Source organism: Polaribacter sp. PL03 (genome assembly GCF_033875165.1).
GTDB lineage: Bacteria > Bacteroidota > Bacteroidia > Flavobacteriales > Flavobacteriaceae > Polaribacter.
The window spans coordinates 576,714-634,384 of the sequence record NZ_JAWZSV010000002.1 but is presented as its reverse complement, the minus strand read 5'-3'; the positions used below and the strand labels follow the sequence as shown (position 1 = coordinate 634,384).

Annotated in this window: 60 protein-coding genes and 1 tRNA gene (2 of these 61 cut by a window edge); 35 read left to right on the top strand and 26 right to left on the bottom strand. The window is 28.3% G+C overall.

The genetic code is table 11. The features are described 5' to 3' along the window. The 4 genes from rpsA to SHK09_RS06115 all read left to right on the top strand — a co-directional run. A protein-coding gene (gene rpsA, locus SHK09_RS06130; protein ID WP_319809893.1) for a 30S ribosomal protein S1 crosses the window boundary here: on the top strand, nucleotides 1-812 show its end. The gene continues 1,009 nt to the left of window position 1, outside the view; 812 of the gene's 1,821 nt are visible here — the last part of the coding sequence; the start codon falls outside the window, past its left edge; it ends in the stop codon at nucleotides 810-812. 296 nt (nucleotides 813-1,108) lie between these two features. After that, nucleotides 1,109-2,497, top strand: coding sequence for a phosphoglucosamine mutase (gene glmM / locus SHK09_RS06125; protein WP_319809892.1), 1,389 nt, complete (start codon nucleotides 1,109-1,111; stop codon nucleotides 2,495-2,497). Nucleotides 2,498-2,512: 15 nt separating this feature from the next. After that, nucleotides 2,513-3,361, top strand: coding sequence for a hypothetical protein (locus SHK09_RS06120; protein ID WP_413774272.1), 849 nt, complete (start codon nucleotides 2,513-2,515; stop codon nucleotides 3,359-3,361). Between the two features lie 11 nt (nucleotides 3,362-3,372). After that, nucleotides 3,373-4,839 carry an aminotransferase class V-fold PLP-dependent enzyme gene (locus SHK09_RS06115; RefSeq protein ID WP_319809891.1) on the top strand — a complete coding sequence of 489 codons (1,467 nt, stop codon included), beginning with the start codon at nucleotides 3,373-3,375 and terminating at the stop codon, nucleotides 4,837-4,839. On the opposite strand, the gene SHK09_RS06110 is transcribed toward SHK09_RS06115, so the two are convergent. Continuing rightward, a complete protein-coding gene (locus tag SHK09_RS06110; RefSeq protein ID WP_319809890.1) occupies nucleotides 4,840-5,730 on the bottom strand; it encodes a lysophospholipid acyltransferase family protein in 891 nt (296 codons plus the stop codon). A gap of 84 nt (nucleotides 5,731-5,814) precedes the next feature. On the opposite strand from SHK09_RS06110, the gene SHK09_RS06105 reads away from it, so the two are divergent. Beyond that, complete coding sequence (locus SHK09_RS06105; RefSeq protein WP_319809889.1) at nucleotides 5,815-6,471, top strand: rhomboid family intramembrane serine protease; 657 nt, start codon at nucleotides 5,815-5,817, stop codon at nucleotides 6,469-6,471. 10 nt (nucleotides 6,472-6,481) lie between these two features. Continuing rightward, entirely contained in the window at nucleotides 6,482-7,186 is a 705-nt protein-coding gene (locus SHK09_RS06100) for a hypothetical protein (protein WP_319809888.1), read from the top strand. A gap of 114 nt (nucleotides 7,187-7,300) precedes the next feature. Here SHK09_RS06100 and SHK09_RS06095 read toward each other — a convergent pair. Then, a tRNA-Gly gene (locus tag SHK09_RS06095) sits at nucleotides 7,301-7,373 on the bottom strand. Between the two features lie 212 nt (nucleotides 7,374-7,585). Here SHK09_RS06095 and SHK09_RS06090 point away from each other — a divergent pair. Next, a complete protein-coding gene (locus SHK09_RS06090) occupies nucleotides 7,586-8,461 on the top strand; it encodes an MBL fold metallo-hydrolase (protein ID WP_319809887.1) in 876 nt (291 codons plus the stop codon). Nucleotides 8,462-8,500: 39 nt separating this feature from the next. Here the strand turns inward: SHK09_RS06090 and SHK09_RS06085 are convergent, their stop codons facing one another. The 4 genes from SHK09_RS06085 to SHK09_RS06070 all read right to left on the bottom strand — a co-directional run bounded on the left by SHK09_RS06085 (nucleotide 8,501) and on the right by SHK09_RS06070 (nucleotide 10,298). Further along, entirely contained in the window at nucleotides 8,501-8,689 is a 189-nt protein-coding gene (locus tag SHK09_RS06085; protein WP_319809886.1) for a DUF5777 family beta-barrel protein, read from the bottom strand. A gap of 62 nt (nucleotides 8,690-8,751) precedes the next feature. After that, entirely contained in the window at nucleotides 8,752-9,309 is a 558-nt protein-coding gene (locus tag SHK09_RS06080; RefSeq protein ID WP_319809885.1) for an alpha/beta hydrolase, read from the bottom strand. Nucleotides 9,310-9,370: 61 nt separating this feature from the next. After that, nucleotides 9,371-9,922, bottom strand: a complete 552-nt coding sequence (locus SHK09_RS06075) for an acyl-CoA thioesterase (RefSeq protein ID WP_319809884.1) — start codon at nucleotides 9,920-9,922, stop codon at nucleotides 9,371-9,373. Beyond that, a complete protein-coding gene (locus tag SHK09_RS06070) occupies nucleotides 9,915-10,298 on the bottom strand; it encodes a 6-phosphogluconate dehydrogenase (RefSeq protein WP_319809883.1) in 384 nt (127 codons plus the stop codon). The genes SHK09_RS06075 and SHK09_RS06070 overlap by 8 nt, the downstream gene beginning before the upstream one ends. 510 nt (nucleotides 10,299-10,808) lie before the next feature. Here SHK09_RS06070 and SHK09_RS06065 point away from each other — a divergent pair. Beyond that, a complete protein-coding gene (locus tag SHK09_RS06065; protein ID WP_319809882.1) occupies nucleotides 10,809-11,984 on the top strand; it encodes a GlmU family protein in 1,176 nt (391 codons plus the stop codon). 83 nt (nucleotides 11,985-12,067) lie between these two features. On the opposite strand, the gene SHK09_RS06060 is transcribed toward SHK09_RS06065, so the two are convergent. The 5 genes from SHK09_RS06060 to SHK09_RS06040 all read right to left on the bottom strand — a co-directional run bounded on the left by SHK09_RS06060 (nucleotide 12,068) and on the right by SHK09_RS06040 (nucleotide 16,009). Continuing rightward, entirely contained in the window at nucleotides 12,068-12,802 is a 735-nt protein-coding gene (locus SHK09_RS06060) for a head GIN domain-containing protein (RefSeq protein ID WP_319809881.1), read from the bottom strand. 30 nt (nucleotides 12,803-12,832) lie between these two features. After that, entirely contained in the window at nucleotides 12,833-13,915 is a 1,083-nt protein-coding gene (locus SHK09_RS06055; RefSeq protein ID WP_319809880.1) for a hypothetical protein, read from the bottom strand. Then, nucleotides 13,899-14,423, bottom strand: a complete 525-nt coding sequence (locus SHK09_RS06050) for a hypothetical protein (RefSeq protein WP_319809879.1) — start codon at nucleotides 14,421-14,423, stop codon at nucleotides 13,899-13,901. Before SHK09_RS06050 ends, SHK09_RS06055 begins: the two co-directional genes overlap by 17 nt. Continuing rightward, nucleotides 14,413-14,979: an RNA polymerase sigma factor gene (locus SHK09_RS06045; RefSeq protein ID WP_319809878.1), complete on the bottom strand. Its 567-nt coding sequence runs from the start codon at nucleotides 14,977-14,979 to the stop codon at nucleotides 14,413-14,415. Before SHK09_RS06045 ends, SHK09_RS06050 begins: the two co-directional genes overlap by 11 nt. A gap of 181 nt (nucleotides 14,980-15,160) precedes the next feature. Continuing rightward, a complete protein-coding gene (locus SHK09_RS06040; RefSeq protein WP_319809877.1) occupies nucleotides 15,161-16,009 on the bottom strand; it encodes a DUF2911 domain-containing protein in 849 nt (282 codons plus the stop codon). Nucleotides 16,010-16,120: 111 nt separating this feature from the next. On the opposite strand from SHK09_RS06040, the gene SHK09_RS06035 reads away from it, so the two are divergent. Then, nucleotides 16,121-16,786: an MIP family channel protein gene (locus SHK09_RS06035; RefSeq protein WP_319809876.1), complete on the top strand. Its 666-nt coding sequence runs from the start codon at nucleotides 16,121-16,123 to the stop codon at nucleotides 16,784-16,786. 34 nt (nucleotides 16,787-16,820) lie between these two features. Continuing rightward, nucleotides 16,821-17,582, top strand: coding sequence for an NAD(P)H-binding protein (locus SHK09_RS06030; RefSeq protein ID WP_319809875.1), 762 nt, complete (start codon nucleotides 16,821-16,823; stop codon nucleotides 17,580-17,582). 31 nt (nucleotides 17,583-17,613) lie between these two features. On the opposite strand, the gene gldG is transcribed toward SHK09_RS06030, so the two are convergent. The 5 genes from gldG to SHK09_RS06005 are packed head-to-tail and all read right to left on the bottom strand — an operon-like array spanning nucleotide 17,614 to nucleotide 21,742. Next, a complete protein-coding gene (gene gldG / locus SHK09_RS06025) occupies nucleotides 17,614-19,263 on the bottom strand; it encodes a gliding motility-associated ABC transporter substrate-binding protein GldG (protein ID WP_319809874.1) in 1,650 nt (549 codons plus the stop codon). Then, the gene (gene gldF / locus SHK09_RS06020; protein ID WP_319809873.1) at nucleotides 19,256-19,972 is read right to left on the bottom strand and encodes a gliding motility-associated ABC transporter permease subunit GldF; all 717 of its coding nucleotides are present in this window, start codon (nucleotides 19,970-19,972) and stop codon (nucleotides 19,256-19,258) included. The genes gldG and gldF overlap by 8 nt, the downstream gene beginning before the upstream one ends. Nucleotides 19,973-20,026: 54 nt before the next feature. Next, complete coding sequence (locus SHK09_RS06015) at nucleotides 20,027-20,557, bottom strand: GNAT family N-acetyltransferase (protein ID WP_319809872.1); 531 nt, start codon at nucleotides 20,555-20,557, stop codon at nucleotides 20,027-20,029. 24 nt (nucleotides 20,558-20,581) lie between these two features. Then, nucleotides 20,582-20,878: an antibiotic biosynthesis monooxygenase family protein gene (locus SHK09_RS06010; protein WP_319809871.1), complete on the bottom strand. Its 297-nt coding sequence runs from the start codon at nucleotides 20,876-20,878 to the stop codon at nucleotides 20,582-20,584. A gap of 3 nt (nucleotides 20,879-20,881) precedes the next feature. Beyond that, the gene (locus SHK09_RS06005; RefSeq protein ID WP_319809870.1) at nucleotides 20,882-21,742 is read right to left on the bottom strand and encodes an SAM-dependent chlorinase/fluorinase; all 861 of its coding nucleotides are present in this window, start codon (nucleotides 21,740-21,742) and stop codon (nucleotides 20,882-20,884) included. Nucleotides 21,743-21,871: 129 nt separating this feature from the next. On the opposite strand from SHK09_RS06005, the gene SHK09_RS06000 reads away from it, so the two are divergent. From SHK09_RS06000 to SHK09_RS05965, 8 genes are all read left to right on the top strand, one after another. Continuing rightward, nucleotides 21,872-22,825: a PhoH family protein gene (locus SHK09_RS06000; protein ID WP_319809869.1), complete on the top strand. Its 954-nt coding sequence runs from the start codon at nucleotides 21,872-21,874 to the stop codon at nucleotides 22,823-22,825. After that, a complete protein-coding gene (locus SHK09_RS05995; RefSeq protein WP_319809868.1) occupies nucleotides 22,822-23,442 on the top strand; it encodes a hypothetical protein in 621 nt (206 codons plus the stop codon). Before SHK09_RS06000 ends, SHK09_RS05995 begins: the two co-directional genes overlap by 4 nt. Nucleotides 23,443-23,488: 46 nt before the next feature. Next, the gene (locus tag SHK09_RS05990; RefSeq protein WP_319809867.1) at nucleotides 23,489-24,436 is read left to right on the top strand and encodes a phosphoribosylaminoimidazolesuccinocarboxamide synthase; all 948 of its coding nucleotides are present in this window, start codon (nucleotides 23,489-23,491) and stop codon (nucleotides 24,434-24,436) included. A 13-nt stretch (nucleotides 24,437-24,449) separates the two neighbouring features. Next, the gene (gene fabV / locus SHK09_RS05985) at nucleotides 24,450-25,637 is read left to right on the top strand and encodes an enoyl-ACP reductase FabV (protein ID WP_319809866.1); all 1,188 of its coding nucleotides are present in this window, start codon (nucleotides 24,450-24,452) and stop codon (nucleotides 25,635-25,637) included. A 114-nt stretch (nucleotides 25,638-25,751) separates the two neighbouring features. After that, nucleotides 25,752-26,231 carry a hypothetical protein gene (locus SHK09_RS05980; protein ID WP_319809865.1) on the top strand — a complete coding sequence of 160 codons (480 nt, stop codon included), beginning with the start codon at nucleotides 25,752-25,754 and terminating at the stop codon, nucleotides 26,229-26,231. Nucleotides 26,232-26,274: 43 nt separating this feature from the next. After that, nucleotides 26,275-26,646 (top strand): glyoxalase, encoded by a 372-nt coding sequence (locus SHK09_RS05975; RefSeq protein WP_319809864.1) that lies wholly within the window; start codon nucleotides 26,275-26,277, stop codon nucleotides 26,644-26,646. Nucleotides 26,647-26,783: 137 nt separating this feature from the next. Next, nucleotides 26,784-27,653: an alpha/beta hydrolase gene (locus SHK09_RS05970; RefSeq protein ID WP_319809908.1), complete on the top strand. Its 870-nt coding sequence runs from the start codon at nucleotides 26,784-26,786 to the stop codon at nucleotides 27,651-27,653. A gap of 110 nt (nucleotides 27,654-27,763) precedes the next feature. Continuing rightward, complete coding sequence (locus SHK09_RS05965; protein ID WP_319809863.1) at nucleotides 27,764-28,354, top strand: phospholipid scramblase-related protein; 591 nt, start codon at nucleotides 27,764-27,766, stop codon at nucleotides 28,352-28,354. Between the two features lie 86 nt (nucleotides 28,355-28,440). On the opposite strand, the gene SHK09_RS05960 is transcribed toward SHK09_RS05965, so the two are convergent. Together SHK09_RS05960 and SHK09_RS05955 are read right to left on the bottom strand one after the other, a co-directional pair. After that, nucleotides 28,441-29,238 (bottom strand): TerC family protein, encoded by a 798-nt coding sequence (locus SHK09_RS05960; RefSeq protein WP_319809862.1) that lies wholly within the window; start codon nucleotides 29,236-29,238, stop codon nucleotides 28,441-28,443. A gap of 99 nt (nucleotides 29,239-29,337) precedes the next feature. Beyond that, entirely contained in the window at nucleotides 29,338-30,120 is a 783-nt protein-coding gene (locus tag SHK09_RS05955; protein WP_319809861.1) for a sulfite exporter TauE/SafE family protein, read from the bottom strand. Between the two features lie 54 nt (nucleotides 30,121-30,174). Here SHK09_RS05955 and acs point away from each other — a divergent pair, with 54 nt between their 5' ends. Beyond that, the gene (acs, locus tag SHK09_RS05950; protein WP_319809860.1) at nucleotides 30,175-32,082 is read left to right on the top strand and encodes an acetate--CoA ligase; all 1,908 of its coding nucleotides are present in this window, start codon (nucleotides 30,175-30,177) and stop codon (nucleotides 32,080-32,082) included. Nucleotides 32,083-32,143: 61 nt separating this feature from the next. On the opposite strand, the gene SHK09_RS05945 is transcribed toward acs, so the two are convergent. The 4 genes from SHK09_RS05945 to SHK09_RS05930 all read right to left on the bottom strand — a co-directional run bounded on the left by SHK09_RS05945 (nucleotide 32,144) and on the right by SHK09_RS05930 (nucleotide 35,482). Continuing rightward, a complete protein-coding gene (locus SHK09_RS05945; protein ID WP_319809859.1) occupies nucleotides 32,144-32,995 on the bottom strand; it encodes a hypothetical protein in 852 nt (283 codons plus the stop codon). A 110-nt stretch (nucleotides 32,996-33,105) separates the two neighbouring features. Continuing rightward, nucleotides 33,106-34,557, bottom strand: coding sequence for a carboxypeptidase-like regulatory domain-containing protein (locus SHK09_RS05940; RefSeq protein WP_319809858.1), 1,452 nt, complete (start codon nucleotides 34,555-34,557; stop codon nucleotides 33,106-33,108). Nucleotides 34,558-34,562: 5 nt separating this feature from the next. Beyond that, nucleotides 34,563-35,264, bottom strand: a complete 702-nt coding sequence (locus SHK09_RS05935) for a GLPGLI family protein (protein ID WP_319809857.1) — start codon at nucleotides 35,262-35,264, stop codon at nucleotides 34,563-34,565. Between the two features lie 56 nt (nucleotides 35,265-35,320). Continuing rightward, nucleotides 35,321-35,482 (bottom strand): hypothetical protein, encoded by a 162-nt coding sequence (locus SHK09_RS05930; RefSeq protein WP_319809856.1) that lies wholly within the window; start codon nucleotides 35,480-35,482, stop codon nucleotides 35,321-35,323. A 307-nt stretch (nucleotides 35,483-35,789) separates the two neighbouring features. On the opposite strand from SHK09_RS05930, the gene SHK09_RS05925 reads away from it, so the two are divergent. The 3 genes from SHK09_RS05925 (at nucleotide 35,790) to SHK09_RS05915 (ending at nucleotide 39,208) form a co-directional block, all read left to right on the top strand. After that, nucleotides 35,790-37,556, top strand: coding sequence for an ABC transporter ATP-binding protein (locus SHK09_RS05925; RefSeq protein ID WP_319809855.1), 1,767 nt, complete (start codon nucleotides 35,790-35,792; stop codon nucleotides 37,554-37,556). Nucleotides 37,557-37,636: 80 nt separating this feature from the next. Then, a complete protein-coding gene (locus SHK09_RS05920; RefSeq protein WP_319809854.1) occupies nucleotides 37,637-38,401 on the top strand; it encodes a DUF6503 family protein in 765 nt (254 codons plus the stop codon). A 45-nt stretch (nucleotides 38,402-38,446) separates the two neighbouring features. Next, the gene (locus SHK09_RS05915; protein ID WP_319809853.1) at nucleotides 38,447-39,208 is read left to right on the top strand and encodes a DUF6503 family protein; all 762 of its coding nucleotides are present in this window, start codon (nucleotides 38,447-38,449) and stop codon (nucleotides 39,206-39,208) included. A 68-nt stretch (nucleotides 39,209-39,276) separates the two neighbouring features. On the opposite strand, the gene SHK09_RS05910 is transcribed toward SHK09_RS05915, so the two are convergent. Together SHK09_RS05910 and SHK09_RS05905 are read right to left on the bottom strand one after the other, a co-directional pair. After that, nucleotides 39,277-39,840 carry an NUDIX hydrolase gene (locus SHK09_RS05910; RefSeq protein ID WP_319809852.1) on the bottom strand — a complete coding sequence of 188 codons (564 nt, stop codon included), beginning with the start codon at nucleotides 39,838-39,840 and terminating at the stop codon, nucleotides 39,277-39,279. Nucleotides 39,841-39,991: 151 nt separating this feature from the next. Then, nucleotides 39,992-41,080 (bottom strand): M42 family metallopeptidase, encoded by a 1,089-nt coding sequence (locus SHK09_RS05905; protein ID WP_319809851.1) that lies wholly within the window; start codon nucleotides 41,078-41,080, stop codon nucleotides 39,992-39,994. Between the two features lie 181 nt (nucleotides 41,081-41,261). Here SHK09_RS05905 and SHK09_RS05900 point away from each other — a divergent pair, with 181 nt between their 5' ends. Together SHK09_RS05900 and SHK09_RS05895 are read left to right on the top strand one after the other, a co-directional pair. Beyond that, nucleotides 41,262-42,152: an ABC transporter ATP-binding protein gene (locus tag SHK09_RS05900; RefSeq protein ID WP_319809850.1), complete on the top strand. Its 891-nt coding sequence runs from the start codon at nucleotides 41,262-41,264 to the stop codon at nucleotides 42,150-42,152. 101 nt (nucleotides 42,153-42,253) lie between these two features. Further along, the gene (locus tag SHK09_RS05895; RefSeq protein ID WP_319809849.1) at nucleotides 42,254-45,910 is read left to right on the top strand and encodes an ABC transporter permease/M1 family aminopeptidase; all 3,657 of its coding nucleotides are present in this window, start codon (nucleotides 42,254-42,256) and stop codon (nucleotides 45,908-45,910) included. A 399-nt stretch (nucleotides 45,911-46,309) separates the two neighbouring features. Here the strand turns inward: SHK09_RS05895 and SHK09_RS05890 are convergent, their stop codons facing one another. Further along, nucleotides 46,310-46,699, bottom strand: a complete 390-nt coding sequence (locus SHK09_RS05890; RefSeq protein WP_319809848.1) for a DoxX family membrane protein — start codon at nucleotides 46,697-46,699, stop codon at nucleotides 46,310-46,312. A 169-nt stretch (nucleotides 46,700-46,868) separates the two neighbouring features. On the opposite strand from SHK09_RS05890, the gene SHK09_RS05885 reads away from it, so the two are divergent. The 7 genes from SHK09_RS05885 to SHK09_RS05855 all read left to right on the top strand — a co-directional run bounded on the left by SHK09_RS05885 (nucleotide 46,869) and on the right by SHK09_RS05855 (nucleotide 52,449). Then, nucleotides 46,869-47,384 (top strand): DUF6913 domain-containing protein, encoded by a 516-nt coding sequence (locus SHK09_RS05885; protein WP_319809847.1) that lies wholly within the window; start codon nucleotides 46,869-46,871, stop codon nucleotides 47,382-47,384. Nucleotides 47,385-47,489: 105 nt separating this feature from the next. Beyond that, nucleotides 47,490-48,365, top strand: a complete 876-nt coding sequence (dapA, locus tag SHK09_RS05880) for a 4-hydroxy-tetrahydrodipicolinate synthase (protein WP_319809846.1) — start codon at nucleotides 47,490-47,492, stop codon at nucleotides 48,363-48,365. Nucleotides 48,366-48,392: 27 nt separating this feature from the next. Then, on the top strand, nucleotides 48,393-48,902 hold the full coding sequence (locus SHK09_RS05875) for a ferritin (RefSeq protein ID WP_319809845.1): 510 nt from the start codon (nucleotides 48,393-48,395) through the stop codon (nucleotides 48,900-48,902). A 124-nt stretch (nucleotides 48,903-49,026) separates the two neighbouring features. Further along, nucleotides 49,027-49,887: an outer membrane protein assembly factor BamD gene (locus SHK09_RS05870; RefSeq protein WP_319809844.1), complete on the top strand. Its 861-nt coding sequence runs from the start codon at nucleotides 49,027-49,029 to the stop codon at nucleotides 49,885-49,887. Nucleotides 49,888-49,900: 13 nt separating this feature from the next. Further along, a complete protein-coding gene (locus tag SHK09_RS05865; RefSeq protein WP_319809907.1) occupies nucleotides 49,901-50,221 on the top strand; it encodes a DNA-directed RNA polymerase subunit omega in 321 nt (106 codons plus the stop codon). Continuing rightward, entirely contained in the window at nucleotides 50,221-51,432 is a 1,212-nt protein-coding gene (coaBC, locus tag SHK09_RS05860) for a bifunctional phosphopantothenoylcysteine decarboxylase/phosphopantothenate--cysteine ligase CoaBC (RefSeq protein ID WP_319809843.1), read from the top strand. The genes SHK09_RS05865 and coaBC overlap by 1 nt, the downstream gene beginning before the upstream one ends. Before the next feature lie 126 nt (nucleotides 51,433-51,558). Beyond that, on the top strand, nucleotides 51,559-52,449 hold the full coding sequence (locus SHK09_RS05855; protein ID WP_319809842.1) for a DUF4835 family protein: 891 nt from the start codon (nucleotides 51,559-51,561) through the stop codon (nucleotides 52,447-52,449). Nucleotides 52,450-52,556: 107 nt separating this feature from the next. Here the strand turns inward: SHK09_RS05855 and SHK09_RS05850 are convergent, their stop codons facing one another. Further along, complete coding sequence (locus SHK09_RS05850) at nucleotides 52,557-52,685, bottom strand: hypothetical protein (RefSeq protein ID WP_319809841.1); 129 nt, start codon at nucleotides 52,683-52,685, stop codon at nucleotides 52,557-52,559. Between the two features lie 456 nt (nucleotides 52,686-53,141). Here SHK09_RS05850 and SHK09_RS05845 point away from each other — a divergent pair, with 456 nt between their 5' ends. The 4 genes from SHK09_RS05845 to recN all read left to right on the top strand — a co-directional run. Continuing rightward, nucleotides 53,142-53,378: a hypothetical protein gene (locus SHK09_RS05845; protein ID WP_319809840.1), complete on the top strand. Its 237-nt coding sequence runs from the start codon at nucleotides 53,142-53,144 to the stop codon at nucleotides 53,376-53,378. An 81-nt stretch (nucleotides 53,379-53,459) separates the two neighbouring features. Further along, nucleotides 53,460-54,245 carry a GLPGLI family protein gene (locus tag SHK09_RS05840; RefSeq protein ID WP_319809839.1) on the top strand — a complete coding sequence of 262 codons (786 nt, stop codon included), beginning with the start codon at nucleotides 53,460-53,462 and terminating at the stop codon, nucleotides 54,243-54,245. Next, nucleotides 54,232-56,892: a TonB-dependent receptor gene (locus SHK09_RS05835; RefSeq protein WP_319809838.1), complete on the top strand. Its 2,661-nt coding sequence runs from the start codon at nucleotides 54,232-54,234 to the stop codon at nucleotides 56,890-56,892. Before SHK09_RS05840 ends, SHK09_RS05835 begins: the two co-directional genes overlap by 14 nt. Nucleotides 56,893-57,003: 111 nt before the next feature. Further along, nucleotides 57,004-57,671: the start of a DNA repair protein RecN gene (gene recN / locus SHK09_RS05830; RefSeq protein ID WP_319809837.1), read on the top strand. Its footprint extends 994 nt past the window's final position; 668 of the gene's 1,662 nt are visible here — the first part of the coding sequence; the start codon lies at nucleotides 57,004-57,006; its stop codon lies beyond the right edge, outside the window.

The window sequence follows — 57,671 nt, the reverse complement described above, 5'->3', positions numbered from 1 at the left end:
TTGTAGAAGTTGAACAAGGAGTAGAAGGGTTAATTCACGTTTCTGAAATGTCTTGGTCTACTCATTTACGTTCTGCACAAGATTTCGTAAAAGTTGGAGATAAAGTAGAAGCGCAAGTTTTAACTTTAGATAGAGAAGACAGAAAAATGTCTCTTGGTATCAAACAATTACACCCAGATCCTTGGACAGATATTACAACTAAATACCCTGTAGGTTCTACTCACACTGGTACTGTAAGAAATTACACTAACTTTGGTGTTTTTGTAGAATTAGAAGAAGGAATTGACGGTTTAGTATATATTTCTGATTTATCTTGGACTAAGAAAATCAAGCATCCATCAGATTTTGTAACTGTTGGAGACAAGTTAGAAGTTCAAGTATTAGAATTAGATGTAGAGAACAGAAAGTTAAACTTAGGTCATAAGCAAACACAAGATAACCCTTGGGATGCTCATGAAGCTACGTATGCAATCGGTTCTACACATGAAGGTACTGTAAAAGAAAAGAATGATAAAGGAGCAGTAGTTTCTTTCGCTGATGGCGTAGAAGGTTTTGCACCAACAAGATTCTTAGAAAAAGAAGACGGTTCTAAATTAGAAAAAGGAGATACAATTAAGTTTATTGTATTAGAATTTTCTAAAGAATACAGAAGAGTTGTTGTTTCTCATACTTCATTATTTAGAGAAGAAGAAAAGAGAAATATTAAAACAGCTGCTAAAAAATCTGCAGATGCAGAGAAAACTACACTTGGAGACATTGGTGGTTTAGCTGCTCTTAAAGAAAAAATGGAAGCTGGAAACAAAAAGAAGTAATTCTTTTACAACAAGCCGATATTTTATAATATCTAAAAGTCGATGCAATTTGCATCGGCTTTTTTTTGGTCTTAATTTAATGAAAATTAAATTTATTAGGACGTTTCCTAAAAAGGTCGGGCTTTACATTAAATCTTTTTTTCTTCGTTCCTCAAAAAAAAAGGATATCATTTCAATCCCTAACGCAATTTTTTGCAATAAAAAGCCTCCTTAAAATCTTCTACTTGTTAATTTGTTTTAGATAACCATTTAATAGAATTACCTTTGTATAGTGAATTAAAAAAGACAATAACAGAATGACATTAATAAAATCAATATCAGGAATTAGAGGTACAATTGGAGGTAAAACTGCCGATAATTTAACACCTATAGACGCTGTAAAATTTGCATCTGCTTATGGTGCATTTATAATAGCAAGAAATGCTGATAAGAAAAATATAAAAGTAGTAATTGGTAGAGACGCTCGTATTTCTGGAAAAATGATTTCTAGTTTAGTAGCAAATACATTAGTAGGTTTAGGAATAGATGTAATCGATTTAGGTTTATCTACTACACCAACAGTAGAAGTTGCTGTACCATTAGAAAATGCAGATGGTGGTATTATTTTAACAGCATCTCATAATCCTAAACAATGGAACGCTTTAAAATTATTAAACGAAAAAGGAGAATTCTTAAACGGAGCAGAAGGAGAGAAAATTCTTGATCTTGCAGAAAATGAAGATTTCGAATTTGCAGATGTAGATGATTTAGGGTCTTATACTAAAGACAACTCTTATCTAGAAAAACACATTCAAGAAGTTTTAAATCTTGAATTAGTAGATATAGAAGCTATTAAGAAAGCTAATTTTAAAGTTGTTGTAGATGGTGTAAATTCTACAGGAGGAATCTTTATTCCAGCTTTGTTAAAAGAATTGGGTGTTGATTGTGTAGAATTATACTGCACACCAAACGGACAGTTTCCTCATAACCCAGAACCTTTAGCAGAACACTTAACAGATATATCTAACTTAGTTGTAAAAGAAAAAGCAGATTTCGGAATTGTAGTTGACCCAGATGTAGATAGATTGGCTTTGGTTTCTGAAGACGGTTCTATGTTTGGTGAAGAATATACTTTAGTAGCTTGTGCAGATTATGTTTTAGGGAAATTAGGTGGCGGAAACACAGTTTCTAATTTATCATCTTCTAGAGCATTAAGAGATGTTACAGAAAAACATGGCGGAACTTATACTGCATCTGCAGTTGGTGAAGTAAATGTTGTAATTAAAATGAAAGAAACCAATACTGTAATTGGTGGAGAAGGAAATGGAGGAATCATTTATCCTGCTTCTCATTACGGTAGAGATTCTCTAGTTGGTGTTGCTTTATTTTTATCGCATTTAGCTAACAAAAAAATATCTTGTAAAGAATTAAGAGATTCTTACCCAAGTTATTTTATGAGTAAAAATAAGATTCAATTAACACCAGAAATAGATGTTGATAAGATTTTAGAAACAATGGCAGCTAAATATGCTAACGAGGATGTAAATGTTATTGATGGTGTAAAAATTGACTTTGCTGATGAATGGATTCATTTAAGAAAATCTAATACAGAGCCAATTATTAGAATTTATACCGAAGCTAAATCTCAGGATGCTGCAGATGAATTAGCTATTAGATTTATCAAAGAAATTAAAGAAATTATTTAAAAATAAAAAGAAGTTTTGAAAACAAATATTATAATTTTATTAGTGCTGTTTTTTAGTTTTTCAACTGTTGTTGCACAAGATAATGATGTAGTTCCTCAAAAGAAAAAAGTTATTAATAAAGGTAAATTTTTTGTGTATTGGGGTTGGAATTGGGCAAGTTATTCTAATTCAGATATTCGATTTAAAGGAAATGATTACGACTTTACGTTATCTAAAGTAAGAGCACAAGATAGACAGACAAAATTTTCTGTGAACGATTATTTTAATCCTGCTAATATTACAATTCCGCAAACAAATTACAGAATTGGTTATTTCTTCAAAGAAAATTATACAGTTTCTATTGGAGTAGATCATATGAAATATGTAATGATTGCAGATCAAAGTGTTACAATTAATGGAGAAATTAACATTGGTAACGCAAAATACGATGGTATTTATAATAATGATGCTATTGTATTAGCAGAAGATTTCTTAAAATTCGAACACACAGATGGTTTAAATTATTTGAATGTCGAAGTAAAACGTTTCGACAATATAGATCATTGGTTTGGTCTTAGTTTAGATAATTTACAAATTAATTTAACAGAAGGTTTTGGTGCAGGAATTTTGTACCCAAGAACAGATACTTCTTTATTAGGTAAAGAAAGACATGATAATTTTCATTTATCTGGTTGGGGTGTTTCTGCAGGAGCAGGTTTAAATATTGCATTTTTAAAACATTTTTATATTCAGGCAGATTATAAAATTGGGTATATTAACATGCCAGATATTAAAACTTCATTAAGTTCTGCTGATTCGGCATCGCAAAGTTTTTATTTTTTCCAAAATAATATTGTAATTGGAGGTAAGTTTAGAATTTTTTAAATAAAATAATAATGAGTTTAGAAAAGTATTTTAATCAGTTTAGAGAAAACATTGTAGGTATAAATCAAAAATTTGAATCTCCTTATGGAGAACAAGATTTAATTTACACAGACTGGACTGCGAGTGGAAGATTATATCATCCTATTGAAGAAAAAATGCTTCATAAATTTGGGCCTTTTGTGGCTAATACACATACAGAAACATCTACTTCTGGTGCTGCCATGACATTGGCGTACCATGAAGCAAGAAAAATAATTAAACGTCATGTTAATGCAAATGATAATGATGTTTTAATAACTTCTGGTTCTGGTATGACAGGTGTTGTTAATAAATTTCAAAGAATTTTAGGTTTAAAACTTTCAGAAAATTTAAAAAACTATACAGATATTCCAGAGGAGATAAGACCAATTGTTTTTGTTTCTCATATGGAACATCATTCTAACCAAACTTCTTGGTTAGAAACTATAGCAGATGTAGAAGTTGTGCCTTGTAATAATGAAGGTTTAGTTTGTTTAGAGAGTTTTGAAAAATGTATAAAAAAACACGAACACAGAAAAATTAAAATAGCTTCTATTACTTCTTGTTCTAATGTAACTGGTATAAAAACAGATTATCATAAAGTAGCTAAGTTAATTCATAGTTACAATGGTTTGTGTTTTGTAGATTTTGCATGTTGTGCACCTTATGTAGATATAGATATGCATCCAGCAGATGAAGATGAATATTTAGATGCAATCTTTTTCTCTCCTCACAAGTTTTTAGGAGGACCAGGAACTTCGGGTGTTTTAGTTTTTAATAAAAAATTATATAAGAATACGATACCAGATAATCCTGGAGGTGGAACAGTAAGTTATACAAACCCTTGGGGACAGCATGATTATTTTGATGATGTAGAAACTAGAGAAGATGGTGGTACACCTGCATTTTTACAGACAATTAGAATTGCACTTTCTATTCAGTTGAAAGAGCAAATGGGAACTAAAAATATTAAAAGTAGAGAAAATGAAATTAATAAAGTAATTTTTAAAACTTTAGAAAATTTAGAAGGAGTTAAAATATTAGCACCAGATCATAAAGAACGATTAAGTATTTTTTCTTTCTATTTTGAAAAATATCACTTTAATTTAGTTGTAAAATTATTAAATGATAGATTCGGAATTCAAACAAGAGGTGGTTGTTCTTGTGCAGGAACTTACGGACATTTTTTATTAAACGTAGATCAAGAAACTTCTAATAGAATTAAAGATGAAATTTTACACGGTTGCAACACTCAAAAACCAGGTTGGGTTCGTTTATCTGTACATCCAACAATAACAGATAAAGAAGTAGAGTTTGTGTGTAATTCTTTAAAAGAATTATCTATAAATATAGAAAATTGGTCTAAAGATTATGAATATCATCCTATTAAAAATGATTTTACTCATAAAACAGTTAAACCAATAGAGCACGATTTAGTTAAAGAATGGTTTAGTTTGTAATTATTTAAACTCTGCAGGTACTTTATCTCTATGTTTAAATCTTTTGTGAGACCATAAATAAAACTCTGGTTGTTCTAAAATATTTTTTTCTGTTAACTCTGTATATAAATCAGTTATTTGATAATTTTCAAAATCTTTTGGATTTTCTGTTATCAATTGAAACGTTGTTTTATAATAACCACGTTTTACTTTTTTAGTTACATAATTTATTACAACTAAATCGAATTTTTTGGCTAACATTTCTGCACCAGTATGTACCGGTACTTTTATGTTAAAAAACGCTCTCCAATAATAAGTTTTATGAGGTTGAGGAGATTGATCACTTAATAAAATATATGCACCTTGTTCTTTATTAGAAAAACGTTGTTGCATTCCTCTTACCATTTCAGAAGTTTTAAAGCCATTTATACCAAACTTCTGTCTAGATTCTCTAACTGCTTTTTCAAAGTATTTGTTATTTAGCTTTGTATAAGCACCGTAAATATCCATATCTAAAACTTTAGGTAAACTAGTAGACCATTCCCAATTTGCTTGGTGTGCACCTACTAAAGCAATGCTTTTACCTTCTTTTGCATATTTATTTACTAATTCAGGATTTTCATAAGTATATCTTTTTAAAATCTCTTTTTCAGAAATAGAAAATGCTTTTACACTTTCCATCATTAGATCCATTAAATGTTTAAAAAATTTTTTTCTAATTATAAGAAGTTCTTTTTCTGGTTTTTCTGGAAAAGCTAGTTTTAAATTATCTAAAACTACTTGTTTACGATAACCTACAACGTAATATATCAGAAAGTAAAAAAAATCTGATTTCATATATAAGATTCTCATAGGAAGCTTCGATAGAAGCCAAATAAAAGGATAGGTAATCGCAAAGACAATAAATTGCATAATTTGATTTTAGTTTTGCAAATATCGTATATAAATTTAAAACGAAAAGATATATTAGTAATCGGTTTTCATTATGTTTGTTATATGATAGAGAATATAAATAGAGCCGTTTTGTTAATTATTATAGCCAATGTTTTGGTTTCTATGAAAGGTTTTAACGATTATGCTTTTTTAGATAAGTATAAATTTCAAGTTGGTCGAATATTATCAGGAGAAAAAATAAGAACACTTACGTCTGGTTTTTTACATGTAGATTGGACGCATTTAGGGTTTAATATGTACGCTTTGTATTTATTTGGAAAAACGGTAACACATTTTTCTGGAACATCGAACTTTCTAATTATTTACTTTGTTAGTTTACTAGCAGGAAGTTTATATTCACTTAAATTTCATAAAGACGAACCATATTATAGTGCTGTAGGTGCCTCTGGTGCAGTTTCTGGTATTATTTATTCATCTATATTATTAGACCCAGACATGAGTTTGTATTTGTTCTTTATTCCAATACCTATTCCTGGTTATCTATTTGGTGTAGGGTATTTATTATATTCCATTTACGGAATGAAAAAACAATTAGGCAACGTTGGCCATTCTGCACATTTAGGTGGTGCAATTGGTGGTTTTGCAATTACTTTAATGCTTAATCCATCATTATTTACAACCAACAAATTTATGGTTCTTATATTGGCAGTGCCTATTGTACTTTTATTGTTGTTTGGAGATAAATTAAAATCTCTTTAATTTCTTATAGATGATTAGTAAACAAGAACAACTTATAAATCGTGGTTTTTTATCTGATAAAATTTGTTCTAAAGTTTATAACTTTTCGTTTGATAGAAAAATAATGTTGTTAAAAAGTGTAATTGCTTCAGAAAGAACGCTAGGAGCAAGATTGCTAAAAGAAAATAAAACAATTATAACTGTTAATTATCTTATTGAAGCTTTAAAAGTTGAAAAGAAACTGTATTCTAAAATAGAAATTTGTAATACATTAATATTACTAGACAAACTCTCTGTACTTCCTTTAATAAATTGTTTAGGAACTATAGGCAATAATCAGCATAGAAAAGTACCTGAAAATAACTTCTTAAAAGACAGTTATCCATTGCCAAGAGATATTGCTAGCCGAACGTTAATAAGAATAGGTTATAATTTAATGCCAGATTTACTAAAAGGTATTAAAACAGCAGATAAACGGGTTTTAAGTGAGTTAATTGATACCATTGGACATGTTAATTTTAAATTTAAAAAAGAAAGTGTTTTTGAAGCTTTAAAAACATGCTATAAAAATAACAATACAGACGATTTAATAAAATGGAAGCTTATTAGAGCTTGTAGTGGTATCGAAGAAAGTGAATGTTTTCTTATTAAATTGAAGGTAGAATTAAATAATAACAGACTTAAGGAAGAGATCGAAAGAAGTTTACAATTAATTTTAAAAAGAAAGAAGAAATAAGAATAAGGTGGTCTATTTAGTGTAAACTAAAGAAGAAGATTTCAGTTTATATTTGATGTTTTTATTAAGTTGAAAGCAAAAAAAAAGACTTCATAAAAATTATGAAGTCTTTTGAGCGAAAGACCAGGTTCGAACTGGCGACATTCAGCTTGGAAGGCTGACGCTCTACCAACTGAGCTACTTTCGCGTTGTATAGAGCTGCAAATATAGAATGTTTTTTAACATCTGCAATGTTTTTTTTAAGAAAAAAGAAACATTTTTTTAATAGCTTTCATAATGAAAGAGTTAGCTTAAAAATAATTTAATCTTTTTTATTTTTTTATCAAATTATGTAAGAAAATTAAACTTTTACCACTAAGATAATGTCTTATTTTACAATTTTAACCAAACAAAGAATACATGAAAAACCTAAAAACCACTTTTTTCTTTTTAATGATCTCTATTTCTTTCTATTCTCAAAGAAATGAAATTAAAATTATACCCACCAAATTAGCAGACAATCTTTATATGTTAAAAGGACAAGGTGGTAATATTGGTCTTTTTGTAGGTGAAGACGGTATTTTTATGATTGATGATCAGTTTGCACCTTTATCCCCTAAAATATTAGAGGCAATAAAAATAATTACACCAAAACCAATTAAATATTTAGTAAACTCTCATTGGCATGGAGATCACACTGGTGGAAATGAAAACTTTCAAAAAGAAGGAGCTTTAATTCTAGCACATGAAAATGTAAGAAAACGTATGAATATGCCTCAAACAATAAGAGGTAAAACTAAAAAGGCGTCTTCTAAAGAAGCGTTGCCTGTAATAACTTTTTCAGATAATATGATGCTTCATATTAATAATGAAGATGTTTTGGTTAGTCACGTTCATAATGCTCATACAGATGGTGATGCTATTATTTATTTTATGTCGAATAATATTATACATATGGGAGACACTTATTTTCAAGGCAAGTTTCCTTATATAGATTTAAATTCTGGTGGAAGTATTAATGGCGTAATTTCTGCAGCAGAAAAAGTAATTTTAATTTCAGACAATGAAACTATAATAATACCTGGTCATGGAAACGTATCTAATAAAACAGAATTAATTGCTTACAAAAATATGTTAATCGATTTAAGAGCTAAAATTAAGCAAGCTATTAAAGAAGGAAAAACATTAGAAAATGTAACCAATAACAAAAAAATAACAGAAGGTTATAGTTCTTTTAGTGGTTGGATAAATGAAGAAAAAATTAGAATAGCAATTTATAAAAGCCTTAAAAAATAATTTATTGTTCTAATTAAAAAGAGACTGAATTAGTTTTATCTAAAACTTACTAAAGTCTCTTGTTTTTAGTATGAAAATAAACGTTGTTTTAAAACTAAAATGGAAATTACCATATTTAGCACTAAAGCTATTAGTAGTTTGTCTTATAAAAGTATCTTCTACAAAGTTACGTGTATTTGTAACGTGAAGTTGTAGCAGTAGGACTAATAGTTCTATGTCTAACTCCAAAAAATTAATTTCTTAATATTTTAGAGATAAAGAAATGTATAAAACGTTGGGTAATTATATTATTAGAAGTTTATTTTTTTTATTAATTGTTCTAAAATAAGTTGTCCTTCTGTCCAATTTTCTAGGTTAGATTCTGAATTTATATGTCCTTTAGAACCAATATTAATAAAATCACTTTTCCAATTTTCTGCAAAATATTTAGCTCGATTTATATTAATATAAGGGTCGTTATTACTTGTTACTACAATTGAAGGAAAGGGAAGTTCTGTTGTTGGCATAGGAGCGAAACTTCGAACAACATCTGGCGTATGATCTGGTGAATCTACATCTGCAGGAGCCACTAATAAAGCACCTATTACATTCGAGTTATTGTGTAAGTTAGTCCAATGAAGAACTAAAGAAACAGAAAGACTATGAGCGACTATAATTATAGGGCAATCTAAACGTAATATTTCTTCATTTAACTTCTTTAGCCAAATGTTTAATTTTGGTGCATCCCAATTTTCTTGAATCACCTTTACAGAATTACTATAATTTAAAAGCCAAAACGATTGCCAATGTTTCTCTCCAGAACCACCTAGCCCTGGAATAATTAATATTTTTGTTTTTTTATCTTCCATTAAACGATGACGATGTCATTAAAAAAATCGTTGTTATATCTAAAAAAAATAAGAAATAAACTTACTCTTTCATTTCAATTTTAGAATTACTTTGTTCTAAAAGTTCTAAATAGTCTTCAATTTTAAAAACTTTACTACTAAAACGAGAAGTTCTGTTTTTTCCTTCACTTTGTCTAACAATAGATCTTGCATATCTTCTAATTTCGTCTTTACATGTTAGAATAATTCCAGGAACTGGTGTGCTTTTTCCGTCGTCGTCTTTAGCAACCATTGTAAAATAAGAAGAGTTACAATGTTTGGTTTCTCCGGTTCTAATGTTTTCTGAATCTACTCGTAAACCAACAACCATAGAAGTTCTACCTGTATAATTTACAGACGCTTTTAAAGTTAAAAGTTCACCAACTTCAATAGGATTTAGAAAGTCTACTTTATTTACAGATGCAGTTACGCAATAGTTACTAGAATGTTTAGAAGCACATGCAAATGCAATTTGATCCATTAAGTTTAAAATATGCCCTCCATGAATTTTACCACTAAAATTAGAATGTGCAGGCAACATTAACTCTGTAATTGTTAATTGCGATTCTTTAATACTTTTAAATTTTTTAATCATTTGTATAATTTTTACTTCTAAAATGTGGTGAATCTTCTTGTGTTACTTTTGTAACAAAGTATTTTGTATCTCCTAGCCAAAAGAATGTAGAATAGCGTTCTTTATAAGTTAGTTTTACATATCTACCTTGGTATTTTTGTAAATTTTTTATGACTTCTTCATCTTTCTCTTCTACTGAGAATGTGAAAATTTGAGCTCCGGAAATTCCTTGACTAATTTCACCTTCCCAAGTTTTTACTACAACACCCTTTCTACTAATTTTTATTAGTTCACCAGATCTAACACCTGTACTATAATTTATAAAATAAATAAAAAGGTAATATAAGGTGGTTAGTATAATTAAAGAACCAACTAAAACTCCAATAATTTTCTTCATTCTTCAAAAATACAAATCTAATTTTTAGTAAATACAGCTGTATTCTGAATTTGTTTTTGATTTTTAACCTTGTATTTTCCCTTTTGAGTCGTTTTTTGTTTTGTAAAGCACATATTATCAGTTAATTTATAGCTTTTTTTCGATGCTAGTATTTACTATTGATATTTAATAATTCGTAAATAATATTTGAAATTATTATGAATATTATATCTGTTATCAATCATTTTAACATCTAAGAAGTAATTTCAATTAACCAAATTGTTACATAAAGCTGCATTTTTAAAATTTTATTATTAGTAATTTCTTTGAAGTTATTAATATTAGTGTCTAATTCTGAAGGAAGAAATGTAGATACAACTAAATCTCCATAACATTCCGGAAATACATGTATTCGATGTCAATTTTTAGAAGTAATCTTTTTTTAATGATAAAAGCCGGTTGTATTTATTACAATCGGTTTTTTTTGTGCTCATTTTAGAGTAAATTTGTAGCTCTTCAAAAAAAAACGAAATGAATTATATTTTATTTGATAGTGATGTTAGAAATACACTATTACCTTTTACATATACAAGACCCGTTGCAGATATTAGAATAGGTATTTTAACCATTAGAGAAAAATGGGAAAAGCATCTTGGTTTAACTACTACAACAGTTACAGAAGAGTATTTAGAAGAGAAGTTTCCTATGGTAGAAATGGAAGAAAATATTCTTATAAATGCTTCTTTTTGTCCTACGGAATCTTTGGTAGATAAAGTAAAAGGACTTTCTGAAAATGAAGCTATTTTTAAAGGTGAAGATGTAATTGCATTTTATACCACAGATAGTCAAGAAGAGGTTAATTTCGATGCATATACGCAAATTGAATTTGAAGAAGAGTTAATACAAATAAAAAATACTTGGGATATCTTTACTTATAACGGTAAAGCAATTCAACAAGATTTCGATTTAATTACAGAAGGAAGAACCTCTGAACCAATACCAGAAGGGATTCAGGTTTTAAATAAAGAAAATATTTTTATAGAAGAAGGCGCAGAAGTGGTTTTTTCAACTCTAAATGCTTCTGAAGGACCAATTTATATTGGTAAAGATGCTTTAATTATGGAAAGTTCTTCTATTAGAGGACCTTTTGCAATGTGCGAACATGCTGTTGTTAAAATGGGAGCAAAAATATATAAAGACACTACTATTGGCCCATATTCTAAAATAGGAGGAGAAGTTAGTAATGCTGTTATTTTTGGTTATTCGAGTAAAGGACACGACGGTTATTTAGGTAATTCTGTTATTGGTGAATGGTGTAACTTAGGCGCAGATACAAATAATTCGAACCTAAAAAATAATTATGCAGAAGTAAAATTGTGGGATTACGAAACGGGTCGTTTTGCAAAAACCGGATTACAGTTTTGTGGATTAATGATGGGAGACCATTCTAAATGCGGAATAAACACCATGTTTAATACAGGAACTGTAGTTGGTGTAAGTGCAAACCTTTTTGGAAGCGGATTTCCAAGAAATTTTATACCTTCTTTTAGTTGGGGTGGAGCAGCAGGTTTTACTACATTTCAAATGAAGAAAGTAACAGAAGTTGCAACTGCAGTTATGAAACGTAGAAGTTTACCTTTTGGTGAAATAGATCAAAAGATTTTAGATTATGTTTTTGAAGAAACAAAACAGTATCGTAACTATTAAATATCTAAATTTTAAAAATAAGTAAAGAAAAACCGTAAAATGAAATTCATTTTACGGTTTTTAAATTTAATAGGTATTATTTTTTAATTTCTGTCTATAATGCTACCAGAACCAACAGATTTGCTATCTACATGTTTTGGGTTTCCTTTGTAATAAATACTTCCAGAACCAACCAATTTAGCTTTAATTTTATTTTTTACTGTAGTTTTTACACTTCCAGAACCTGCAATTGTTGCATTTACTTCATCTGCGTTTAAATTATAAGCTCTTATGCTTCCAGAACCTGCTATAGAACAACTTAATTCATTTGTGTTTCCTTGTAATTCAATATTACCAGAGCCACCAATTTTTGTGCTAACAGTGTCCGTATCAATTTTTAAATTGATATTTCCAGAACCACCTAAACTAACATTTAAATCATTTGCTTTTATAACTTCTTCACTAGAAATATTACCAGAACCACCTAAAGCAACACTTTCAATTTTATTAAAAGTTACAGTTACAGTTACTCTCTTTGTAGTTCTAATGTTTGTGTTTTTTTGATACTTTATTTTTAAGATTCCACCGCTAATTTCAGTTTCTATAAAAGGAATAATATTTTCTTCTCCTTCAATAGTAATTTTACCTTCTTTTCCTTTTACAAGAACCACATCGAAAGAGCCACCAGCAGCAATACCTCGATAATTATCTGTAGTTCTATTTACAGTAACTATATTTCCGTTTCCTTTAATTCTTTTGCTTCCTCCGAACCAATCTTGTGCATTAACAGAAAAGGTAAGTGTAAAAATTAAAGCAGTTAATAATATTTTTTTAGTCATCATTTTAGTTTTTAGGTTGATTTTTGTTGTTTAGTTTTCTTCAATTCTAACACTACCGTATTGAGAATTTACATTTAATATTGAGTTTGTTTTTCCTTTGCCATACGTACCTTCGTAGTATTTTTTTGTAGATTTTGTAATACTTTTAAAGATTTCTACTTTGTCTTCATCTCTTTTAAAGCTACTGTATTGTAAGTCGATTTCAAAATTGAAAGAGTTTCCTTCTTCAACACCAATTTTAATACCAGTATATTGACTTGTAATATCAACTTTACTAAAACCTTTAATTAGTTTTTTAACTGTTAGAGAACCATAATCTGTATCTATAATTAATTCTTTTCTAACAGTACCAAAACGTAATGTTACATAATCTGAATTTCCATTAATACGCTCAGAATCGTTTACCGTTATAGAGCCGTAATCTAAATTAAAATCAATTTCACCAGCTTTATCAAATTTTATAGTAGAGTAGTCTGCATTTAATTTTATGTTTTCAGAATTATCAATAGTTAATTTAGAATAATCAATATTTATACTTCCACTTTTCATAGAAGAGATAGAAGAAGAAGAGCAATAGTCTAAATTAATTTCATTATTTACTGCAGATAATTTTCCAATAGAAATCTTACCATAATCGCAGTTAATTATTGCTTTACCAGTTAGATTGCCTAAGTAAATACTACCGTAATCGTTATTTAAATCTACAGAATTTGTTTTAGGCATTTTAACAATATAATTTATTTTGTAGTTGGTGTTTTTACTTTTCCCCCACCAAGAAGACCAACTACTTTTCTTTTCGTTAAAAATAGTTTGCGCTTCAACTAAAGAATTACTAGCATTAAATTCAATTTTAATAGAGTTTAATTTAGATTCAACTTCATCTAAATCATCACCTTTTACACTAATTATTACTTCAATTTCTACACGATTCTTGTCCCATGTTGTAATATTAAAATCGCCATATCTATTATTTAAAGCAACTTTAGCATTAGAATTTACATTGTATACTTTCTTTATTGTTTTAGTTTTTTCATGTTTTTTATCACCAGTATTCGCATTTGTAAAAAATGGAATAAAGAGTAATAAAAACGCAATTCTATATATAGGTTTCATTTTGTATGTTGTTAGGGTTCTTAATTTGATCTATTTGTTTTAAAGTATTGTCTAAAATTTCTAAACGTCTTTGATAATTTTTAATCATAGCACTTATTATTCTTTTATGCTCGCCATTTTTATTTAGTTCTTCTACAAAAATTTTGTAATTATCTTCTAATTCTTCTAGTTCGTTTAAAGCATTTTCTATAATGTTTTCTGTTTCTAAACTTCTGTATTTCTCTAAGGTCTTAGTTTCTTCTGTAATTGTTGAAACAAAGTAGTTTTGTACTTCTTGCATCTTAGGGGAAACATCTGCTAAATCTAATTGTCTTTTTTGATGATTGCTACCCAACCAAAAGCCTAAGACTAGAACAACAGAGGCAGCAACACTTAGCCATTTCCAAGAAGTTTTTTGCTTTTGTTTAGGTTCATTTAATTTGCGTTCGAAACGTTCTAAATGACCTATGTTAGGTTCTTTAAAATCGAATTCATTTTCAGAAAAGAAATGTTGTAATTTATCTTCCATAAACTTGTGTTTGTATATTATCTGCAAGTAAAACTTGCTTTAACTTCTTTTTTGCTCTAGAAACCGTTGTTCTAACATTTTCATTTGTATAGTCTAAAATTTGAGAAATTTCTTCGTAATCATAGCCTTCAATTAAATGAAGGTTTAAAACAATTCTATAATTTTCTTTTAAACTCTGTAAACATTTTAAAACATTACTTGCTTTTAAACCCGTATAATTTATTGTTTCTTCTTCAATATTATCTGTAGGAATTACTTCCATTTTAACTTCTTGGTATCTATTGTTTTTCTTTAACTGAGTTAAACTTTTATTAATAACTATTCTCTTTAACCAAGCGCCAAAAGTAACTTCACCTTTATACATTTTCATTTTGGTAAAAACCGTTAAAAAGGCTTCTTGCATTAGATCTTCTGCTTCAAACTCATCTTTTAGAATACGGTAAGCTACATTGTACATTGCTTTATAATAGCATTTGTACAATTCTAGCTGAGCATTTTTATCTTGCTTTTTGCAGCGTTCTAAAAGGTTGGTTATATGTGGTTGGTTTGTTTCCAATAAAATGTTTCTATTCTAAAGACAAAATTGTTTTTAATTTGTGACAGTTTAAAAGAAATAAAAGTAAACTTTTTTAAATGAAGCTTTATAAAGTAGTTGTTTTGTAGAAATAGATAAATTTATAACCAAAAAAATCTCAAGCTTTCACTTGAGATTTTTAATGTTTTTATAAAAATAGAGACTACATTGCTCCCCATTCTTTTAAAGAAGCTTTGTTCATTTTTATGTAACCAGCATTCTTTGCAATTTCAGCATATTTTAAAGAAGCTTTTGCAGCAGCAATAGCACTTTTAGTTTTACCAGCTTTTGCATGAATTAAAGATTGCTTACGTAAAAACCAAAATTTAGGAGCGTTAGCAGTCATTTCTACTGCTTTATCTATCCAAATTTGTGCTTTATTAATATCTTTTCCTCCTTCTAAGTAATAAGTAGCAGAAGCATAATAATCGTTAGCAGACGGTCCACTCATTATTTTTTCGATATTATTAGAAACCATTTCTTCTGTTGGTGTTTCGAATTTTAAACCAACATATGTGTTTTCCCACATAATTCCTAAAACTGCAGAATTATTTGTTAAATCATCAAAAGTAATTGTAAACGTTTCAATATTCATTGGAATATTTTGTGCGGCAACATTTACCTTCGCAGCAACTTTAGATTCGTCCCATTTAGCAGGATTTCCCCAGTTTGTTGCATCAGTATATAAAATGATATCCCAAGTTTTTTCCCCTGGAATTGTATACAAAGCATACGTTCCTTTTTTTAACTTGTTTCCTGCAACCATAAAGTCTGTAGAGAAAGTTAATTTTGTATTTGAGTTTGCACCAGTTCTCCACACTTTTCCAAAATCTTCTAAACCACCAAATATTTTTCTACCTCTCATGCTTGGTCTAGAGTATTCTAAAGTAACATCTGTTAAGCCAACTTTTTGTACTGTTTTTTGAGACGGACTAGGCGCTGGTGTTTCAATTTGTGCATTTGTAGCAAGTGTTGTAGCAAGTACAAATAAGCTTAATATAATTTTTTTCATGATTGGTATATTGTTGTTTATAATTCTATCAAAATTACAATAACTAAAAACGCCAAATGTTAACAATATCTTAAAATAAAGCAATGTATCTTTGTTATTTACTATAATAAAATGAAGAAATACATATCAGAATTTATAGGAACTTTTTCTATGGTTTTCTGCGGAACAGGAGCAATGACGGTAAATGAAGTTACCGGTGGCGAAGTAACACATGTTGGTATTGCAATTACTTGGGGTTTAATTGTTATGGCAATGATTTATGCTTTTGGTGAAACTTCAGGAGCACACTTTAACCCTGCAGTTACCATTGCGTTTGCTTATGCAAAAAAGTTTTCTTGGAAAGAAGTACCAAAATATATAATAGCACAAGTTTTAGGTGCTTTTGCAGCTAGTTTAATTTTATGGTTTCTTTTTCCTGCAAGTGAAAATCTAGGTGCTACTATACCAACAGTAGATGTTTGGCGTGCTTTTGTATTAGAGTTATTACTTACTTTTTTCTTAATGTTAGTAATTATAAACGTGTCTACAGGAAGTAAAGAAATGGGAATTATAGCAGGAATTGCAGTTGGTGCGGTTGTTTTATTAGAAGCAATGTTTGCAGGTCCTATTACAAATGCATCTATGAATCCTGCACGTTCTATTGCACCTAATATAGTTTCTGGAAACTTAGAAGGACTTTGGTTGTATATTTTAGCACCCATTTTAGGAGCACTTTTAGCGGTAGTTTCTTGCAAATTGATAAAGGAGGATAATTGTTGTGATACCGCAACTTGTTAAAATTAGTACGTAGCTATTTAATTTATTTAGAGATATGAAAAATGTTAGTATTTTAGGTTGTGGCTGGTTAGGAAAACCATTGGCAATGTCATTTATAGAAGATGGTTTCTCTGTAAAGGGATCTACAACTTCAGAAGAAAAAATAGATGCTTTAGAAGCAGAAGGAATTGAAACTTATTTGGTAAATATTTCTGAGTTCGAAGAGTTTGATGCTTTTTTAGATACAGATATTTTAATTATTGCAATTACCTCTAAAGATATAGATGGTTTCGAAAGCCTAATTGCACAGATTCAAGAATCTACGGTGCAAAAAGTGATTTTTATAAGTTCTACTTCTGTTTATGGACGTTTAAATAAAGTAATGACAGAGGAAGATGCTGTTTTAAAAAATGCACTTACAGAGATAGAAAACCTATTTAGAGAAAATACTTTTTTCGAAACTACTATAATTCGTTTTGCTGGTTTATTTGGTGGTGACAGACATCCTTCTAATTGGTTTAAAAACGGACGAAAAATACCACAACCTAAAGGTTTTGTAAACATGATTCATAGAGAAGATTGTATCGAAATTATTCACGAAGTTATTGCAAAGAATTGTTGGAATACCGTTTTTAATGCGTGCTCTAATCATCATCCTACAAGAAGAGAGTTTTATACAATAGCAAAATTAAGTAGAGATTTCGAAACGCCTGTATTTGAAGACGAAGAGGTTTATGAATGGAAAATAATATCTTCAGATAAATTACAACGTGTTTTAAATTATACTTTTATTCACGACGATTTACTAGAGTTTTAGAATTATAAATGTTTCTAACTCGCTACTTTTACTATACTAATTTAGTATACTTTCTTTTTCTTAGATAATTAAAAACAAAGCCAAAAGTAAATAAAAGTATTAAAGGTAAACCTACGTTTAGAAATTGCCAAAAAGAACGTTCTTTAAAAGCTTTTTGTTTGTCTAACATTTTTATTTGTAAAGACTTGTTTCTTAAGTTCATTAAACCAGAATCATCTAATAAATAATCAACTGCATTTAATAAGAAATCCTTATTTCCAAACTGTTGATTGGTCCATTTATCTCGGGCTAAATCGTAAGGTTGTTCTTTTAATATTTGATTTTTTCCAACATCTCCATCAGAAATAATGATCATTTTATTTTTTGATGATTGTTCTTTATATAATACTGTTTCAAATGGTTTTACACGATTTTTATAAGCAGAATTAAACTTCCCTTCCAATAAAACTGCAAATAACTGATTTCCGTTATTATAATTTTCTTCAATAACTTCTTCTGCAATAGATTGTAACGCTATAATTTTAGGCGTTCCAACTTTTTGCGTTAATAAAGAACTAACTAATAAAGGTGTTTTTTTAATGTTATTCTTTAAAGTATCTATTTGATTTGCAAACTGTAATCTTACAGGAGATACATTCTTTGTAATCGAATGATTAGGATTCCCACCAACTAAAGGATGATAAAACCAATCTAAGTTTTTAAATTGTGGTTGGTTAGCAACTTGCCCCGTTGCTACAGGAATTTGTGCTGCATAAAGGTCTTTAATTAAACTAGTATTTATTCTTATACCATAAGTAAATAATAAATCGGTAAGATTTAAATCTCTAGGATACGCTAACATTTTTCCTGTTTTGCCTAAACTATCTTGGTCTGCTTGCACATTATCTAGCATCCATAATGTTTTACCCCCGTTTGTAATAAATTGATCTAGAACAAACTTTTCTTTATCGGTAAACTTCTCTGTTGGTTTTGTAATAATTGCCAAATCTAAGTGAGACAAATCATCTAAAGTTTGTGCAGCATCTTTTGAAACAGCATCTAAAGTGAATTTTGCCAATTTATATTTTTTTGCAATTTCGCTTAATAAACTATATTGGTAAATGTCTTTTAATTCTCCATTACCAGTAAGTATTGCAACTTTTTTAAGCTGTTTTTGGTTCACAGAATTTATAGCGTTCGAAAAACTATATTCTAAATTTTCAATTGCTTTTTGTAATTGTTCTTCTTGAGATGCAACAATAGATGTTGGTAGTAAAGAGATTATTGTTGTTTTGTTTCCGTAGTTTATTTCTGCCCAAGGAAAAATAATTGCTTCAGACAATTTACCATCTTCTTCAACGGTTAATTGACTAGGCATCATTCCTCTTTTAATTAATGCTTCTCGTTGATTATCTGGGTTTTCAAAATTGATTTTTATTTTAGAGTTTTTTGATGCTAACTCTTCTAAATATTGACGTGTTTCTACTTGTAACCTTTTAAATTCTGAAGGAAAATCGCCTTCTAAATAGATGTTTATAAAAAGATTTTTATCAACCTTAGAAATAATGTTTATTGTAGTTTTAGAAAGTGTGTAACGTTTGTCTTCTGTTAAATCGAAACGTTTATAAAAAGATTCATTTACAAAGTTTAGTACAACCAAACCAATAATTAAAATAGCGCTATTTTTTATTTTCTTATTCATTTTCTAAACGTGTTTTAGTTATGAATAAAAAGAAAACAGTTACACTAATAAAGTAAATAAGATCTCTAGTATCTATAACACCGCGAGAAATGCTTTTAAAATGCTCGTTTATTCCTAGTTTTTTAATAGTTAAATTATTGTCTAATGAGTTTGAAATAGCATCAAAACCGTAGAACAGAATAAAGGTTATAAATACGCCTAAAATAAAAGCAATAATTTGGTTTTTAGAAATTGTAGAGGTAAAAAGACCAATGGCTGTATAAGTTGCAGCCAAAAAGATTAACCCAATATAAGAGCCAATTGTAGTACCAAAATCTAAATTACCAATTACACTACCTAGTTGGTAAACAGTATAAACATAAATAAGTGTTGGTATTAATGCAACAGTTACTAATAGGAGCGAAGCCCAAAATTTTCCTAAAACTATTTGCCAATTAGAAATTGGTTTTGTTTTTAGAAGTTCTATGGTTCCGTTACTAAATTCATCTGCAAAACTTTTCATGGTTATTGCAGGTATTAAAAATAAAAACACCCAAGGTGCTAAAAAGAAAAAAGGATTTAAATCTGCAAAACCAGCATTTAAAATATTAAACTCATCTTTAAAAATCCATAAAAATAATCCGTTTATCAACAAGAAAACCCCAATTACCAAATAGGCAATTGGACTTGCAAAAAATGAGTTAAATTCTTTTTTTAAAATTGCGAACATTTTATAAATGCTAATTTGCTGTTTTAGTTTTCTTTCTTAAAAAGGTGTGTTTTTCTAACTTCCAAATTTATAAATACGGTTGTCTTCTATTGCTTCATCTCTTCTTTCTGGTTGTAAAACGAAAAGATATTTTTCTAATAACGCAATAGATGCAGTATTATTTTGATGTGTAAATGCTTCAATGTTTTTTAAACTTAAAGTCATAATACTAAAGTCTAAAACTTTGTTCATAGCTTCACTCATATAGCCTTCATCTTGAAAATCTGGATTTACCTCGTAACCAACTTCTGCAAAATTATTTTCTAAATCAATTCTATGAAGACAAATAGTTCCAATAAGTTGGCCAGTGCTTTGTAATTCTAATCCCCAAAAAATACTATTCTCGTTTGTAAACTCTTTTAAGCAAGTATCTATAAAAGCTTCTGCTTCACTTAAATTTTTTGGTGTTTCTCTTGTAATTAATTCGTTAATTTCTTTGTTAGAACGTAGTCTAAAAATTGGTTTAACATCATCAAAAGTTAATTGACGTAAGTTTAAACGGTCTGTTGCTAATTCTGGGAAAGTTGAAAAAGAAAATTCTTGCATTTATATTTAATTATTGTTATTTTATTATTTTAAGCTTACTTTTTTATCTACGCTCCAAGCCAGCGGCTTGTCATTAAAAAAGACCTTTGTTTTTGCCCACACATCTTTAAAAAGATTAGAATTTCTATACTCTTCTAAATCTTGTTCATTTTCCCAATAAGAATAAGTAAAAAAGATATCAGGGTTATTTTTATCTTGATATAATTCTAATAGATTACATCCTTTAGATGCTCTAATAAATTGTTTTTTTTCTTCAAAAATAGATAAAAAAGTTTCTATATGTTTTTGATGAAAACTCATCTTTACAATTCTTACAAACATGGTTTAATTTAAGGTAGTGAATTCTTGTTTGGGTTCGTTTATAAAATCGATAGTTACAGTATCTCTATACTCTAAACCAAGTAGAGAACAAGCGCCACCAACAGTGTCTAAGTTACTTCTATAAATAGCAATTTCTATAAATTGGGCAGAATTAAATAACACCAATTTATGCCCTTCATATTGTTGATTACTGTAAGCGGCATTACTAGCAACTTCATTATATTTTGTAAATATTTTAGAAAATGAATGCTTTTTCGCGTTCATTTTAAAATTTCTTCCTTTTCCAATGTCATGAAACATTTTTCTACTAATATTGGTAATTACATTTCCATAATTATCAATATAAATAATACCACCAATTATTTGATCTTGTTGCTGATTTACTTTTGGCTGAATTTCTACATTTATTTTAAACTCTAGAATTTCTTTTCCTATTACGGTTAAATTTCCACCTCTTGCAATAAAACAAGCTACTTGTACAAAAACATCTAAAACAGGAAAACTACTTTCTACTCTGTCGTGAATATTAATTTCTACAATTTTGGTAGGTTTTATTTCTTGAGCAATCATAGAAATGATTCCGTTATCTGGACAAACAAAAAAATGACCATCTAATTCTAAGGCAATATGTTTGTTCTCTTCACTTAATTCTGAATCTACACCAACAATATGTATGGTTCCTTTAGGAAAACTTTTGTAAGAATTCTTTAAGATATAGGCAGTTTCTGTAATATTAAACGGAGAAATTTCATGAGTAATATCTACAATTTTAGCATCTGCAAGTTCAGAATAAATGGCTCCTTTAACTGCACCTACAAAGTGATCTTTCGTTCCAAAATCTGTGGTTAAAGTAATTAGAGACATTAATTTTATAGCTGTTAATTAAATGTGTAAAAATTGTTGATTATTTTAGGCAAATCTAATCATTTTAGAAATTTAATTCGCTATTTTTAATTGAAATAAAATTGGCATCAATCTATAAAAAATAAACAATTGAACGAACGCATTATAGAGTTAGAAGAAATCAATCCAAAAGACTTTTTTGGAGCACATAATAGCACCATAGAACAGATAAAAAAGTACTTTCCTAAAATTAAAATAGTGGCTCGCGGCTCTCAAATGAAAATTTATGGCGAACCAGATCTTTTAGATGAGTTTGAAATTAGGTTAGAACGTTTGATAAAATATTACAATCGTTACAACAAATTAGACGACAATAGTATCGAACGTATTTTAACATCTAACGGAAATGAAGAAAAAATAGCAGCTTCAAAAAAAGCAAAAGATGTTTTAGTACACGGTGTTAATGGAAAACTTATTAAGCCACAGACAGAGAACCAAAGAAAGATGGTTACGTTAATGGGAAAAAATGATATGTTGTTTGCAGTTGGTCCTGCAGGAACAGGAAAAACCTACACAGCTGTTGCTTTAGCTGTAAAAGCTTTAAAAGAAAAAGAAGTAAGAAAAATTATTTTAACAAGACCAGCTGTAGAATCTGGAGAAAATTTAGGGTTTCTTCCTGGAGATTTAAAAGAAAAATTAGATCCTTATATGCAACCTTTATATGATGCGTTAAGAGATATGATTCCGCATGAGAAATTAGAATCTCATATAGAAAAGGGAATTATTCAGATTGCGCCTTTGGCATTTATGCGTGGTAGAACTTTAGACAACGCATTTGTAATTTTAGATGAAGCGCAAAATACTACCCACAACCAAATGAAAATGTTCTTAACAAGAATGGGTAAAAGTGCAAAGTTTATAATAACAGGCGACCCAGGACAAATAGATTTACCAAGAAAACAAGTTTCTGGTTTAAAAGAATCTTTATTAGCTTTAAAAGATATTAAAGGAATTGCACAGGTTTATTTAGACGATAAAGATGTTGTAAGACATCGATTGGTTAGAAGTATTATTAGCGCATATAAAAGTATAGAAGCAGAATGATAAAAATAGAAAAAGAAAAATTAGGCTTACAAGATTACTTTTATATTGGGTATTTATACCTTATTATTTTAGGAATTGTTAGTGATGCTATATTCTACGGAATCTTTGGTGTTTCGTACTTAAATTACACAACTATTTTAGATGCTTTAATTTCTCCTATAAGTTTATTGGCTAATAATTGGATATTATCACTCTTTTTAATTGGAATGTTTACTTTAATGTATTTCTATTTTACAAGGTGGATGCCTAGATTATATAAATACTTAAGAGTTAAGAATTGGTATAAGAAATTATACAATATAGAAAAATGGGACAAAAGGTATGAGAAATTAGAAGACAAGAAAAACTTGTTACCAGGTTTAATGTTTATTTTTTTCTTACTATTTGTTTCTATGCGAACTGGTTTGGGTTTAGGATTAAAGCATAAATACGAAGAGAGTGAAGTAATACCAAATTACACTTTGGTTTTTAAAGATAATGAAAAATTAGATGTTCGAAAAATAGGTCAAAATTCGGCATATTTCTTTTATTTTATTCCTGGAGAAACAGAAATAACAGCAACACCAATTACCGATAATTTAAAGCAAATAAAACGTTTAAAAAAGAAGAAAAAATAACTTTTTAAATTACTATTTTTGCACAATCAACAACACAATAACTATAATGAATACAATTAACGAAACTAACTTTAAGTTTCCCAACCAAAAGTCTGTTTACAAAGGTAAAGTAAGGGAAGTTTATAATATTAATGATAAACTTTTAGTAATGGTTGCAACAGATAGATTGTCTGCTTTCGACGTTATTTTGCCTCGCCAAATTCCGTTTAAAGGACAGATTTTAAATCAGATTGCAACAAAAATGATGAATGATACAGCAGATATTGTTCCTAATTGGTTGCTTGCAAACCCAGATGAAAATGTAGCCATTGGTCATTTATGTGAACCATTTAAAGTAGAAATGGTAATTCGTGGTTATATGTCTGGTCATGCAGCTAGAGAATATAAATTGGGTAAAAGAGTACTTTGTGGCGTAGCAATGGCAGAAGGTTTAAAGGAGAACGATAAATTTCCGGAAGCCTTAATTACACCTTCTACAAAAGCAGATAATGGCGATCATGATGAAGATATTACGCGTGAAGATATTTTATCTAAAGGAGTTGTTTCTGAAGAAGATTACATTGTTTTAGAAAAATATACACGTGCTTTGTTTCAAAGAGGAACAGAGATTGCTGCAAAAAGAGGATTAATTTTAGTAGATACTAAATATGAATTTGGAAAAACAAAAGAAGGTAAAATAGTGTTGATTGATGAAATTCACACTCCAGATTCTTCTCGTTATTTTTATGCTGAAGGATATCAAGAAAGACAAAACAACGGAGAGTCTCAAAAGCAATTGTCTAAAGAATTTGTAAGACAATGGTTAATAGAAAATGGTTTTCAAGGGTTAGATAACCAACAAATACCAGAAATGTCTGATGAGAAAACTATAGAAATTTCTAATAGATATATAGAATTATACGAACAAATTACAGGAGAAGCTTTTGTAAAAGCATCAACAGAAAATGTAATGGATAGAATAGAGAAAAATGTAAATTCTTTTTTATCAAACTAAAAAACAAACTACAATGATTATAGAACCAAGAACAAGAGGATTTATCTGTTTAACATCGCACCCAACAGGTTGTGAGCAAAACGTGATGAACCAAATAGAATATATAAAATCTAAAGGAAAAATAGAAGGAGCTAAAAGAGTATTAGTTTTAGGTTCTTCTACAGGTTTTGGATTGGCATCGAGAATTACAAGTGCATTTGGTTCAGATGCAGCAACTATTGGTGTCTTTTTTGACAAGCCAGCTACTGCAGGAAGACCTGGTTCACCAGGTTATTATAATACAGCTGCTTTTGAAAAGCATGCACATAAAGCAGGTTTATATGCGAAAAGTATTAACGGAGATGCGTTTTCAAACGAAATTAAACAGCAAGTTGTAGACTTAATTAAAGAAGATTTAGGTCAGATAGATTTAGTTATTTACAGTTTAGCATCACCCGTTAGAACGCATCCTAACTCAGGAAAAAGATTTAAATCTGTTTTAAAACCAATAGGAGAAGTTTTTACTAATAAAACGGTAGATTTTCATACAGGTAAAGTTTCTGAAATATCTATAAACCCCGCAGAAGGACAAGATGTTGAGAATACAATTACTGTAATGGGTGGTGAAGATTGGAAAATGTGGATGGACGCTTTACAGGCAGAAAATTTACTTTCTGAAGGAGCTACAACAGTTGCATACTCTTATATTGGCCCAGAAGTAACAAAACCTGTTTATAGAAACGGTACAATTGGTGCAGCAAAAGATCATTTAGAAGCTACAGCTTTTACAATTGCAGACGATTTAAAATCTATTGGAGGTAAAGCATTTGTTTCTGTAAATAAAGCATTAGTTACACAAGCAAGTTCCGCAATTCCTGTAATTCCTTTATACATTTCTTTATTATATAAGATTATGAAAGCAAAAGGAATTCATGAAGGTTGTATAGAACAAATTCAGCGTTTGTATAGCGAACGTTTATTTGGTGGTGATTTAGCTTTAGATGAAAAAGGAAGAATTAGAATAGACGATTTAGAAATGCGTGAAGATGTGCAAGCAGAAGTTGCAGAGCTTTGGAAAAAAGCAACATCAGAAAATTTACCAGAAATAGGAGATTTACAAGGATATAGCGATGAGTTTTTTAGCTTATTTGGTTTTAAAGTACCAGGTGTAGATTATGACGCAGATGTAAACGAAGTAGTTGCTATTCCTAGCGAAAAATAATAATAAATTGTAATTTCTAAGAAATAAGAAATCTCTTTTTATAAATGTTAATAATACCTTACAATACAAAATTGTGAGGTATTATTTTTTATATTGTAGTGAAATTTTAATAGCATGAAAGCAGTTACCATAAAACAACTTAAAGATGAGTTATCTCATAAATCTACTGCAGATTTAAAAGAGTTGTGCTTGCATTTGGCTCGTTTTAAAAAAGAAAATAAAGAATTACTTACCTATTTAATGTTTGAGTCTCATGACGAAGAGTCTTTTATTCAAACAATAAAAGAAGAGGTAGATGTTCAGTTTGATGAGATTAACACAAAGAGTTTTTTTTATATTAGAAAAAGTTCTCGTAAAATCTTAACATCAATAAAAAAACACATTAGGTATTCTAAAAAAAAGGAAACAGAAGTAGAGTTGTTATTGTATTTCTGTAAAAAATTGAAGCAGTTTAGACCATCAATAAAACACAGTACACGTTTACAAAATGTCTTTGACACACAAGTAAGAATGATTAAAAAAGCAATTGAAAAATTGCATGAAGATTTACAATACGATTTTCAATTAGAATTAGATGAATTGTTAGATAATTAAAGTCTTAAATATCTAAAATAAGATTAAAATAAATTTATAAAAGATGAATAATAAAGAAAGACCAGTTTTATCAGATTTAGTAAATGATGGAACATCAGATGTAGAGAAATTTCAAAATGAAGTAATTCGTCCTGTTATAAAAATGCAACACCATTTATTAATAACTTCCTTTAAGAACTATCTTATAAAAAGAAAAATTGATTTATCTGTTTTAGCAGATAAGAAGAAGAGAAATAGAGTTTCGTCTGTTTTTAAGACAGATAACAATTATAAAAACATGACTTTAGGTTTTATAATAGGTCATTTTTCTGAAGAGGAATTTGCGTTTTACTCAGAGAAACCATCCGAAGTTAATAGAAGAATTTTACAGATTGTTTCTCAAAGAATAAAAGATAGTATTGCAGAGGTAGAATAACAATATTAAATTTATTTCTACTCTGTTTTTAATAAAAATAGAATTGTAATTATTAATTTCTTTATATCATATTAATAATAAGTAGGCCAAGTTTTATTTGGTTTACTATACGTTGGCAATAATTAAAAAATTGAACACTGAAAGAACAACTTTACCATATAAAAACAGAGGATAACCAAAGAATAGCTCTTTGGAAATTGAATTCTGAAAAAATATTAGACAAACATATTTTTTTAACTCACGGAACATTTTCTAATAGAAAAATATGTGACGGAATTGCTTCGTATCTGACAGAAAAAGGTTTTACGTGTTGGATTATGGAATGGAGAAATCATGGAAAAAGTTCAAAATCTGAAGAAAAATTTAATTTTGAGACTATTGCAAAATATGATATTAAATCAGTATTCGATTTTCTATTTAACAATCAGAATTTAAAAAATATAGATTGTTTAACTCATAGTGGAGGTGGAATTATTTTGACCATGTTCTTAATAAAAAACCCGAATTACAATTTAAAAATTAACAGTATTACGCTATTTGGAGTACAAGCATTTGGTGCAGCAGAGACGTTAAGTAATAGAATAAAAATATTGTTAAGTAAATATTTAACGGCATTATTAGGTAAAGTTCCTTCTAAAACTGCTGGCTCAACAGAACATAGCGAAAGTTATTACACAATGAAACAATGGTTTGATTGGAATTTAAACAAAAATTTTATTGGGGAAAATGGTTTTGATTATTTAAAACAAATGAATAATATTAATATACCAATATTATCTATTTGTGCAAAAGGAGATAATTTTATAGCACCAAAAGAAGGTTGTGAAAAATATCTAAAAGCATTTGAAAACGAAGAGAATAAGTTGCTTTTTTATTCAAAAGAAAATGGGAATTTGGAAAATTATAACCACAGTCGGATTTTAAAATCTCAAAGTTCAAAGAAAGAAATATGGCCAACTGTTGAAAATTGGATTGCAAACAAAAATACAACTGCCAAAGTAGTGTAAAGTTAATTGCTTGTTTAAAGCGAAAACGAAAAAACGAATAAAAATAAGCATTGGGTAATATACTAAATGGGTAAAAGTGTATTATTTAATTACTGAAAATTATAAAATAAATGAGTTCAATTTTTTTTAATTTAAACACATATTTTATAGACGAAAAAGTGAATTCTTTTAAGTTTGAAAATTGTTACAAAGTATTTAATGATAAAGGAAATGAGGTAGGTTCTGTCAACCAAAAATTATCTTCAGGAGAAAAAGCGATTAGATTATTATTAAACAAGACTATGTTGCCTTTTCAGTTAGAAATAAAAGATGCATCAGGAAATTTACAAGCATACATTTCTAGAGGTTGGACTTTCTTTATGTCAACAATTCTTATTGATGATGCTAAAGGAAATACTATTGGTACCATAAAACAAAAATTTAAGTTATTAAAACCAACTTTTAAAATTTATAACAAATCAGAAGAACTTGTAGCTGTAATTACTGGAGACATGAAAGCTTGGAATTTTCAAATAAATAATGCAACTGATAAACAAATAGGAACCATAACTAAGAAGTGGAATGGAGCTTTGAAAGAAATTTTTACTACAGCAGATAAATACAAAGTAGACTTAAATGAAGATTATACAGATGAATCAAATAGAATAGTAATTCTATCAAGTGCAATTACAATAGATATGGTTTGGAAACAAAGTAGATAATTGCTTAAGTAAAAGTGAAAGATAAAGGCATAAAAAAAGTCGTTGTAAATTAATACAACGACTTTTTTTATACTTTTAATTTGTCCTTATTTATTTGCTTTTGCTAATAAGTTCTTTTGATATTTTCCTTGTACAACATCAACAATTATTAAAATTGCCAATACAAAGTAGAATGTTGTTTTACTCATTGGCACAATTTCTTCTCCAAAAATTTTAATGTGTGCTAAATGGCCACCTTCTGTAACTAGCATAATTCCTACAATAAATAAAATAAATAAACCAAGTACTTCATACATTCTATTTTTTGATAAGAATGTAGATATTTTATCTGCCATAAGCAACATTAACAAACCACTTATAACAATAGCAATAGCCATTACAATAAAAGCTGTTGTAGCGCTTTCTATTTCGCTGGTAAGACCAATTGCTGCTAAAATAGAATCGAAAGAAAAAACTAGATTCATAATAACAATACTTGTAATAACTGCATTTGCAGATTTACTGCTTTTACCTGCAGCCATATCATCTACGCCTAAACCTTTTGTAGAAATCATATGCCAAATTTCTTTAATAGCCGTGTAAATAATAAAACCACCACCAAGTAGTACAATAATACTATGACCATTAAAAGCAAAATGAATGATGTTTTCTATTCCTCCTGATAAAAAAGAAAAAGGTTCTTGAAAAAAATCGATAATAGAAACCAACACAAAAAGTAAAACGATTCTTAATACAATAGCGATTAAAATACCTACTTTTCGTACTCTTTTTTGATCTGCTTCTGGCGCTTTTTTAGATTCTAAAGAAATATATAATAAGTTGTCAAAACCAAGCACAGCTTGTAATAAGACTAACATTAATAATGTAAAAATAATTCCTAACATTTTTTATTTTTTTTTATAGATGTTTCAAAGATATTTTGAATGTATTTAATACGCAATATTATTCTTCAAATATTAAAAATTGTAGGGTTTTACTTCCAACTAAATAAAAAGATATTTCCAAAGAATTCTTAGACTCACAAAGGCAATTAATATAGCAGTTGCTTTTTTTAATTGAATAGGAGTAAAATAGCTATTGCTCATTCTGCTTCCTATTTGTCCGCCAATAAAAACAGTAACCAATAGTATAGAAGTTAAATTCCAATCGATTATAAAATCTGGGTTAGAATATTGCCCCAATAAACCAGCTATAGAGTTTACAAGTATAAAAACACTTGCGGTAGCAGCTATTTTTTTAGGAGTATCCCAATTTGTAAGGTGTAAAAGTGGCGCTAAAAAAATACCACCTCCAATACCAACCATTCCAGAAACAAAACCAATAAATCCGCCAAAACTTGCGTTTCTAATAGGTTTTAAATTGTTATTTTTTTCATCCGAAGAAATTATTCTTTTAGAAATCCACATAGTAATTGCAGCAAAGAGTAAAGTAACGCCCAATAATATAAAAAAGAATTGTTGACTTATTTTTAATTTTCCACCCAAATAAGCAAGTGGAACACTTAATAGTACAAGTGGAATCATTTTTTTAAAATTTAGTTTTTTTTGTTGAAGGAAGAAAAAAACGTTGCCAGATACCACAACAATATTACATAAAAGCGCTGTTGCTCTAATTTGAGTAAAAACGATTCCAGTTAATGCTAAAATGGCTAAATAGCTAGATCCACCGCCAAAACCTACAGAAGAATATAAAATTGCGACTGTAAAAAACAGTAAAATTAGATACCAATTAGTTAAAATTGATTCAAAAATGATTTGAATATCCATAAAGCAAATATAATTTTCTATTTTTATAAACCCTTACAATCTACAAAACTAATTATGAGCAATTATCACATTAAACATCTAGAAGAATATTACCAAGTTTATAGGAAATCTATTCGCGAGCCAGAAAATTTTTGGGAAGAAATAGCAGAAGAGCATTTTGTTTGGAGAAAAAAATGGGATAAAGTTTTAGAATGGGATTTTTCTAAACCAGAAATAAAATGGTTTCAAGGCGCTAAATTAAATATTACAGAAAATTGTATCGATAGACATTTAGCAACTCGTGGAGACAAAACGGCTATTTTATTTGAGCCAAATGATCCTAAAGAAGCAGCAGAACATATTACGTATAAGCAGTTACACAAAAGAGTAAATCAATTTGCGAACGTTTTAAAAGAACACGGAATTAAAAAAGGAGATCGAGTATGTATTTATGTACCTATGATACCAGAATTAGCAATTGCAACTTTGGCGTGTGCTAGAATTGGTGCAATTCATTCCGTTGTTTTTGCAGGTTTCTCTGCAACAGCATTAGCAACAAGAATAAATGATTCTGATTGTAAGATGCTAATTACAGCAGATGGTTCTTACAGAGGAGCAAAATCTATCGATTTAAAAGGAATTGTAGATGAAGCTTTAGAAAGTTGTGCAGGAATAGAAAATGTATTAGTTGCAAAAAGAATAAATTCTACTATAAACATGAAAGCAGGTCGTGACAAATGGTTGCAACCTTTGTTAGATGCTGCGTCAGAAGATTGTGAAGCTGAAATTATGGATGCAGAAGATCCTCTATTTATTTTATACACATCTGGTTCTACAGGCAAGCCTAAAGGAATGGTACATACAACTGCAGGTTATATGGTGTATACAGCATATACATTTAAAAATGCTTTTCAATATAGAGAAAATGATGTGTATTGGTGTACAGCAGATATAGGTTGGATTACTGGGCATTCTTATATAGTTTATGGGCCTTTAGCTAATGGAGCAACTACTGTTTTATTTGAAGGAGTACCAAGCTATCCAGATTTTGGACGCTTTTGGGACATTGTAGATAAGCATAAAGTGAATCAATTTTACACAGCACCAACGGCAATTAGAGCGTTGGCAAAACAAGGAACAGAATTGGTAGATAAATACGATTTATCTTCTCTAAAAGTTTTAGGTTCTGTTGGCGAGCCAATTAATGAGGAAGCGTGGCATTGGTATAATGACAATGTTGGTAAAAAGAAAAGTCCGATTATAGATTCTTGGTGGCAAACAGAAACTGGCGGAATTATGATTACACCAATACCTTATGTAACACCAACAAAACCAACGTATGCAACCTTACCTTTTATAGGAATTCAACCAGCTTTAGTAGATGATAATGGGCAAGAATTAAAAGGAAACCAAGTAGAAGGAAGGTTATGTATAAAATTTCCATGGCCAAGTATTGCACGAACTATTTGGGGAAATCATAAACGTTATAAAGAAACCTATTTCTCTGCATTCGATAATATGTATTTTACAGGAGATGGCGCTTTAAGAGATGAAGTAGGTTATTATAGAATTACAGGTAGAGTAGATGATGTAATAATTGTTTCTGGGCATAATTTAGGTACAGCGCCTATAGAAGATGCAATTAATGAGCATCCTGCAGTTGCAGAAAGTGCTATTGTTGGTTTTCCTCATGATATAAAAGGAAGTGCATTGTATGGTTACATTACTTTAAAAGATGTTGGTGAGTCTAGAAATCACGAGAATTTAAGCAAAGAAATAAATCAATTAATTTCAGATAGAATTGGTCCAATTGCAAAGTTAGATAAAATTCAGTTTTCAGAAGGTTTACCAAAAACACGTTCAGGGAAAATAATGAGACGTATTTTACGTAAAATTGCTTCTAATGAAATGGATAATTTAGGAGATACAAGTACATTGTTAAACCCAGAAGTTGTGCAAAGTATTATTGATAATAGATTGTAAACTAATTTCTAGTAAGTTTTTTTAATTATAAAGGTGATTTCTGAATTATGGATAAACAAAATTATAATTTATAGATTGCCTTTATAACAAATGTTCTAGGAAAAACATAAGATCTTCTTTCAGAAAATAAATTTGCAGATAAAGTAGAATTTAATTTAGATATGTTATTGCCAATATTTGTGCCTAATAATTCAAATCCCCAACGACTATTTTCTTTTTGATAAAAAATGGAAGCATTTAATTCGTTAAATGAATTGGTGTTTTTAGTAGCGTTATTTTTATAAAAATTATACAAATATTCAGTTTTAAATTTCCAATTTTCGTACTCATAATCTACAGCAACATCTAAATTAGATAAATTAGAAATTGCACTAAATAAAGAGTTTGTGTTGTCTTTATATGTTTGAGAATATGAAAAATCTATATTTGGTTTATTATCATAAACAGTTCTAAAACTGGCTCGTGTTAAAAATGAATTATTGTTAGATTTAATTTTATTGTTGTTTATAAATGTTGCGTAATTTGAATTTGTATATTCTGTTAATAAAGTAGCTTTCCAGTATTTATAATTGTAAACGACTCTAAAATTTGAAGTTAAAGATTTGTTCGGAATATCTATATTAATAGGATTTATAACATTAAAAATAGTTGAAGTATTAAAAATATTTTGAACTTGATTATTTCTTATTTTATAATAAATACTTGGGTAAAAACTCCAACCATAGGTTTTGTAATTTCTAAAGATCAGACTTATAAAGTGATAAAAAGTTTCTTTTAAATTGGTATTTCCGATGTAAATATTGTTGTAATTATTTAAAATATTATTAGAAATTAATTGCCTTGTGCTAGGAAATGTATTTGTTAGATTGTATTTAAAAGTTAGCTTTTTTCTATTGGTAATATCCCAATCCATTTCAATTTTAGGAAGTAGTAAATTAGATTGATAAGAGCTATTTTTTATATCTGAAGTTGTTCTGTAGTAATTTTGATACTTTAATTCTGCCGTAAAAATAGCGTCTCCAATTAATTTTTTAGAACATTTATATTCTCTTTGTCATTAATAGGGATATTATTAGGGAAAATATTAGTGTTTGTTAACCAATTTGTAGAATCATCTATTTTATTAAAATTAAAATCTACAATTGCTTGAGATGTATGGTTGGTAGAAAACTTTTTTTCTGCTTTTAAATGAGAATTTATTTTATCAGAATTAATTAAATTATTTTCATTAAAGTTTATTACAGAATTAGCTAAATCTCTATTGTTTTCGATGGTTTGGTTTATCGAAGTCGTTTCAAATTTTGTATAATATTTAATTCTTGTATTTTCTTCTGGTTTATATAAGAATTGTATTTTTCCTAAGAATAAATTCTGATTATTACTTTCATCTTCGCGCAATCTTTCGGTAATATTATCTATTAAATAATTTCTAAAGTTCTCTACACGACCATTTGTTTTATCAGATAGTGCAATTAAAAAAGAACTAATACTCAGTTTTTCATTTTTAGCATGTTGCATGTTAAAACCACCAAATTTGTGTTTACTAGCCGTAAAATTTTGATTTCGTAATAATTTTACAACAGGAGATTGAATAACTTCTTTTAAGTTATTCATGTCTAAACCACCATCAAAATTTATGTAATCTCTAAGAGTAAAAGATTTTCTGTTTGTATTATTAAAATCTCCAATAAAACTATAATTAGTTTTTGGGCTATATTTAAAAATTGCAGGATGTAAAACATATCTATTTTTAATACCAAAACCTGCTTCGATATCTCCAAACATAAACTTTTTTTTGTCCTCTTTTAAGCTAATGTTCATGGCAATTTCACCAGATTTTTCTAAACCTTTCATAAAAGCATTTTCATGATAATCTTCTATAACATCTATTTTGGCAATTACATCTGCAGGTATGTTATTTACTGCCAATTTTGTATCTCCCGTAAAAAACTTTTTATTGTCTATTAAAAGTGTCGTTACTTTTTTGCCTTTTACAGTAACATTTCCTTTTCTATCTACTTCTACGTCAGGTAATTTTTTTAAAACTTGTTTTAGTTTACGTTCCTTACCATTTGTAAAAGCATCTGTATTATATGTAGTGGTGTCTTTTCTAATTCTTACAGGAATTTTATATTTAATTACAATTTCTTCTAATTTATTAGGGTCTTCCTTTAAAATAAAATTAATAATACTATCTTTTTTAGGAGTGTTTAAAGTTTCCTTTCTAGTTATAAAGCCCATAAAACTTATAGAGGTATTATAAGTTGTGTTTTTTGTAAGCGATAAAGTATAATTGCCTAATTTATCACTAACGCTATGGGCTAATTTGCCTTTATTGGTGGGGAAAGCTAAAATATTTGCGCCAGTTAATGGTTTATTATTTTCATCTAAAATTTTACCTTTTATTACTATTTGTGAGGAAATGGCATGAGAAAAGTTTAATATAAAAAATAAAATCAGATGCTTTTTTTTCATAATTTTTAGTCTATAGTAACTTTTCTAGCATCTCTCATTAATCTTATTTTCTCATTTACATCTATATTTTTTCCTTTTTTTAAATTGGGTATTTTTTTTATTTTTTTTGGATTTAAAATGATTTTATCAACTAAATAATGAAAGTTATCTATTTCTAATTTCAAAATTAATCCTAGTAAACCACCATTACCTATAGGGCCATAAGGCAAGGGTATATCTGTAGTGTACCATGCAATATTAGTAATGTAATTACCAGATTTAGTATTTAATTTTTTATTAACTGCTTTATAGCAAGTGTAACCATCAATAATTTTAATTTCATTAAAGAATTCCCATTCTTTCATTCTAGAGCTATCATTAACAATATATTGTTTACTTAAAATTGCTGTATTATACATAGCATCTTTATTAATACCATTAAATTGATACCAATTTTTATTGGCACCTGTAGAAATATCAGCAAATTTTGATTCAAATGGGTAAAGAGGTATGTTTTTTTCTTTTTTAAAAAAAGATTTTTCTTTATTAAAGTACAAAAGATATGAACTTCTATTTACTTCCTCTGTAATTTTTCTAGTCATTTCAGGATTTGAAGTTTCACGAATTTTAGTCCTTTTTGTTTTGTATGTAATAATTCCGTTTTGACCAAATAGCGCTGTTAAATTTGTTAAAAAAAATAATGTAAAAAAGATGTTTTTTAATTTCATAGTAAGTATTTTAATTAGGGAAGTTTTAAACTTCCCTAATTTTGGTTTAAAATTGATTAATTTTTACATGCATTAAAAGCCATTTCACAATATGCATTTGCTATTTCTTCAGCAAATTCTATAAATTCACATGCTTGTGCATGACATTCTTTTGAACCATTGTTTTCAATATTTGTATTCGCATTTATTGTTGTAATACCCGCTATAAAAGCAAGCATTAAAATTACTTTTAAATAATTTGTACTAGATTACAAACCAATGTTTGGCGTAAAGTTTAATTTTAAATTGTAATGAAAGAAAGCAATTTTTTCTTCTCTTCCACAAAATATTTTTGATGGAAGACATCCAAATGTAAAAAAAAAATGAAACTCACGTTTTTCTTTTAGTTAAAGTTTTAATTTATATGTATTTACGTTTAGAGTAAGTTCTTTCGGTATTAAAGCCTTTAAGTTTTTTTTGTTTATTGTAACTTTGTAAATCTGTCATGCTTTTTCCTTGTGGCATATAAATTGACAACTATTTTTTATGCAACATTTCAAAGAATCAAAAAAAAGTAAAACCAAACCAAAAGTAACTTTAAAGAAGGCTTTTAAAACCATTATTTGGCCACGAAAAAATATCGTTTTCTTAGGTTTAATCCTTATAATTATTCGCAGTTTATCTGGTTTTGTTTTACCATTACAAAGTAAAGTTTTGTTAGATGAGGTAGTTCCTAATAAAGATTATAATCAGCTTTATACTGTAATATTTGTTGTTATTGCTGCTATTTTAATTCAGGCAATTACTTCGTTTTTATTAACCAAGGTTTTAAGTATTCAGGCACAATATTTAATATCAGAATTAAGAGCCCAAGTACAGAAGAAAGTTTTGTCTTTACCAATTAGTTTTTTCGATAATACAAAATCTGGCGCTTTAGTTTCTAGAATTATGAGTGATGTTGAAGGAGTAAGAAACCTTATTGGTACAGGTTTGGTACAGTTAATTGGTGGTTCTTTTACAGCAATAGTAACACTTGTAATTTTATTAAGAATGAATGTTTGGATGACGCTTTTTACATTTGTTCCATTATCAATATTTGGGTTAATTGCCTTAAAATCTTTTAAATACATTCGACCTATTTTTAGAGCAAGAGGTAAGATAAATGCAGAAGTAAAAGGTCGTTTAACAGAAACTTTAGGCGGAATTAGAGTTATAAAGGCATTCAACGCAGAAGAACAAGAAACAAAAATATTTGAAAAAGGTGTAGATGATATTTTTCAAAATGTGAAAAAAAGTATGACTGCAACTGCAATAATGACAAGTTCTTCAACTTTTTTAATAGGTTTAGCAACCACAGGAGTTATGGGAATTGGAGGTTATTACATGATGCAAGGTACTATGACTTTTGGAGATTTTATTCAATTTACATTTTTATTAGCCTTTATGGTTGCGCCAATTGTACAAATGAGTAATATTGGTAGCCAGTTAACAGAAGCATTGGCTGGTTTAGATAGAACAGAAGAACTAATGAATATGCCTGCAGAAGAAGATGATGAAGAAAGAGATGTTGTTTTAGATGATATAAAAGGAGAGGTTATTTTTGATAACGTTTCTTTTGAATATGAAAAAGGAAAAGAAGTTATTAAGAATATTAACTTTAGCGTTCCTTCTGGTTCTGTAACAGCATTGGTTGGTAGTTCTGGTTCTGGTAAATCTACAATTGCTGGTTTGTCGGCAACTTTTTTAAATCCTAAATCTGGTACAATAACAATAGATGATCAAGATATGTCTAAAGTAAAACTTTCTAGTTATAGAAAGCATTTAGGTGTTGTTTTACAAGATGAATTTTTGTTTGAAGGAACCATAAGAGCAAATATTATGTTTCCAAGACCAAATGCAACAGAAGCAGAATTACAAAATGCTGTAAAAGCTGCTTATGTTAATGAATTTACAGATCGTTTTGATGATGGTTTAGATACTTTAATTGGTGAAAGAGGTGTAAAACTTTCTGGAGGACAAAGACAACGATTGGCAATAGCGAGAGCAATTTTAGCAGATCCTAAAATTATAATTTTAGACGAGGCAACATCTAGCTTAGATACAGAAAGTGAGTCTTTAATTCAGAAAAGTTTATCTGAGTTAGTAAAAGATAGAACTACTATTGTAATTGCTCATAGATTAAGTACAATTAAACAAGCAGATCAAATTTTAGTTATAGAAGCAGGTGAAATAGCAGAAAGAGGTACGCATGATGAGTTGATAGCTAAAGAAGGTAGGTATTTTGATTTATACACCTATCAATCGAAAATTTAATATTTAAGGCTTCTTTTTTTGTAAGTAATGTTTAAAATAACGACAATTTAAATTATCCAATTTAAAACATAAATCTAATTATGAAAAAAGTACTTTTATTATTAATGGTTGTAATTGCAATTTCTTGTAAAAATGAACCAAAAAAAGAAATTAAAGAAGAAACAGTTGTAGCGGTTGTAGAAGAAAGTTTTCCAACAGAATTAGGAAAAGTTTTTGAAGCTCATGGAGGAATTGAAACATGGAGAAACTCAGCGGTTTTATCTTTTACTAAAGGAGAAGAGGTACATACTGTAGATTTACATGCACGTAAAAACGTAATTAAATCACCAAATTATACGATTGGTTTTGATGGTAAAGAAGTTTGGTTAGATGAAACAGAAAAAGGAGCTTTTAAAGGAAATCCTTCTTTCTACCATAATCTTTTCTTCTATTTTTATGCAATGCCTTTTGTGTTGTCTGATGATGGAATTTCTTATGAAAAAATTACTCCTATAACTTTTGAAGGTGTAACTTATCCTGGTTATAAAATGTCTTTTAAAGCAAGTGCTGGTAGTTCACCAGACGATAATTACAAATTATATTACAATCCTAAAACGTATCAAATGGAATGGTTGGCTTATACAGCTACCTTTAATACTAAGAAGCCAAGTGATAAGTTTAGTGTAATTAAATATGGTACATGGAATAACGTAAACGGATTGATTTTACCTTCTGAAATTACTTGGTATAAAACAGATGATACAGGAGTACCAACTGAGCCTGCAAGACCTGCTGCAGTATTTACATCTGCAACGATAAGTAAAGACAAACTAGCAGATTCATTTTTTGCAAAGCCAATTAAATAGGTATATTTGAAATTAAATGGTTTTTAAAAACTTTTAAATCAAAATATGAAAAAAATATTTTTATTATTACTTGTAATACTTGGTGTTTCTTGCAAAAACGAATCAAAAAAAGAGGTAAGTAAAGAAACTATCGCTAAAGTAGAAAAAGAGAACTTTCCAATAGAATTAGGAAAAGTTTTTGATGCGCATGGAGGAATTAAAGAATGGAGAAAAATGAAAACTCTTTCCTTTAATAAAGAAGAAGAGGTACATACTTCAGATTTGCATTCTCGTGAAATAGTAATAAACTCACCCAAATATTCTCTTGGTTTCGACGGAAAAGAAATTTGGTCTTTAGAAGAGGTTAAAGGTAGTTTAAAGAGAGATGCTTCTTTTTATTACAACTTATATTTTTACTTTTATGCAATGCCTTTTGTTTTGGCAGATAATGGTATTACGTATCAGAAAGTAGACGATTTTGTATTTGAAGGTATAAAATATCCTGGATATAAAATTTCGTACAAAGCAAACGTAGGTACTTCGCCAGACGATAATTATATTGTGTATTATAATGCTAAAACGTACCAAATGGAATGGCTAGCATATACAGTTACTTTTAGATCTAAAGCACCAGTAGATAATTATAAAATGATAAGATATAATTCTTGGGAAAACGTAAGTGGTTTTATTTTACCAAAACAAATTACTTGGTATGCAAAAGACAAGAATAATGAATTTGTAGCAACTTCTAAAATTGTAGATTTTGAATTGCCATTAATTAGTCAAGCTAAATTGGCAAATTCATTTTTTCAAAAACTAAAAAAATAAGCTTTAGTTAAAAGATATTACTTGATAAAAAAGAGCCTTAAAAACGTATTGTTTTTAAGGCTCTTTTTTTACTTTAAATTTGAGTGTTTCCGTGCTATTTCTGTGTAAATTTTATCATAAATACTACAATAATAGTCATGAAACCTAGCCAGTAGCACGTTTTCAAATTTCTCTGTATTTTTAAGAATATCTAAATCGAAAAGTTTAACAGCATCAACTTCTTCTTTTTGAATGGTTAAAGTTGATATAGGAACTTTTAATTCAGTAATAAAAACATGATGATGTTCATTATCTTTTATTCCGTTTTTATGCTTTACTTGATGAATTCTTGTACCAATTTTAAGAAGATCTTTTTCATCTAATTCTAGACCAATTTCTTCTAAAATTTCTCTTTTTGCAGATGTTAAAATAGTTTCACCAGCACCAACATGTCCTGCAACAGAAATGTCCCACAAACCAGGAAATACTTTTTTAGTAATTGCTCTTTTCTGAAGCAATATTTTTTTATCTAAAGTAAATAGCCAAATGTGAACAGTTGCATGAAACCAACCATTTTTGTGCGCTTCAGATTTTAAAGCAGTTTTACCTGTTAGTTTTCCTTCAGGAGTTAAAATATCTATTAATTCATCCATTTTATAATACACGAATTTCATTAATTACACCAAATAATGTCTTTTAAAGTCAGCTTGTCATTTCTCAATCGCTTAAAAAAAGCTGATTTAGAAATGACAAAAATGACAAAAAAAAATAGCATAATCCGTAAAATTCGTGTCTGTATTTTATTTATTCAAAGTAAGAAAAAGTTTCGTCACCTTTAATATTTAAAAGCGTTTCGTAAATCATTTTAATTACGTTTTCGACATCATCTCTATGTACCATTTCTACAGTTGTGTGCATGTATCTTAATGGTAAAGAAATTAAAGCAGATGCAACACCACCATTACTATATGCAAAAGCGTCTGTATCTGTACCCGTTGCTCTAGAAAGTGCTGAACGTTGAAAAGGAATGTTTTTTGCAGTTGCTGTTTCTGTAATTAAATCTCTTAGTTTTTGTTGTACTGCAGGTGCATAAGCAACAACAGGACCTTTACCAATTTCTAAAAGACCTGCTTTTTTAACCTCAATCATTGGTGTAGTAGTGTCATGCGTAACATCTGTAACAATAGCAACATTTGGTTTAATTGTTTGTGCAATCATTTCTGCACCACGTAAACCAATTTCTTCTTGCACAGAGTTTGTAATGTATAAACCAAAAGGCAATTCCTTTTTGTTTTCTTTTAACAAACGTGCAACTTCAGCAATCATAAAACCACCCATTCTATTGTCTAACGCTCTACAAACAAACTTGTCTCCATTTAGTATGTGAAACTCGTCTGGGTATGTAATTACACAACCAACATGTACACCTAACGCTTCAACTTCTTCTTTGGTAGCACAACCAGTATCAATAAAAATATTATCTGGTTTTGGTGCTTCTTCATTTGCTTTGTTTCTTGTATGAATTGCTGGCCAACCAAAAACTCCTTTTACAATTCCGTTTTTAGTATGAATGTTTACAATTTTACTTGGTGCAATTTGATGATCTGAACCACCGTTTCTAATCACATAAATTAAACCGTTATCAGAAATATAGTTAACATACCAAGAAATTTCATCTGCATGTCCTTCAATTACCACTTTGTATTTTGCATCAGGGTTTATTACACCTACAGCAGAACCATAAGTATCTGTAATAAAAGTATCTACATAAGGTTTTAGATAGTCCATCCAAATTTTCTGACCTTCCCATTCATAACCAGTTGGAGCAGCATTATTAAGGTATTTTTCTAAAAATGTAAGTGATTCTTTATTTAATATTGTTTCTTTTGCCATTTTATATATGTATAAATGTTTATTTTTCTTTAATGTATGTAAAAATAAAGCGATTTTTTATGATTTGCATTAAAAAAATCACAAAAAACTGTAACAAAACTTCTTACTTTTACACTAACCATTGATTCTCATTTTTACATAAATTATAATTTTTTAAGCAAAAACCATCTAAACCAAGAATATGAAGTTAGTAATTGAAAATTTAACCAAGACTTATAAAAACGGAGTAAAAGCTATTGATAATTTAAGTATTGAAATTAGCACAGGAATGTTTGGTTTATTAGGGCCTAATGGCGCTGGGAAATCATCATTAATGAGAACAATTGCAACGTTGCAAAGTCCGGATTCTGGTTCTATTACATTCGATGGTATTAATGTTTTAGAAGACAATATGTCTTTAAGAAAAGTTTTGGGCTACTTGCCACAATCTTTTGGTGTTTATCCTAAAATGTCTGCAGAAGACTTATTAGATTATTTTGCGGTTTTAAAGGGGATTTCAGACAAAACAGAAAGAAAAGCTATTGTAAAACAAGTTTTAGAAATTACAAATTTATATGAAGTAAGACGTAAATACGTTGCTGGTTATTCTGGTGGAATGAAACAACGTTTTGGTATTGCGCAATTGCTTTTAAATAACCCAAAGTTAATTATTGTTGATGAGCCAACTGCTGGTTTAGATCCTGCAGAAAGACATAAGTTTTTAAACGTTTTACGAGAAGTTGGTTCTAACTGTATTATTATCTTTTCTACACATATTGTTGAAGATATTAAAGAACTTTGTAATAAAATGGCAATTTTAAATGGAGGTAAAATTTTAAAACATACAACACCACAAAAAGCTACAGAAGAATTAGAAAATACAATTTGGACAAAAATTATTGTGAAAGAAGATTTAGAAGAAAATATGAAACTTTACAACGTGTTGTCTAGAAACTTTAATCCAGATAATACTTTAAATATAAGAGTACATGCAGCTATAAAACCTTCGGATGATTTTGTGGCGGCAAAACCACAATTAGACGATGTATATTTTATTGCTTTAAAACAAGATGAACCAGTTTTAACTAGTTAAGAGTTTTTAATTATGAGCTTTAAATTAAGATTTTATATAAAACTTAAAATTAAACTCAAAAAATAAATCAATTAAAACTTAACACTCAAAACTTTTTTATTATGTTTTCTACAATATTCAAACAAGAATTAAAATATTGGTTTAACAGACCTTTATTTTATATATACGCATCAATATTTTTACTATTAGCTTTCTTTTTATCTGCAACTTCTGCGGGTATTTGGGACGGTATTACAGGAACTACAGGTTCTTCTAGAATTGTAAACTCGCCAATTAATATTAATGATTTATTTAACGGTTTTACGGTTTTAATTTTCTTTTTATTTCCATCTATAATTGGGGTTTCTATTTACAGAGATTTTAAAAGTGAAATGCATACTATTTTGTATTCGTATCCTTTTACAAAAGCAAATTATTTATTCGCAAAATTTTTTAGTGGTATTGTAGTTGTTTCTGCAATTGTATTAGGTATTGCTATTGGTATGATTATAGGTTTTCGTTTTCCAGGAACAAACTCAGACATTGTTGGTGCTTTTAGTATAATGCCTTATTTAGAAGCTTATTTGATTTACATTTTACCTAACGTGCTGTTTTTTGGAGCTGTAGTTTTTGCTGTAGTTACTTTTTCTAGAAATATTGCAGCAGGTTTTATTACCGTAATTATTTTAATGTTTGCACAAGGAGCAATTGCTAGTATTTTTTCTGAACCAGAGCAAGCTAGTTTATTGGCAATTTTAGATCCTTTTGGTTCTTCTGCATCAGATTATTATACAAAATATTGGACTGTTTCTGAACAAAATGAATTACAAGTACCGTTTAGAAAATTAATTATTTATAACAGATTATTATGGTTGGTAATTTCTTCTTTAATATTTGGCTTAGTCTTTAAGTACTTTAAATTTAGCCAGAATGCAATTTCTATTTCTTTTAAAAAATCTAAAGGAGAAAGAGTTACAAAAACAAATTTTAGTGGAATTACAACAATTACGTTACCAAAAGTAACACAAGATTTTTCTTTTATTCAGAACTTAAAAACGATGTGGAAATTATCTAACATCGATTTTAGATACATTTATAAGAGCTTACCGTTTATTTGTATACTAATTGTGGGTATTTTAATGCTGTTTGGTACTTTATTTAGTTCCGGCGAAATTTTTGGTACAGATACACTTCCTGTAACATGGCAAATGTTAGGCGGTGGAAACGTTTTTAGCTTACTTGTTTTAAATGTGTGTACTTTTTTATACGCAGGTATGTTGGTGCAAAGAGCAAGAACTGCCAAAATAAATAATTTAGTAGATAGCACACCAATACCAAATTGGACGTTGTTGTTCTCTAAGTTAATTGCATTGTTAAAAATGCAACTTGTTTTGTTAGCTGTAATTATGATTTCTGGAATGTTATTTCAAATCTATAAAGGATATTACGATTTTGAAATTGGTCATTACATAAAAGAATTATTTGGCTTAAAATTTTTAAACTATTTAGTTTGGGCATTACTATCAATTTTTATTCAAACATTGGTTAAAAATCAATATTTAGGTTTCTTTATATTATTAATAATTGCTATTGGAACTCCTTTTTTATCTTTAATAGGAATAGAATTATCAATCTTTAAATATAATGAAGGTCCTGGTTATAGTTATTCAGACATGAATGGTTATGGTTCTGCTTTATCAAGATATTTATGGTATAAATTATATTGGATTTTAGGAGGAACATTATTACTAATTCTAAGTATTTTAATGTGGGTTAGAGGTTTGCCTAGTTCTTTTGCAGAAAGAATAAATACCGCAGTACAACGATTTAAATTACCTTATAAAGTTGGTTTTGTAGCTGTTTTAATTGCTTTTTTAAGTTTGGGTGTTACTATCTTTTTAGAGACAAAATCTGAAAATGAGAATTCATCGTCTAAACAAGCAGAATTAAATGCTGTAAAGTGGGAGAAGACTTATAAGAAGTACGAAGACTATAAACAACCTAGAGTTGTTGCTGTAAATGCAGATGTTCATATTTATCCGAAGAAAAAAACATACAAAGCAAGTGCTATTTATACATTGGTAAATAAAACAGACAAAGCAATCGATAGTATTTTCTTAAATCATAATTCATTAGAGAATAAATTTGAGTTTAATAAACCAAATAATTTAGTTTTAGAAGACACTGTTTTTAATTTTGATATTTATAAATTCGATAAAAAAATTGAACCAGGAGATACTTTACAACTTACAATTAATGTAAAAAGTGAAGAAAACTCAATGTTTCAAAAGAAATCTCCAATAAGAGAAAACGGTACATTTATTAATAATTTTTCAATGTTTCCTACTTTAGGATATTCTACAGGCGGAGAGTTAATAGATAATAAAACACGTAAGAAATACGATTTGCTTCCAAATAATTTACGTCCACATCCATCAGACTCAACCGCTTTAGGAGACACTTATATTTCTAAAGATTCAGATTGGATAGATTTTGAAGCAACAGTTTCTACTTCTGAAGATCAAATAGCAATTGCACCAGGTTATTTGCAAAAAGAATGGACAGAAGATGGGCGTAAGTACTTTCATTATAAAATGGATAGTAAAATATTGAATTTTTACGCATTTAATTCTGCTAGATATGAAGTTAAAAAAGAAATGTGGAAAGGTATTAGTTTAGAGATTTATTACCACAAACCACATGATTATAATTTAGATAGAATGATGAAAGGAATGAAAGCTTCGGTTGCATATAATGCGAAGAACTTCAGTCCGTATCAACATAAACAATTAAGAATTATCGAGTTTCCTAGAACAGCAGGTACATTTGCACAATCATTTGCCAACACCATTCCTTTCTCAGAAGGTTTTGGTTTTATTGCAGATGTAGATGAAGAAAATGAAGATGGCGTAGATTACCCTTTCGCGGTAACAGTTCATGAAGTAGCACACCAATGGTGGGCGCATCAAGTAATTGGCGCAGATGTTTTAGGAGCAACAATGATGTCTGAAAGTATGTCTGAATATGTTTCATTAAAAGTCTTAGAACATCAACATGGTAAACCTAAAATGCGTAAATTCTTAAAAGACGCTTTAGATGGTTATTTAATGCAGAGAACTTTCGAGACAAAAAGAGAGAAACCTTTAATGTATAATGATGGGCAAGGTTATATTCGTTATCAAAAAGGTTCTTTAGTACTTTATGCATTAAGTGATTATATTGGTGAAGAAAAGTTAAACGGAGCGTTAAAAAGATATGTAGAAAAGGTACAGTTTCAAGAAGCGCCTTATACAACTTCTATAGAAATGGTTAATTATATAAAAGAAGTTACGCCAGATTCTTTAAAATATGTAATTAAAGACATGTTTGAAACGATTACACTTTATAAAAATAGAATTGTAGAGGTAAAATCTACCGAATTAGAAAATGGTAAATATCAAGTAGACATAGAATTTGAAGTTTCTAAATATAGAAATGATGAAAAAGGAAAGAAATTTTATGGTGAAAAAGTAGGCGATACTTTAAGTTATAAAACAGAAAAGATGAGTAAACCTATTTTATCGCTTCCTTTGGCAGATTACATAGATCTAGGTATCTTTTCTGAAGAAGAAATAGACGGAAAGAAGAAAGAGAAACCTCTTTACTTTAAGAAACATAAAATAACAGAGATTTATAATAAGATTACTTTAATTGTTGATGAAAAACCAACAGAAGTAGGTATCGATCCTTACAATAAGTTAATTGATACAAAGTCGGATGATAATAGAAGAAAGTTGTAAACCTATAGAATCAAAAAAAGCAACTACGTTAGTAGTTGCTTTTTCAGATAGGGGTAAATGTTTTATCTAAATTACATTATTTTGTTAGGGCAAAAAACGTAAAAAAATTATTTACCTGTTTTCGACAATTCTTTTATTAAAATTACAGTTATTTTGTTAGGGCAAAAAAACATAAAAATAAAAGCACTTATCTATAGGGGTTAATTGTGAATTAGTGATGTTTTACTAAAGCACATTGCAATTATAGTAAAAAAATGTTAAATAACAGGGTAAATTGAAAAAAACATCCCTTTTATGTTGTTAATAATAAATTCAACTTAAGTTTTTACTCTAAACAAAACTGGTTTACAGTTTGTTAGTTCATATCTTCTAAAAAAAACTATGGAATTTAATAATGCATTAGAATTTATCGCCAATAAAAGGTAGTTTTTTCCTTTCTAGAAACAATATAATTAAAGCTAAAAGAAAAGTAAGAATCGCAGCTCCAAAAAGTAAACCGCCATCATTATTATGTACTATTCCTATTTTAGTTAAATGCGCTATAATTGCACCACTCATTAAACCTATAGTTAGGATAGCACCAAACCATGCTTTTTTAGGAATAAATAATAAAATAGCTGCAAAAAGTTCTATAAAACCAGTTCCAAATCTCATGAAAGCTTCATTTTCTCCTGCAACTTTAGTAAACAAGTCGATACTTTCTTGAGCGCCACTAAATTTATAAAACAAGGTTTGTAACATTATTACAGCTGCAATTAGTTTAAAAGTAAAAAGTAGTTTTTTATTCATATTTATCAATTTAAGTTTTTAGACGATTATTTTTCAAATAATTACAAATAATATGTTCTGTTTTAGATCATTAAATTTTAAGTTTAGGTAAAACAATTAAATGAAGTTATTTTAGTCTAAATAGTAAAAGAATAATTACTATTTTTAACTTTTTCTAATTCAATTATAAATGATTTTTCAAGGATTTAAAGAAACTATTTTAAAGAAGAAATTTAATAAGTTATTGTCTCAAATAGAGGTGAATAACGTTTCGCCTTTAAAAAAAATACAAACTATTGGTATTATTACATCCGAAGAAATTACATCTAAAATAGATTTACAAAAGGAAACTGAAGTTCTTTTAGGAATTAGAAACGTTAAAATTTACAGTTTGCGTAAGTTTAATAAAACAGATGAAATTTCTTACAAACACTTTACAAATAAAGATATTAATTGGAGTGGGCAGTTTACACAAACTAATTTTAAAAGCTTTTTAGAAGAACCTTTAGATTTATTAATAGGTTATTTTAATACAAACAATATTTTTTTAGAAACTGCTGTTTTACAGTCTAAAGCACGATTTAAAGTTGGTTTTTCTGCTACAAATTCTAAGTTGTATCAAATAGAAATTTCAGAAAAAACAGAAAATGTAAAAGCATTTACATTAGAGTTAAAAAAGTATCTTCAAATTATTAAAAAATTATAAAATTAAACTTTCCTTTTAAAGTTGTGTATTCTTTCTATTCATTGCATTTATCCTACAAAAAATCAATCTTAATATTGTAGTTTTGTAGTTCTAAATATTCATACAATGCAAAAGTTTATAGGAACAGGAGTTGCGCTGGTAACCCCTTTTAAAGAAGATTTAAGTGTAGATTTTAATGCACTTGTAAAGTTGGTAAATTTCAACATAGAAAACGGTACAAATTATTTAGTAATAAATGGTACAACCGCAGAAAGTGCAACTATTAGCAAAGAAGAAAAACTTCAAATTATAGACCTTATTGTTAAAACAAATGCAGGTAGAGTTCCTTTAGTTTTAGGTATTGGGGGTAATAATACATTACAAGTTGTAGAAGATATAAAAAATACAGATTTAAGTAATATTGATGGTATTTTGTCTGTTGCACCTTATTACAGTAAACCAACCCAAGAAGGTTTTTATCAGCATTTTAAAGCATTAGCAGAAGCTACAGAAAAACCAATTATTTTGTATAATGTTCCTGGTAGAACTGCAAAAAATATGGATGCTGAAACTACAATTCGTTTAGCAAATGATTTTAAAAATGTAGTAGGAGTAAAGGAAGCTGGTAATAATATGCAGCAATATTTAGAGTTGCTTAAAAATAAACCATCAGATTTTTTAGTTATTTCTGGAGATGATGATTTAGCCTTAGCTATAACATTAGCAGGTGGTTCTGGTGTTATTTCTGTTATTGGGCAAGCGTACCCAAAAGAGTTTTCTACTTTAATTAATTGTGGTTTAGAAGGCCAAAATAAAGAAGGGTATAGTATTCATTTTAAGATGATGGCTATAATAGATTATATTTTTGAAGAGAATAATCCTGCAGGAATAAAAACTGTTTTACAAGAGTTAGGAATCTGTAAAAATGAAGTTCGTTTGCCTTTAGTAAAAGCAAGTACAGAACTTCAAACAAAAATCGCTAGTTTTGTAGCAAACTTTTAGATTTCATAAAAACAAAATTTATAGACCATGTTAAAAGCAAAAATACAAGACGCATTAAATAAACAAGTAACAATAGAGGCGCAATCTTCTCAGGTTTATTTGGCCATGGCTTCATGGGCAGAAACACAAGGTTTCGAAGGAGTTTCTCAATTTATGTATGCACATTCAGATGAAGAAAGAATGCACATGTTAAAATTGGTTAAGTTTATTAATGAAAGAGGAGGTCATGCGATTATTTCTCCATTAGTAGCACCGCCTATAGAATTTGGTTCTTTTAAAGAAATGTTTCAAGAATTATTTAATCATGAAGTTGCTGTTTCAGAATCTATAAATGATTTAGTAGATATTTGTTTGCAAGAAAAAGATTACGCAACACAAAACTTTTTACAATGGTATGTTTCTGAACAAATAGAAGAAGAAGCATTAGCCAGAAATATTTTAGATAAAATTAGTTTAATTGGAGATGATAAAAGTGGTTTTTATCTTTTTGATAATGATATAAAGCAGTTAATAACAGTAGTTGAAGAGCCTATTTAATATTAACATACTTTTAGTAACAGTTTACACATTTTTTTGTTGTTTTGTAATGGTTATTGCACAACACAGATAAGTGTGTGAAAAATCGTTTTATTTATCCATAATTAATCACTAATTTTGCCCGATGCAAAAAATTAAAAATTTAGCGTGTTTATTTGTACTTAGTTTACTACTTTTTTCTTGTGGTGAATATCAAAAAGTATTAAATAAAGGTACATCAGAAGAGCAGTATAAAATGGCTGTAAAGATGTACGAAATTCAGAAGTACAGCAAAGCTTTACGTTTATTCGAAAAGATTAGACCTACTTATAGAGGAAAACCTCAAATGGAGCGTATTCAATTTATGATGGCACAATCTAATTTTAATGAGAAAAACTATACAACTGCTGGTTATCATTTCGATCGTTTTACAAAAAACTATCCTAAAAGTTCTAAAAAAGAAGAGGCTGCATTTTTATCTGCATATAGTTATAAGTTAGCTTCACCTCGTTTTAGTATAGATCCTACAGATACTAATAAGGCTTTAGAATCTTTTCAGAGTTTTATAAATACGTATCCTAATTCAGATAAAATAGACGAAGCAAACCAGTATTATACAGAAATTAGAGCTAAATTAGAAAAGAAGAGTTTCGAAATAGCAAAAACATATTATAGAACAGCAGGTTACGATTTAAGAAATTACAAAGCAGCAATACAAGCATTTGATAATTTATTAGAAGATTATCTTGGTACAAAATATAAAGAAGAAGCTTTGTATTTTAGATTGAAAGCTGCGCATGATTTTGTTTTAGAAAGTACAGATAGAAGAAAACCAGAAAGAATTGAAGATGCTATAGGAGCTTACGATAAGTTAAAGAAAGTTTTTCCTGAATCTCAATATCTAGAAGATTCTGATTTAATGTTAGCAACATTGCATAAAGAAAAGACAAGAATTGATGCTTTAATAGCAAAGCGAAAAGAATTCGAAAATTTACAAAAGAAATAATTATTTAGAGATGATGGATTATAAAGATACAAAAGCACCGTTAAGTACTATTACTTACAACAAGAATGAAATTGAAGCGCCTACACAAAATATTTATGAGGCAATTTCTATCATTGCAAAAAGAGCTAATCAAATTAATTCTGATTTAAAAAGAGAGTTAGTAGATAAGTTAGATGAATTTGCAACTTATAATGATTCTTTAGAAGAAGTATTCGAAAATAAAGAACAAATTGAAGTTTCTAAATTTTACGAAAGATTACCTAAACCAACAGCAATGGCTATTGAAGAATGGTTAAAAGGTAAAGTATATCACAGAACTCCAGAAACAGAGTAATGTCTGTCTTAAAAGATAAAAAGATTCTTTTAGGAGTAACTGCTGGAATTGCAGCATATAAAACGGCTAGTTTAGTTCGTTTATTTATAAAATTAGGCGCAGAGGTCAAAGTTATTATGACTCCTGCGTCTAAAGATTTTATAACACCTCTTACACTTTCTACACTTTCTAAAAATCCGGTTCATTCTACTTTTTACTCTAAAGATGAAGAGAATGAATTATGGAATAATCATGTAGACTTAGGTCTTTGGGCAGATTATATGGTAATTGCACCAGCAACTGCTAATACATTGTCTAAAATGACAAGTGGAACTTGCGATAATTTGTTGTTAGCAACTTATTTATCTGCAAAATGCCCTGTTTATTTTGCTCCAGCAATGGATTTGGATATGTACATCCATCCATCAACCAAAGAAAGCTTATCAAAATTACAAAGTTTTGGAAATATTTTAATTCCCGCAACTTCAGGTGAACTTGCTAGTGGTTTAGTTGGTGAAGGTAGAATGGCAGAACCAGAAGATATTGTATCATTTATAGAAAATGATATTTTATCTAACTTACCTTTAAAAGGAAAAAAAGTATTATTAACAGCTGGCCCAACATACGAAGCTATAGATCCTGTTCGTTTTATTGGAAATCATTCTTCTGGAAAAATGGGATTTGCAATCGCAAATGCTGCTGCAAATTTAGGTGCAGAAGTGTATTTAATTTCTGGCCCAAGTAATCAAAAAATAAAACATTCTTTAGTACATAGAATAGATGTTGTTTCTGCAGAAGAAATGTATAATGCAGCTCATACTTATTTTAAAGACGTAGATATTGCAATACTTTCTGCAGCTGTTGCAGATTATAAACCAAAAAACATTGCAACTCAGAAAATAAAAAAGACAGATTCTTCGTTAGAGATTTTGTTAACACCCACAAAAGATATTTTAGCATCTTTGGGTAATATTAAAGAGAATCAATTTTTAGTAGGTTTTGCTTTAGAAACGAATAACGAATTAGAGAACGCAAAAGGCAAGTTAAAAAGAAAGAATTTAGATGCAATTGTATTGAATTCTTTACAAGATAAAGGAGCTGGTTTTGCAACAGATACTAATAAAGTTACTATTATAGATAAAAATTTAAATGAGAAGTCTTTTGAATTAAAGTCTAAAGTAGAAGTTGCTAAAGATATTTTGAATGAAATAGTAATTAGAATTACGAAATAAGAATTCTTAATTTAACACTCGCTTTTCTTATTCAAACTTTAATTCACTTATTTTAATTCACTTTTTTTTATTAGATAATTTTTAATAACCAAAAACAGTAAAGAATATTAAATTAAAATAACTGAAATGAAAAAAATAACATCACTTTTTATATTATTGTTTTCAGTTTTTAGTATGAATGCTCAAGAATTAAACTGTTTGGTAACTATTAACTCAGAACAAATTGCGGGTTCTAATAAACAGGTTTTTACTACTTTACAAAGGTCTTTAACAGAATACGTTAATCAAACAAAATGGACTAATAGAATTGTAAAACCAGAGGAACGTGTTAATTGTGCAATGACAATTATTATAACCTCCAGAGATAATAATAATTTTACTGCAACACTTCAAGTTCAATCTACAAGACCTGTTTACAATTCTAGTTACGCATCTCCAATACTTAATTTAAAGGACAATGAATTCAATTTTAAATACAATGAATTCGATCCATTAATCTATAATAAAAATTCTTTTGATAGTAATTTAGTTTCTACCATTGTATTCTACGCAAATGTAATTCTAGGTTTAGATGCAGATACTTTTTCTAAGTTTGGTGGTGAAACAGAATTAAAAGAAGCACAAAATGTAATGTTACAAGCACAACAAAGTGGTCTTTCTTCTTGGCAAAATGTTGTAGGAGAACAAAATAGATATTTATTAATAGACAATTTATTATCTCCAAAATTAAAACCTTTTAGAAATTTACTATACAATTATCATAGAAATGGCTTCGATAATTTAGTATCAGCAAAAGCCTCTGCACAGCAAAGTATAGAAGATAGCGTAATCTCTTTAGAAAGTATCTATAATAAAACAGTTGGTAATTACTTAATTAGATTGTTTTTTGATGCCAAAGCAGACGAAATTGTAAGTATGTATTCAGAAAATACAAAAACAAGAAATAAAGAGCGTTTAATACAAACGGTAAGAAAAATTTCTACAAACAATAATTCTAAGTGGAGGAAATTAGATTAATAAATAATTCTCTAATCTAAAATATAACTAGTTTCTACTTCTAAAATTATAGCTAGTTTCAATACAACTTCAATCTTAAGACTAGTTTTACCATTTTCTAATTTATGTTAAGCAACTTGTCCTATACCTAATTTATCACCTACATATTCTTGTGAATATTCTTTTTGATTTCTTAGATTTCTAATTTTTGTTATAATTTCTTTTACCTTTTTACGAACGTCTTTTTCTAAATACATAGCTATTATAATTAGGAGATTTCAATTTTATTTAAAAATTAAATTTTTTATAAGATAATTACAATCCCTGAATTCAGTTACTCTAAAAAGTAATAACTCTTTATTTATAAGAGATTCAGTTAACTTTTTTCTAAGTCTTTTTTATATTTTAAGTACTATAAATATTATTTACGGTTAATTTTAAAGAGTATATAAATGCCAGAAGTTATGCTTTTTAATAATAAATAGTACCAATTTCAGTGATGCTAAAAAGTAATAATTTATCACTATTTGTGTATTTACAAATTCCATTTTATTTTTTAAGTTTACTAAATCATTGCAATGATGGTCATAATGTTGCGTGTGACATAAAATAAATCTCAACATTTTCAAATTATCTTTTTATTTAAAAATGATAATTTAAAGGTCAACAACTAACCACTCAAGACCTTAATGGAGTATTTAATATTTTATATTATGAAAAAAGTAATCTTTCTTTTCGTTTTAGCTTTTGGGCTAATGAGTTTTACTTCTAACAGTGAAGCTGAAAAGAATTTAAATGCAGAAAAGCTTACTAAAATTGAAGTTGTTAAAACAAGCTCGACTTTTGATTATTACCGAAGAGTTTGTCTTTATAGAAATGGTGTTCGTATATCTTGTACACCTTGGGAATTAGTTATAGAATTAGATGAAGTAGTAATTATTGCAAATTAATAAACAATCATTACTATTGCCTGTGTAAATTTTTCTTAATTTACACAGGCATTTTAATTCTCATTAAAATAAATTTATAAAATGATTAAAAGAAACCTAGCTTTTATATTATGTTTATTCATAATTTCTTCTTTATTTTCTCAGAAAAAAGAATTTTGTGGAAAAATTGAATATAAGTTTACAACAAATTTCTCTTATAAATATGTAGAAAATTATGAGCTTACTTTTAATAATAAAGAATCTTTTTGTGAAGAGATAGGTATAAAAAAAGTAGGGAACAATAAAAGTGACGAACAAAAAGAAGAAGGATTACAACAAAATTTTATATCTGGTAGAAAAAATACAACTAGTAAATATTTTTACAATAATAGAAGAGACTTTTATTTTAGAGACAATTATTTAGACGAAGTTTTATTGGTGAAAGAAAAGCCTTTAAATGCCGTTTGGAAATTACATGCAGAAACTAAAAAAATGTCTAACTTTTTGTGTAAAAAAGCAACTATTTATTTTAGAGGAAGAAATTATACTGCTTGGTATGCGCCAAAAATACCTGTGCCTTTTGGGCCATGGAAGTTAAGAGGTTTACCAGGTGTAATTTTAGAGTTTTATGATGCAGAAAAAGTTTTTCATGTAGTTGCTAAAAGAGTACAATTAGGTAGTAGTAATTGTAGTATTAATATTGATAAAAAAGGACTAGAGAAAGCGATATCTATAAGTTCTTATTTACTTAGAAAAGAAGAATTAATAGATATTATGTTTGCAGAGTTATCTGCAAAAAGACCAAAGGGAACAAAACCTATTATGGTTAGAGATAAAGATTGTAATGATTGTAAAGAAGAAATAGAGAAATTTAATGAAGGGAAATAAATTTTTAATTATTCTACTTTTTTGCTGTTCTATTCATTCTCAAACCATTATTAAAGGTGCAGTTAAAGACGTGCAAAATAATGCCATACCTTATGCAAATATTGCTTTAAAAGACAGTTTAAACGCTATAATTTCTTACACTTATTCTTTAGAAGATGGTAACTATTCTTTTACTATTTCTAATAAAGGTAGTTTTAATTTGTCTTTTTCTTCTATGGGATATAAGGTGAAAACGATTCCTATAATTATTAAAAGTGAAACAAAAGAAATAATAAAAAATATTTTATTAGATGAAGATTCTTTTGAACTAGATGAAATAATTGTACAATCGGAAAAAGCAATTAAAGTAAAAAAAGATACAATAGAAGTTAAAGTAAATAGGTTTTTATCTCAAAACGATGTTACTGTTGAAGATTTATTAAAAAAAATACCAGGAGTTTCTGTAGATAGTGAAGGCGTTATTAAAATTGGTAATCAAGAAATTGAAAAGCTAATGGTAGATGGTGATGATTTTTTTGATAAAGGTTATAAAATCTTATCAAAGAATATGCCACCAGATCAATTAGATAAAATTCAAATTTTACAAAAATATTCTAATAATAAACTTTTAAAAGGTATTGAAGAAAGCGATAAGGTAGCTTTAAACCTAGTCTTAAAAGACAATGCAAAAAGACAATGGTTTGGCAATATTTCAATAGGAAATAATTTTACAGCAGAAAATAGATATCATTTGAAATCTTATTTGATGAATTTTGGTAAAAAAAATAAATATATTTTACTTTCAAACTTTAATAATACTGGTTATGATGCCACAGGAGATATTCGTCATCTTATAAAACCTATTCGATTTAATGAGCCTGCAAGTATAGGAGATGATCAACAGATAAATAATCTAATCAATTTAGCTACTCGTGTACCCAATTTTAAAAAATCTAGAGTACATTTTAATAATGCTGAATTAATTTCATTGAATGTTATTTTTAATCCCACAAAAAAGCTAAAAATTAAAACACTTGGTTTTTTTAATTCAGATGAAAGAGACTTTTTTAAGAATATTATAAATGAAGTAAACTTAAACGATGCTAATTTTATTAATATAGAAAATTCTAAGTATTTAAATAAGAAAGAAATAGCTTTTGGTAAATTAGATTTAATTTATAGTATTTCTAAAACCAAAGTAGTAGAAGCTACTACAAAATACAATACAGGTAATTTTAATGATTCTTCTAACTTAGTTTTTAATGGCAATTCTACTTTAGAAAATTTACAACATAAAAATAGTTTATTAGACCAAAAACTTACGTTTACTAATAAATTTAACGATAAAAATGTATTTTTATTAACGGGTCGTTTTATCAAAGAAGAATCTCCTCAAAATTATAAAATAAATCAATTTTTTTATGAAGATTTATTTCCAGCATCAGAAGATGTTAATAATGTAACACAAACCATTAAAAATAAAATGCAGTTTGTTGGCTTTAATGCACATTTATTAAATCGTAAAGAAAATGACGATTTATTAGAATTACAAATTGGTAATGAATATAGAAAAGACAACTTATTGTCTGAGTTTAATCTATTAGAAGATAATACTGTTTTTAGAATACCTTTAGGTTACCAAAATGAAACCAGTTACAGCGTTAACAATTTATATTTTAAGACTAAGTATTTACTAAAATTTAATAAGTTTGATGTTTTTACCATGTTAGATTTTCATCAATTGTCTAATAATTTAAATATTGATAATTCTTCAATTAAACAAAATCCTTTTTTTATAAATCCAAGTATTGGTTTTAATTGGGAAATTAATAGTAACAACAAAATAAATACTTCTTATTCTTATAACACAACAAACGCTAAAGCGTTAGACGTATTTAGCGATTTTATTTTAACAGGTTTTCGTTCCTTTTCTAAAGGTACTGGTGGTTTTAATCAGTTAAACGCATCTAACCTTACTTTTAATTATGAATTAGGAAATTGGAGCGATAGATTTTTTGCAAATACTTCTATTGTTTTTAATAAAAATTACGATTTCTTTTCTAGCAATACAGTAATAAACCAAAATTTTGCACAGTCTAAAAAAATATTAATTAAAGACAGAGCGTTTTTACAGATTAATACAAGCTTAAATTACTACTTTAAAAGTATAACATCTAACCTAACAGTAGACTTAGGTTTTGTACAAAGTGAATTTAAAAACATTATAAATAATTTAAACCTAAGAACAATTTCTTTTAAAAGTTATAATTATGGCTTTGAGTTAAGTTCTGGTTTTAGAGGAATTTTTAATTACGATTTTGGTACTAAATGGAAGGCGAATAAGATAGAAACAACAATTTCAAATTCATTTACAGACAATGTTAGTTACTTAAACTTATCTTTTATATTTAATAAAAACCTAGATTTTCAATTAGAAACAGAAAGATATTATTTTGGGAATTTAGAAAAAGATAACACGTATTATTTTTTAGATTTTAGCGCAAGACAAACCATTATTAAAAATAAATTAACGTTAAGTCTTAGCGGAAAAAATTTATTTAATACAGAGAAATTTAAAAACTTTTCTATAAGTGATATTGGTTCTTCTACAACCGAATACCGATTGGTACCAAGATTTGTATTATTAAAATTGGAATACAGGTTTTAACGCCTGTTATTGTTGCCAATAAATAATTTTTCTTTTTTACTTTTAAGATTAGATTTCATCATTTAATTCTTAATAATTTTCACTAATTTTATCTTCTAAAAAATAGAAAATTTGTTATCACAATTATCCATAAATAATTACGCGTTAATCAATCATTTAAGTATCGATTTTTCTTCTGGTTTATCTATAATTACTGGTGAAACTGGAGCAGGAAAATCTATTCTATTAGGTGCATTAGGCTTAGTTTTAGGAAATAGAGCAGATTTGTCTTCATTAAAAGATACGTCTACTAAATGTATTGTAGAGGCCAAAGTAGCTATTTCTAATTATAATTTACAAGATTTTTTTAATTCTGTAGATTTAGATTATGAAGCAGAAACTATTATTAGAAGAGAAATTCTTCCTTCTGGTAAATCTAGAGCTTTTGTAAATGACACACCCGTTACTTTATCTGTTTTAAATGAATTAAGAGTAAAGTTAATAGATGTGCACTCGCAGCATCAAACAATGCAATTGTCTGATAATAATTTTCAGTTTGCCATTTTAGATGCTTTAGCAAAAAATACGCCAAGGATAGATTCTTATAAACGAGGCTTTGTACAATTAAATAAACTAAGAAAAGAACTTTCTAAATTAGAAGTTCAACAAAAAGAATCTAATCAACAATACGATTATAACTTACATTTATTTAAGGAACTAGAAGAAGCAAAGGTTAAAGTTGATGAACAAGAAGAGTTAGAAGAGAAGCTAGAGAAGCTTAATAACATAGAAGATATTAA

Coding starts and splice junctions, on each gene's coding strand:
- glmM (WP_319809892.1), top strand. CDS start 1,109: ATGACATTAATAAAATCAATATCAGGAATTAGAGGTACAATTGGAGGT.
- SHK09_RS06115 (WP_319809891.1), top strand. CDS start 3,373: ATGAGTTTAGAAAAGTATTTTAATCAGTTTAGAGAAAACATTGTAGGT.
- SHK09_RS06110 (WP_319809890.1), bottom strand. CDS start 5,730: ATGCAATTTATTGTCTTTGCGATTACCTATCCTTTTATTTGGCTTCTA.
- SHK09_RS06105 (WP_319809889.1), top strand. CDS start 5,815: ATGATAGAGAATATAAATAGAGCCGTTTTGTTAATTATTATAGCCAAT.
- SHK09_RS06100 (WP_319809888.1), top strand. CDS start 6,482: ATGATTAGTAAACAAGAACAACTTATAAATCGTGGTTTTTTATCTGAT.
- SHK09_RS06090 (WP_319809887.1), top strand. CDS start 7,586: ATGAAAAACCTAAAAACCACTTTTTTCTTTTTAATGATCTCTATTTCT.
- SHK09_RS06080 (WP_319809885.1), bottom strand. CDS start 9,309: ATGGAAGATAAAAAAACAAAAATATTAATTATTCCAGGGCTAGGTGGT.
- SHK09_RS06075 (WP_319809884.1), bottom strand. CDS start 9,922: ATGATTAAAAAATTTAAAAGTATTAAAGAATCGCAATTAACAATTACA.
- SHK09_RS06070 (WP_319809883.1), bottom strand. CDS start 10,298: ATGAAGAAAATTATTGGAGTTTTAGTTGGTTCTTTAATTATACTAACC.
- SHK09_RS06065 (WP_319809882.1), top strand. CDS start 10,809: ATGAATTATATTTTATTTGATAGTGATGTTAGAAATACACTATTACCT.
- SHK09_RS06060 (WP_319809881.1), bottom strand. CDS start 12,802: ATGACTAAAAAAATATTATTAACTGCTTTAATTTTTACACTTACCTTT.
- SHK09_RS06055 (WP_319809880.1), bottom strand. CDS start 13,915: ATGAAACCTATATATAGAATTGCGTTTTTATTACTCTTTATTCCATTT.
- SHK09_RS06050 (WP_319809879.1), bottom strand. CDS start 14,423: ATGGAAGATAAATTACAACATTTCTTTTCTGAAAATGAATTCGATTTT.
- SHK09_RS06040 (WP_319809877.1), bottom strand. CDS start 16,009: ATGAAAAAAATTATATTAAGCTTATTTGTACTTGCTACAACACTTGCT.
- SHK09_RS06035 (WP_319809876.1), top strand. CDS start 16,121: ATGAAGAAATACATATCAGAATTTATAGGAACTTTTTCTATGGTTTTC.
- SHK09_RS06030 (WP_319809875.1), top strand. CDS start 16,821: ATGAAAAATGTTAGTATTTTAGGTTGTGGCTGGTTAGGAAAACCATTG.
- gldG (WP_319809874.1), bottom strand. CDS start 19,263: ATGAATAAGAAAATAAAAAATAGCGCTATTTTAATTATTGGTTTGGTT.
- gldF (WP_319809873.1), bottom strand. CDS start 19,972: ATGTTCGCAATTTTAAAAAAAGAATTTAACTCATTTTTTGCAAGTCCA.
- SHK09_RS06015 (WP_319809872.1), bottom strand. CDS start 20,557: ATGCAAGAATTTTCTTTTTCAACTTTCCCAGAATTAGCAACAGACCGT.
- SHK09_RS06010 (WP_319809871.1), bottom strand. CDS start 20,878: ATGTTTGTAAGAATTGTAAAGATGAGTTTTCATCAAAAACATATAGAA.
- SHK09_RS06005 (WP_319809870.1), bottom strand. CDS start 21,742: ATGTCTCTAATTACTTTAACCACAGATTTTGGAACGAAAGATCACTTT.
- SHK09_RS05995 (WP_319809868.1), top strand. CDS start 22,822: ATGATAAAAATAGAAAAAGAAAAATTAGGCTTACAAGATTACTTTTAT.
- SHK09_RS05990 (WP_319809867.1), top strand. CDS start 23,489: ATGAATACAATTAACGAAACTAACTTTAAGTTTCCCAACCAAAAGTCT.
- fabV (WP_319809866.1), top strand. CDS start 24,450: ATGATTATAGAACCAAGAACAAGAGGATTTATCTGTTTAACATCGCAC.
- SHK09_RS05980 (WP_319809865.1), top strand. CDS start 25,752: ATGAAAGCAGTTACCATAAAACAACTTAAAGATGAGTTATCTCATAAA.
- SHK09_RS05975 (WP_319809864.1), top strand. CDS start 26,275: ATGAATAATAAAGAAAGACCAGTTTTATCAGATTTAGTAAATGATGGA.
- SHK09_RS05965 (WP_319809863.1), top strand. CDS start 27,764: ATGAGTTCAATTTTTTTTAATTTAAACACATATTTTATAGACGAAAAA.
- SHK09_RS05960 (WP_319809862.1), bottom strand. CDS start 29,238: ATGTTAGGAATTATTTTTACATTATTAATGTTAGTCTTATTACAAGCT.
- SHK09_RS05955 (WP_319809861.1), bottom strand. CDS start 30,120: ATGGATATTCAAATCATTTTTGAATCAATTTTAACTAATTGGTATCTA.
- acs (WP_319809860.1), top strand. CDS start 30,175: ATGAGCAATTATCACATTAAACATCTAGAAGAATATTACCAAGTTTAT.
- SHK09_RS05945 (WP_319809859.1), bottom strand. CDS start 32,995: ATGGATTGGGATATTACCAATAGAAAAAAGCTAACTTTTAAATACAAT.
- SHK09_RS05940 (WP_319809858.1), bottom strand. CDS start 34,557: ATGAAAAAAAAGCATCTGATTTTATTTTTTATATTAAACTTTTCTCAT.
- SHK09_RS05935 (WP_319809857.1), bottom strand. CDS start 35,264: ATGAAATTAAAAAACATCTTTTTTACATTATTTTTTTTAACAAATTTA.
- SHK09_RS05930 (WP_319809856.1), bottom strand. CDS start 35,482: ATGCTTGCTTTTATAGCGGGTATTACAACAATAAATGCGAATACAAAT.
- SHK09_RS05925 (WP_319809855.1), top strand. CDS start 35,790: ATGCAACATTTCAAAGAATCAAAAAAAAGTAAAACCAAACCAAAAGTA.
- SHK09_RS05920 (WP_319809854.1), top strand. CDS start 37,637: ATGAAAAAAGTACTTTTATTATTAATGGTTGTAATTGCAATTTCTTGT.
- SHK09_RS05915 (WP_319809853.1), top strand. CDS start 38,447: ATGAAAAAAATATTTTTATTATTACTTGTAATACTTGGTGTTTCTTGC.
- SHK09_RS05910 (WP_319809852.1), bottom strand. CDS start 39,840: ATGGATGAATTAATAGATATTTTAACTCCTGAAGGAAAACTAACAGGT.
- SHK09_RS05905 (WP_319809851.1), bottom strand. CDS start 41,080: ATGGCAAAAGAAACAATATTAAATAAAGAATCACTTACATTTTTAGAA.
- SHK09_RS05900 (WP_319809850.1), top strand. CDS start 41,262: ATGAAGTTAGTAATTGAAAATTTAACCAAGACTTATAAAAACGGAGTA.
- SHK09_RS05895 (WP_319809849.1), top strand. CDS start 42,254: ATGTTTTCTACAATATTCAAACAAGAATTAAAATATTGGTTTAACAGA.
- SHK09_RS05890 (WP_319809848.1), bottom strand. CDS start 46,699: ATGAATAAAAAACTACTTTTTACTTTTAAACTAATTGCAGCTGTAATA.
- SHK09_RS05885 (WP_319809847.1), top strand. CDS start 46,869: ATGATTTTTCAAGGATTTAAAGAAACTATTTTAAAGAAGAAATTTAAT.
- dapA (WP_319809846.1), top strand. CDS start 47,490: ATGCAAAAGTTTATAGGAACAGGAGTTGCGCTGGTAACCCCTTTTAAA.
- SHK09_RS05875 (WP_319809845.1), top strand. CDS start 48,393: ATGTTAAAAGCAAAAATACAAGACGCATTAAATAAACAAGTAACAATA.
- SHK09_RS05870 (WP_319809844.1), top strand. CDS start 49,027: ATGCAAAAAATTAAAAATTTAGCGTGTTTATTTGTACTTAGTTTACTA.
- SHK09_RS05865 (WP_319809907.1), top strand. CDS start 49,901: ATGGATTATAAAGATACAAAAGCACCGTTAAGTACTATTACTTACAAC.
- coaBC (WP_319809843.1), top strand. CDS start 50,221: ATGTCTGTCTTAAAAGATAAAAAGATTCTTTTAGGAGTAACTGCTGGA.
- SHK09_RS05855 (WP_319809842.1), top strand. CDS start 51,559: ATGAAAAAAATAACATCACTTTTTATATTATTGTTTTCAGTTTTTAGT.
- SHK09_RS05850 (WP_319809841.1), bottom strand. CDS start 52,685: ATGTATTTAGAAAAAGACGTTCGTAAAAAGGTAAAAGAAATTATAACA.
- SHK09_RS05845 (WP_319809840.1), top strand. CDS start 53,142: ATGAAAAAAGTAATCTTTCTTTTCGTTTTAGCTTTTGGGCTAATGAGT.
- SHK09_RS05840 (WP_319809839.1), top strand. CDS start 53,460: ATGATTAAAAGAAACCTAGCTTTTATATTATGTTTATTCATAATTTCT.
- SHK09_RS05835 (WP_319809838.1), top strand. CDS start 54,232: ATGAAGGGAAATAAATTTTTAATTATTCTACTTTTTTGCTGTTCTATT.